52 protein-coding genes, 1 other RNA gene and 1 pseudogene (2 of these 54 cut by a window edge) are annotated in these 56,077 nt (G+C 66.2%); 30 read left to right on the top strand and 24 right to left on the bottom strand.

Translation table 11 applies throughout. From position 1 onward, the window contains the following. From QX124_RS09820 to QX124_RS09795, 6 genes and pseudogenes are all read left to right on the top strand, one after another. Positions 1-34 (top strand): annotated as a pseudogene (locus QX124_RS09820) (peptide ABC transporter substrate-binding protein); its annotated part reaches 367 nt to the left of the window's first position; the annotation flags it as partial. Between the two features lie 269 nt (positions 35-303). Next, on the top strand, positions 304-2,097 hold the full coding sequence (locus tag QX124_RS09815) for a peptide ABC transporter substrate-binding protein (protein WP_315772575.1): 1,794 nt from the start codon (positions 304-306) through the stop codon (positions 2,095-2,097). 43 nt (positions 2,098-2,140) lie between these two features. Further along, positions 2,141-3,100, top strand: a complete 960-nt coding sequence (locus QX124_RS09810) for an ABC transporter permease (protein ID WP_315783606.1) — start codon at positions 2,141-2,143, stop codon at positions 3,098-3,100. Then, positions 3,066-4,007, top strand: a complete 942-nt coding sequence (locus tag QX124_RS09805) for an ABC transporter permease (protein WP_315734470.1) — start codon at positions 3,066-3,068, stop codon at positions 4,005-4,007. Before QX124_RS09810 ends, QX124_RS09805 begins: the two co-directional genes overlap by 35 nt. Beyond that, entirely contained in the window at positions 4,007-5,005 is a 999-nt protein-coding gene (locus QX124_RS09800) for an ABC transporter ATP-binding protein (protein WP_315797038.1), read from the top strand. Before QX124_RS09805 ends, QX124_RS09800 begins: the two co-directional genes overlap by 1 nt. Further along, the gene (locus QX124_RS09795) at positions 5,005-6,003 is read left to right on the top strand and encodes a dipeptide ABC transporter ATP-binding protein (protein ID WP_315753319.1); all 999 of its coding nucleotides are present in this window, start codon (positions 5,005-5,007) and stop codon (positions 6,001-6,003) included. The genes QX124_RS09800 and QX124_RS09795 overlap by 1 nt, the downstream gene beginning before the upstream one ends. A gap of 16 nt (positions 6,004-6,019) precedes the next feature. On the opposite strand, the gene QX124_RS09790 is transcribed toward QX124_RS09795, so the two are convergent. Further along, complete coding sequence (locus QX124_RS09790; protein ID WP_315797037.1) at positions 6,020-6,370, bottom strand: PilZ domain-containing protein; 351 nt, start codon at positions 6,368-6,370, stop codon at positions 6,020-6,022. Between the two features lie 258 nt (positions 6,371-6,628). Further along, positions 6,629-8,485, bottom strand: a complete 1,857-nt coding sequence (locus QX124_RS09785; RefSeq protein ID WP_315797036.1) for a feruloyl-CoA synthase — start codon at positions 8,483-8,485, stop codon at positions 6,629-6,631. Between the two features lie 300 nt (positions 8,486-8,785). Between QX124_RS09785 and QX124_RS09780 the strand changes: the two genes are divergently transcribed. Further along, positions 8,786-9,265: a MarR family winged helix-turn-helix transcriptional regulator gene (locus QX124_RS09780; protein WP_315797035.1), complete on the top strand. Its 480-nt coding sequence runs from the start codon at positions 8,786-8,788 to the stop codon at positions 9,263-9,265. A gap of 164 nt (positions 9,266-9,429) precedes the next feature. Here the strand turns inward: QX124_RS09780 and QX124_RS09775 are convergent, their stop codons facing one another. Together QX124_RS09775 and QX124_RS09770 are read right to left on the bottom strand one after the other, a co-directional pair. Continuing rightward, positions 9,430-12,309: an EAL domain-containing protein gene (locus QX124_RS09775; RefSeq protein WP_315734456.1), complete on the bottom strand. Its 2,880-nt coding sequence runs from the start codon at positions 12,307-12,309 to the stop codon at positions 9,430-9,432. A 169-nt stretch (positions 12,310-12,478) separates the two neighbouring features. Beyond that, positions 12,479-13,477, bottom strand: coding sequence for an NAD(P)H-quinone oxidoreductase (locus tag QX124_RS09770; RefSeq protein WP_315797034.1), 999 nt, complete (start codon positions 13,475-13,477; stop codon positions 12,479-12,481). A gap of 87 nt (positions 13,478-13,564) precedes the next feature. On the opposite strand from QX124_RS09770, the gene QX124_RS09765 reads away from it, so the two are divergent. Together QX124_RS09765 and QX124_RS09760 are read left to right on the top strand one after the other, a co-directional pair. Then, positions 13,565-13,756, top strand: a complete 192-nt coding sequence (locus QX124_RS09765) for a DUF1192 domain-containing protein (RefSeq protein ID WP_315713892.1) — start codon at positions 13,565-13,567, stop codon at positions 13,754-13,756. A gap of 614 nt (positions 13,757-14,370) precedes the next feature. Further along, positions 14,371-14,883, top strand: a complete 513-nt coding sequence (locus QX124_RS09760; protein ID WP_315713893.1) for a DUF1465 family protein — start codon at positions 14,371-14,373, stop codon at positions 14,881-14,883. A 156-nt stretch (positions 14,884-15,039) separates the two neighbouring features. On the opposite strand, the gene rpmE is transcribed toward QX124_RS09760, so the two are convergent. After that, positions 15,040-15,267, bottom strand: a complete 228-nt coding sequence (rpmE, locus tag QX124_RS09755; protein WP_015664357.1) for a 50S ribosomal protein L31 — start codon at positions 15,265-15,267, stop codon at positions 15,040-15,042. Positions 15,268-15,490: 223 nt separating this feature from the next. On the opposite strand from rpmE, the gene QX124_RS09750 reads away from it, so the two are divergent. Both QX124_RS09750 and QX124_RS09745 read left to right on the top strand, forming a co-directional pair. Further along, positions 15,491-17,347: an ABC transporter ATP-binding protein/permease gene (locus tag QX124_RS09750; RefSeq protein WP_315734450.1), complete on the top strand. Its 1,857-nt coding sequence runs from the start codon at positions 15,491-15,493 to the stop codon at positions 17,345-17,347. Positions 17,348-17,493: 146 nt separating this feature from the next. After that, positions 17,494-17,694, top strand: coding sequence for a hypothetical protein (locus QX124_RS09745; protein WP_006614616.1), 201 nt, complete (start codon positions 17,494-17,496; stop codon positions 17,692-17,694). A gap of 202 nt (positions 17,695-17,896) precedes the next feature. Here QX124_RS09745 and QX124_RS09740 read toward each other — a convergent pair whose 3' ends face one another. The 3 genes from QX124_RS09740 to QX124_RS09730 are packed head-to-tail and all read right to left on the bottom strand — an operon-like array spanning position 17,897 to position 20,403. Then, positions 17,897-18,346: a GNAT family N-acetyltransferase gene (locus tag QX124_RS09740; protein WP_315797033.1), complete on the bottom strand. Its 450-nt coding sequence runs from the start codon at positions 18,344-18,346 to the stop codon at positions 17,897-17,899. Then, positions 18,343-19,371: a peptidoglycan -binding protein gene (locus tag QX124_RS09735; RefSeq protein WP_315734445.1), complete on the bottom strand. Its 1,029-nt coding sequence runs from the start codon at positions 19,369-19,371 to the stop codon at positions 18,343-18,345. The genes QX124_RS09740 and QX124_RS09735 overlap by 4 nt, the downstream gene beginning before the upstream one ends. A 42-nt stretch (positions 19,372-19,413) precedes the next feature. Continuing rightward, positions 19,414-20,403 carry a flagellar motor protein MotA gene (locus tag QX124_RS09730; RefSeq protein WP_315734443.1) on the bottom strand — a complete coding sequence of 330 codons (990 nt, stop codon included), beginning with the start codon at positions 20,401-20,403 and terminating at the stop codon, positions 19,414-19,416. 182 nt (positions 20,404-20,585) lie between these two features. Between QX124_RS09730 and QX124_RS09725 the strand changes: the two genes are divergently transcribed. The 5 genes from QX124_RS09725 to QX124_RS09705 all read left to right on the top strand — a co-directional run bounded on the left by QX124_RS09725 (position 20,586) and on the right by QX124_RS09705 (position 28,037). Then, positions 20,586-21,398, top strand: coding sequence for a DUF1295 domain-containing protein (locus QX124_RS09725; protein ID WP_315797032.1), 813 nt, complete (start codon positions 20,586-20,588; stop codon positions 21,396-21,398). A gap of 12 nt (positions 21,399-21,410) precedes the next feature. Beyond that, the gene (locus tag QX124_RS09720) at positions 21,411-22,439 is read left to right on the top strand and encodes a cyclopropane-fatty-acyl-phospholipid synthase family protein (protein WP_315797031.1); all 1,029 of its coding nucleotides are present in this window, start codon (positions 21,411-21,413) and stop codon (positions 22,437-22,439) included. Positions 22,440-22,720: 281 nt separating this feature from the next. Further along, entirely contained in the window at positions 22,721-23,917 is a 1,197-nt protein-coding gene (locus tag QX124_RS09715; RefSeq protein WP_315783585.1) for an efflux RND transporter periplasmic adaptor subunit, read from the top strand. Between the two features lie 5 nt (positions 23,918-23,922). Then, positions 23,923-27,078 carry a multidrug efflux RND transporter permease subunit gene (locus QX124_RS09710; RefSeq protein WP_315783584.1) on the top strand — a complete coding sequence of 1,052 codons (3,156 nt, stop codon included), beginning with the start codon at positions 23,923-23,925 and terminating at the stop codon, positions 27,076-27,078. Between the two features lie 452 nt (positions 27,079-27,530). Continuing rightward, positions 27,531-28,037, top strand: coding sequence for a hypothetical protein (locus QX124_RS09705; RefSeq protein ID WP_315797030.1), 507 nt, complete (start codon positions 27,531-27,533; stop codon positions 28,035-28,037). A 239-nt stretch (positions 28,038-28,276) separates the two neighbouring features. Here QX124_RS09705 and QX124_RS09700 read toward each other — a convergent pair whose 3' ends face one another. From QX124_RS09700 to tkt, 10 genes are all read right to left on the bottom strand, one after another. After that, positions 28,277-29,068: an inositol monophosphatase family protein gene (locus tag QX124_RS09700; protein ID WP_315797029.1), complete on the bottom strand. Its 792-nt coding sequence runs from the start codon at positions 29,066-29,068 to the stop codon at positions 28,277-28,279. Between the two features lie 129 nt (positions 29,069-29,197). Beyond that, positions 29,198-30,292 (bottom strand): tetratricopeptide repeat protein, encoded by a 1,095-nt coding sequence (locus QX124_RS09695; RefSeq protein ID WP_315797028.1) that lies wholly within the window; start codon positions 30,290-30,292, stop codon positions 29,198-29,200. Between the two features lie 9 nt (positions 30,293-30,301). Then, a complete protein-coding gene (locus QX124_RS09690; protein WP_315797027.1) occupies positions 30,302-30,979 on the bottom strand; it encodes a thiamine phosphate synthase in 678 nt (225 codons plus the stop codon). Next, a complete protein-coding gene (locus tag QX124_RS09685) occupies positions 30,979-32,001 on the bottom strand; it encodes a class I fructose-bisphosphate aldolase (protein WP_315797026.1) in 1,023 nt (340 codons plus the stop codon). Before QX124_RS09685 ends, QX124_RS09690 begins: the two co-directional genes overlap by 1 nt. A 448-nt stretch (positions 32,002-32,449) precedes the next feature. Continuing rightward, a complete protein-coding gene (gene fba / locus QX124_RS09680) occupies positions 32,450-33,517 on the bottom strand; it encodes a class II fructose-bisphosphate aldolase (RefSeq protein ID WP_315771738.1) in 1,068 nt (355 codons plus the stop codon). Between the two features lie 197 nt (positions 33,518-33,714). Next, entirely contained in the window at positions 33,715-33,852 is a 138-nt protein-coding gene (locus QX124_RS09675; RefSeq protein ID WP_315797025.1) for a hypothetical protein, read from the bottom strand. A 166-nt stretch (positions 33,853-34,018) separates the two neighbouring features. Beyond that, entirely contained in the window at positions 34,019-35,209 is a 1,191-nt protein-coding gene (locus QX124_RS09670; protein ID WP_315797024.1) for a phosphoglycerate kinase, read from the bottom strand. A 27-nt stretch (positions 35,210-35,236) separates the two neighbouring features. Next, positions 35,237-35,380 carry a hypothetical protein gene (locus tag QX124_RS09665; protein ID WP_315734412.1) on the bottom strand — a complete coding sequence of 48 codons (144 nt, stop codon included), beginning with the start codon at positions 35,378-35,380 and terminating at the stop codon, positions 35,237-35,239. Positions 35,381-35,485: 105 nt separating this feature from the next. Then, a complete protein-coding gene (gap, locus tag QX124_RS09660) occupies positions 35,486-36,493 on the bottom strand; it encodes a type I glyceraldehyde-3-phosphate dehydrogenase (protein ID WP_315783580.1) in 1,008 nt (335 codons plus the stop codon). A 213-nt stretch (positions 36,494-36,706) separates the two neighbouring features. Next, positions 36,707-38,692: a transketolase gene (gene tkt / locus QX124_RS09655; RefSeq protein WP_315797023.1), complete on the bottom strand. Its 1,986-nt coding sequence runs from the start codon at positions 38,690-38,692 to the stop codon at positions 36,707-36,709. A 268-nt stretch (positions 38,693-38,960) separates the two neighbouring features. On the opposite strand from tkt, the gene QX124_RS09650 reads away from it, so the two are divergent. Both QX124_RS09650 and QX124_RS09645 read left to right on the top strand, forming a co-directional pair. Further along, positions 38,961-39,311 (top strand): DUF4164 domain-containing protein, encoded by a 351-nt coding sequence (locus QX124_RS09650; RefSeq protein WP_315771745.1) that lies wholly within the window; start codon positions 38,961-38,963, stop codon positions 39,309-39,311. Then, positions 39,308-39,691, top strand: coding sequence for a cell division protein ZapA (locus tag QX124_RS09645; protein WP_315734404.1), 384 nt, complete (start codon positions 39,308-39,310; stop codon positions 39,689-39,691). The genes QX124_RS09650 and QX124_RS09645 overlap by 4 nt, the downstream gene beginning before the upstream one ends. A 620-nt stretch (positions 39,692-40,311) precedes the next feature. Here the strand turns inward: QX124_RS09645 and QX124_RS09640 are convergent. Beyond that, complete coding sequence (locus QX124_RS09640; protein ID WP_315771747.1) at positions 40,312-40,518, bottom strand: hypothetical protein; 207 nt, start codon at positions 40,516-40,518, stop codon at positions 40,312-40,314. A 213-nt stretch (positions 40,519-40,731) separates the two neighbouring features. Here QX124_RS09640 and QX124_RS09635 point away from each other — a divergent pair, with 213 nt between their 5' ends. Together QX124_RS09635 and QX124_RS09630 are read left to right on the top strand one after the other, a co-directional pair. Beyond that, positions 40,732-42,000 carry a serine hydrolase domain-containing protein gene (locus tag QX124_RS09635; RefSeq protein ID WP_409997680.1) on the top strand — a complete coding sequence of 423 codons (1,269 nt, stop codon included), beginning with the start codon at positions 40,732-40,734 and terminating at the stop codon, positions 41,998-42,000. A gap of 3 nt (positions 42,001-42,003) precedes the next feature. Beyond that, positions 42,004-42,645 (top strand): glutathione S-transferase family protein, encoded by a 642-nt coding sequence (locus QX124_RS09630; RefSeq protein ID WP_315797022.1) that lies wholly within the window; start codon positions 42,004-42,006, stop codon positions 42,643-42,645. Between the two features lie 74 nt (positions 42,646-42,719). Here the strand turns inward: QX124_RS09630 and QX124_RS09625 are convergent, their stop codons facing one another. Further along, positions 42,720-43,970 carry a TAXI family TRAP transporter solute-binding subunit gene (locus QX124_RS09625; RefSeq protein WP_315797021.1) on the bottom strand — a complete coding sequence of 417 codons (1,251 nt, stop codon included), beginning with the start codon at positions 43,968-43,970 and terminating at the stop codon, positions 42,720-42,722. Positions 43,971-44,087: 117 nt separating this feature from the next. After that, complete coding sequence (locus QX124_RS09620; RefSeq protein ID WP_315775409.1) at positions 44,088-44,543, bottom strand: DsrE family protein; 456 nt, start codon at positions 44,541-44,543, stop codon at positions 44,088-44,090. A 1,000-nt stretch (positions 44,544-45,543) separates the two neighbouring features. Here QX124_RS09620 and ssrS point away from each other — a divergent pair. The 3 genes from ssrS to QX124_RS09605 all read left to right on the top strand — a co-directional run bounded on the left by ssrS (position 45,544) and on the right by QX124_RS09605 (position 47,220). Further along, positions 45,544-45,705: non-coding RNA, 6S RNA (ssrS, locus tag QX124_RS09615), on the top strand. Positions 45,706-45,812: 107 nt separating this feature from the next. After that, complete coding sequence (locus QX124_RS09610; protein WP_315735678.1) at positions 45,813-46,394, top strand: 5-formyltetrahydrofolate cyclo-ligase; 582 nt, start codon at positions 45,813-45,815, stop codon at positions 46,392-46,394. Between the two features lies 1 nt (position 46,395). Continuing rightward, positions 46,396-47,220, top strand: a complete 825-nt coding sequence (locus QX124_RS09605) for a TIGR00282 family metallophosphoesterase (protein ID WP_315797020.1) — start codon at positions 46,396-46,398, stop codon at positions 47,218-47,220. Positions 47,221-47,229: 9 nt separating this feature from the next. Here the strand turns inward: QX124_RS09605 and QX124_RS09600 are convergent, their stop codons facing one another. Both QX124_RS09600 and QX124_RS09595 read right to left on the bottom strand, forming a co-directional pair. Next, positions 47,230-48,660, bottom strand: coding sequence for a methyl-accepting chemotaxis protein (locus QX124_RS09600; RefSeq protein WP_315797019.1), 1,431 nt, complete (start codon positions 48,658-48,660; stop codon positions 47,230-47,232). A gap of 45 nt (positions 48,661-48,705) precedes the next feature. Beyond that, on the bottom strand, positions 48,706-50,454 hold the full coding sequence (locus QX124_RS09595; protein ID WP_315797018.1) for a methyl-accepting chemotaxis protein: 1,749 nt from the start codon (positions 50,452-50,454) through the stop codon (positions 48,706-48,708). Between the two features lie 218 nt (positions 50,455-50,672). Between QX124_RS09595 and QX124_RS09590 the strand changes: the two genes are divergently transcribed. The 7 genes from QX124_RS09590 to ybgC all read left to right on the top strand — a co-directional run bounded on the left by QX124_RS09590 (position 50,673) and on the right by ybgC (position 55,675). Then, positions 50,673-51,419, top strand: a complete 747-nt coding sequence (locus tag QX124_RS09590; protein ID WP_315797017.1) for a YebC/PmpR family DNA-binding transcriptional regulator — start codon at positions 50,673-50,675, stop codon at positions 51,417-51,419. 73 nt (positions 51,420-51,492) lie between these two features. Next, a complete protein-coding gene (ruvC, locus tag QX124_RS09585; protein WP_315775405.1) occupies positions 51,493-52,020 on the top strand; it encodes a crossover junction endodeoxyribonuclease RuvC in 528 nt (175 codons plus the stop codon). Beyond that, positions 52,017-52,634 carry a Holliday junction branch migration protein RuvA gene (gene ruvA / locus QX124_RS09580; RefSeq protein WP_315775404.1) on the top strand — a complete coding sequence of 206 codons (618 nt, stop codon included), beginning with the start codon at positions 52,017-52,019 and terminating at the stop codon, positions 52,632-52,634. Before ruvC ends, ruvA begins: the two co-directional genes overlap by 4 nt. A gap of 46 nt (positions 52,635-52,680) precedes the next feature. Next, positions 52,681-53,100: a cytidine deaminase gene (locus QX124_RS09575; RefSeq protein ID WP_315734375.1), complete on the top strand. Its 420-nt coding sequence runs from the start codon at positions 52,681-52,683 to the stop codon at positions 53,098-53,100. After that, positions 53,097-54,143, top strand: a complete 1,047-nt coding sequence (ruvB, locus tag QX124_RS09570) for a Holliday junction branch migration DNA helicase RuvB (protein WP_315797016.1) — start codon at positions 53,097-53,099, stop codon at positions 54,141-54,143. Before QX124_RS09575 ends, ruvB begins: the two co-directional genes overlap by 4 nt. Positions 54,144-54,224: 81 nt before the next feature. Continuing rightward, positions 54,225-55,145 carry a metallophosphoesterase gene (locus QX124_RS09565; RefSeq protein WP_315797015.1) on the top strand — a complete coding sequence of 307 codons (921 nt, stop codon included), beginning with the start codon at positions 54,225-54,227 and terminating at the stop codon, positions 55,143-55,145. 80 nt (positions 55,146-55,225) lie between these two features. Further along, the gene (gene ybgC / locus QX124_RS09560; RefSeq protein WP_315734369.1) at positions 55,226-55,675 is read left to right on the top strand and encodes a tol-pal system-associated acyl-CoA thioesterase; all 450 of its coding nucleotides are present in this window, start codon (positions 55,226-55,228) and stop codon (positions 55,673-55,675) included. 193 nt (positions 55,676-55,868) lie between these two features. Here the strand turns inward: ybgC and QX124_RS09555 are convergent, their stop codons facing one another. Continuing rightward, a protein-coding gene (locus QX124_RS09555; protein WP_315775402.1) for a ParB N-terminal domain-containing protein crosses the window boundary here: on the bottom strand, positions 55,869-56,077 show its 3' end. The gene runs 319 nt beyond the window's last position; only the last 209 of its 528 coding nucleotides appear in the window; its start codon lies beyond the right edge, outside the window; the stop codon is at positions 55,869-55,871.

The following is a 56,077-nucleotide window of genomic DNA, read 5'->3' as shown; positions in this document are numbered from 1 at the left end:
CTGGCAGTTGCCGAACTGGTGTCGCGAGAGCTGAGCGCACATCGAGAGCGTTCATGCCGAAGCAGAACATTCCGGTGTGTGGCGACCGTCGCCAGCGACGTAGTTCCATTTTCCGGGATGTGACTCGCAGTCAATCTTTCCGCATCTGCGAAGTGCGACAATCGATCCGTTCTTTATTGCGGAATTGGCCCGGATTCTGCTTTGACAGTCGCTTCGAAGGCTGATCCAATTTTATGCAGTTCCCGATCGATGCAAGACGGGGACGCGTTTTTTGGCATTCAGCACCACCTTTGGAGTCGATTGATGAACGAGCGTGATCTCCGTAGCCAGATCGCTGATGTCAAAGCAGGACGCCTGTCACGGCGCGAATTTGTGCAGCGGATGATTGCCGTGGGGCTGACCGCGCCGATGGCCGGCGCGATGCTCGCCCATTCCGGCGTCGCCGTGGCGGCCCAAGCCATCGCCTACAAGCCGACCAAGGCCGGTGGCGGCGGTCCGCTCAAGCTGCTGCTCTGGCAGGCGCCGACGCTGCTCAATCCGCATTTCGCCATCGGCACCAAGGACCAGGAGGCCAGCCGCCTGTTCTACGAACCGCTGGCCGGATGGGACAAGGACGGCAATCTGGTGCCGATTCTCGCCGCGGAGATTCCGAGCAAGGAGAATGGCGGTCTTGCGGCCGACGGTTTGTCGGTGACCTGGAAGCTGAAAAAGGGCGTCAAATGGCACGACGGCAAGCCGTTCACCGCCGACGACGTCATCTTCAATTGGGAATACGCCAACAACCCCGAGACCTCGGCGGTCTCGATCGGCAGCTACAAGAACGTCAAGTCGATCGAGAAGATCGACGATCTGACCGTGAAGCTGATCTTTCCGCAGCCGACGCCGTTCTGGGCCGATGCCTTCGTCGCCTCGTTCGGCTGCATCATCCCCAAGCATCACTTTGCGGATTATATCGGCGCGAAGTCGCGCGAGGCGCCGGCGAACCTGAAGCCGGTCGGTACCGGTCCGTACATGTTCGTGGACTTCAAGCCGGGCGACACCGTCGCCGGCAAGCGCTTCCCGGACTATCACGTGCCGACGCAGCCCTATTTCGACACGGTCGAGATCAAGGGCGGCGGCGATGCCGTCTCCGCTGCGCGCGCGGTGCTGCAGACCGGTGAATACGATTACGCCTACAATCTGCAGGTCGAGGACGAGATCCTGACCAAGCTCGAGGCGGGCGGCCAGGGCAAGACCGAGCTGACGCTGACCGGCAACATCGAATATATCGGCCTCAACGTCACCGATCCCAATGTCGAGGTCGACGGCGAGCGCGCCAGCCTGAAGACCAAGCACCCGCTGTTCTCCGATCCCGAGGTGCGCAAGGCGATCAATCTGCTGATCGACCGTGCGTCGGTGCAGAAGTTCATCTATGGACGCGCCGGCGTCGCGACGCCGAACTTCCTCAACAATCCCGAACGCTTCCGTTCGAAGAACAACAGCTTCGAGTTCTCGATCGAAAAGGCCAGCCAGATCCTCGATGCGGCCGGCTGGAAGAAGGGCGCCTCCGGCATCCGCGAGAAGGACGGCAAGCCGCTCAAATTCGTATTCCAGACCTCGATCAACGGTCCGCGTCAGAAGAACCAGGCGATCATCAAGCAGGCGTTCCAGAAGGCCGGCATCGAGGTCGAGCTGAAGTCGGTGGTCGCGTCGGTGTTCTTCTCCTCGGACGTCGCGAACCCCGACACCTACTCGCATTTTTACTGCGACATGCAGATGTATCAGACCACGATGCCGCAGGCGGATCCGCAGTTCTTCATGAACCAGTTCGTGTCCACCGAGGCCGCGACCAAGGAGAACAAGTGGCAGGGCCGCAACATCTGCCGCTGGCAGAACAAGGAGTATGACGAGACCTACAAGCTGGCCCAGAGCGAGCTCGATCCGGTCAAGCGCGCCGCACTGTTCATCAAGCTCAACGATCTCGTCGTGCGCGACAACTACGTCCTGCCGGAGATCAACCGGCTCAATGCGATCGGCGTGAAAAACGGCATGGTGCTGTACAAGAGCGGCTGGGACAACGATCTGGCGTTCATCGCCACCTGGTATCGGGCGAGCTGACGCGCGGCCAGCATGACCAGCCAGACATCGTAGGGGTGGAGCGATGGGAAACTATCTTCTCAGGCGCCTCATCGTCGCTGTGCCGAGCCTGCTCGGCATCAGTCTCATTCTGTTCGTGCTGCTCGCGCTGGCACCGGGCGATCCATTCGGCGAGCTCGCGAGCAACCCGAACGTGCCGCCCGAGGTGCGCGAGGCGCTGCGCATCAAGTTCGGGATGAACGATCCCGTGCTGTTGCGCTATGTCCACTGGCTGGTCGCCATGTTCCAGGGCGATTGGGGCTTCTCCTTCGCCAGCCGCGTCAACGTCGACACGCTGATCCTGCAGCGGATACCGACCACGCTCTACGTGGTCGGCACCGCGCAGATCCTGGCGCTGGCGGTGGCGCTGCCGGTGGGCGTGCTCGCGGCGCGGCGGCCCTATTCGATCTTCGACCAGATCGCCAACACCTTCGCCTTCATCGGCTTCTCGCTGCCGACCTTCTTCACCGGCCTGTTGCTGATCCTGATCTTCAGCGTCAATCTCGGCTGGCTGCCGTTCGTCTATCGCGCCGACCTCAGCGCTACCGGCTGGCAATGGTGGTGGGAGAGCATCAAGCAGGCGATCATGCCGGTCACGGTGCTCGGCCTCTATCAGGCGGCGTCCTACACCCGCTATGTCCGCTCCGCCGTGCTCGACGTCATCAAGCTCGACTACGTCACGACCGCGCGTTCCAAGGGTCTCGACGAGAGCAAGGTGATCGTCAAGCACGTGGTGCGCAATGCGCTGATCCCGGTGGTGACGCTGGTGGCGCTGCAGATGCCGACCGTGTTCGGCGGCGCCATCGTGACCGAGCAGATCTTCCGCATTCCCGGCATTGGCTCGCTCCTGATCAGCGCGATCCTCGCCAACGACACGCCCGTCATCATGGCGGTGACCTTCGTGTTCGCCTGCCTCGTCGTCCTCTTCAACCTCATCGCAGACATTCTGTATGGCTGGCTTGACCCACGCATCTCCTTCCGTTGAGACGGCGCCGGTCGCCGCATCGCCCAAACGGCGTTTCTCGCCGGGCCGCGACGCGCTCCGCCGCTTCCTCCGTCACCGCCTCGCGGCCGCCAGCATCGTCGTGCTGCTGCTGCTCGCGCTCTCGATCCTGCTCGGCCCGTGGCTGTGGCGGATTCCGATCAACGAGATCGACTTCACGGCACGCCTCGCGCCGCCGTCCTGGGAGCATCCGTTCGGCACGGACGATCTCGGCCAGGATCTGCTGGCGCGCATGATCTATGGCGGCCGCATCTCGCTCGCGGTCGGCTTTGCCGCGATGGGCGTGGCGCTGTTCGTCGGCATTCTCGTCGGTGCGATCGCCGGCTCGGCCAAGGGACCGGTGGATGCCGCGCTGATGTGGCTGACCGATCTGTTTCTGTCGCTGCCGCAACTGCCGCTGCTGCTCCTGATCATCTATTTGTTCCGCGATTTCCTGAAGGGCTGGCTCGGCCCGGAAGGCGGCGTCTTCGTGCTCATCGTGCTCGTGATCGGCGGCTTTCGCTGGATGCATGTGGCGCGTCTGGTCCGCGCCCAGTTCCTGTCGCTGCGCGAGAAGGAATTCGTCGAGGCGGCGCGCGCGCTCGGCGCCTCCAACGCCCGTCTCGTCGTCCGCCACATCCTGCCGAACGCGCTGGGGCCGGTGATCGTCGCCGGCACCATCGACGTCGCGGCCGCGATCATCGCGGAATCGACGCTGTCGTTCCTCGGTCTTGGCTTCCCGCCGGACATTCCGACCTGGGGCCGGCTGCTGTTCGACGCCAAGGACTATCTCGACATCGCGCCGCATTGGGCGCTGTTCGCCGGCGGCGCGATCTTCCTTACCGTGATCGCGATCAACTTCATTGGCGATGGCCTGCGCGATGCGCTCGATCCGCGGAAGGTGATGTGATGGATGCCCGCGTAGCTCCGCTCCTCGAGATCAAGGGGCTGAAGACCTATTTCAACAGCGACGAGGGCGAGGTCCAGGCCGTCGACGGCGTCGACATCTCGATCGGCAGCGGCGAGACCCTGTGCGTGGTCGGCGAGTCCGGCTCCGGCAAGACCGTGACGGCCATGTCGGTGCTGAAGCTGATCGCGATGCCGCCCGGTCGCATCGCTGGCGGCCAGATCCTGTGGCGGGGCCGTGACCTGGTGCCGCTCGGCTCGTCCGAGATGAACAAGATCCGCGCCAGCGAGATCGCGATCGTGTTCCAGGAGCCGATGACCTCGCTCAACCCGGTCTACACCGTCGGCGACCAGATCGCCGAGGTGATCCGGCTGCATCAGGGCTTGTCGAAGAAGGCGGCGATGGATCGGGCGGCCGAGATGCTGGCGCTGGTGCAGATCCCCAATCCGAAAGCCCGCGTGAACGACTATCCGCATCATTTCTCTGGCGGCATGCGCCAGCGCGTGATGATTGCGATGGCGCTGTCGTGCAATCCCAAGCTCCTGATCGCCGACGAGCCGACGACCGCCCTCGACGTCACGATCCAGGCGCAGATCCTCGATCTGCTGCTCGATATGAAGGAGCGGCTCGGCATGTCGATCATGCTGATCACCCACGCGATGGGCGTGGTGGCCGAGGTCGCCCAGCGGGTCGTGGTGATGTATGCCGGCCGGGTAGCGGAGGAGGCGCCGGTCGATCGCCTGTTCGCCGATCCGCGCCATCCCTATACCCAGGGCCTGATCCGCTCGATCCCGCGTATCGATCTCGCGGCGGTCAGGAAGAGCCGGCTGGAGAGCATCCCCGGCAGCGTGCCGAAGCTGGTCAATCCGCCGGAGGGCTGCCGCTTCGCTTCCCGCTGCCGCTTCGCCATTCCCGATTGCAAGCGCGCGCAGCCGGAGCTGCGCGAGATCGAGCCCGGCCACAAGGTGGCGTGCATCCGCGCCGAAGAGACATTGCTGTGATGACCGAAGCTGCGATTGCCACGCCCGCCGCCCCCGCGCCGCTGCTCAGCGTGCGCAACCTGACCAAGGCGTTTCCGATCCGCGGTGGACTATTGAAGCGCCAGATCGGCAGCGTGCGCGCGGTCGACGGCGTCAACTTCCACATCGAGCCGAGCGAGACCTTCGGCCTCGTCGGCGAGTCCGGCTGCGGCAAGTCGACCACCGGGCGCTGCGTGCTCAGGCTGATCGAGCCGAGCTCGGGCGAGCTGAGCTTCGAGGGCAAGGACGTCATCGCGCTGTCCGGCGACAGGCTGCGCGCGTTGCGCCGCGACATCCAGATCATCTTCCAGGATCCCTACGCCTCGCTCAATCCGCGCATGACCATCGGCGCCATCATCGGCGAGGCGCTGACGATCCATGGGCTGGCGACCTCACGCCAGCAATATGAGGCGCGCATCGTTCATCTCCTGGAGACCGTCGGCCTGCAGGCCGACCACATGACGCGCTATCCGCATGAGTTCTCCGGCGGCCAGCGCCAGCGCATCGGCATTGCGCGGGCCATCGCGGTCGAGCCCAAGCTGATCATCTGCGACGAGCCGGTATCGGCGCTCGACGTGTCGATCCAGGCCCAGGTCATCAACCTGCTCGAGGATCTGCAGCAGAAGTTCGGCATCGCCTATCTGTTCGTCGCCCACGACCTCTCGGTCGTCGAGCACATCAGTCGCCGCGTCGCGGTGATGTATCTTGGCCGCATTGTCGAGACCGCGCCGTCACGCCAGCTCTATTCGACGCCGAAGCATCCCTACACCGAGGCGCTGCTGTCGGCGGTGCCGATCCCGGATCCGAGCGTCAAGCGCAAGCGCGTGCGGCTCAAGGGCGAGGTGCCGAGCCCGATCAATCCACCATCGGGCTGTCACTTTCACACCCGCTGCCCGATCGCCAAGGACGTCTGCAGCAAGGAAGTGCCGCCATTGAAGGCAAGCGCCGAGGGGCATCTCGTCGCCTGCCATTTCCGTTGAGGCAGGGGGCGGCGCGTTACGCCGCCTGACGGTTCGAGACCAGCGCCGTCAGCCGCACCGATTGCTCTGGGTTCAGTGCGAACTGGACCAACACGGTGCGGTCGCCGACGCGGGTCACGGTCCCCGGCAGATCGGACACCATGCCGGTGATGGCAAGCGTCACCGACGTGTTGATCGTCAGACGAACCGGAACGGCTTCGAGCAGGGCGCCGCCGAGCGAGAGGTTGCGCACGGTGACAGGGATCGCTTCGCCATTCACCTGCAGCGTGCCCTGGCGGTTGATGTTGAGCCGCGTCGACAGCCGGCGATCGACGTCGGCAGTCGAGGTCCGGATCACCCGCACCAGTTCGGTGCGCAGTCGCTGCACCTTGTCGGCGACAACAGTCGAGCCGTCGCGGATATCGGTCGAGCGCCGGCCGGCCTCGCTGGCCTCGCGAGAGACCTCAACGCGGCTGAGCCATGGGGCGGTCCGGACATGTGAGGAATCTAGATGCGAGCCATTTTAAGGATTCGCAGTTGATGCCCGGTTAAGTGCGGATGGCAACTAGTTGCCGTACGCGCGGGGGCGTTTCCGCAGTTGTACGGACGCCATTTTGTGAGTGTTGAGTAGTTGCGTAGTTCTGGATCAGGACATGTCAGGCCTGATCAGCTCGGGCGCAGTTTCATCCTTCAGTCGTGCGACCAGATCGGCGCGGCGGGTGAGCACCGCGCGCTGGTTGACATAGCCCTTGTCAGTGATCTCGCCGGCATCGAGCAAGGGCGGCTCGGCCATCAATAGCGCACGGGTCGCATAGCGCGACGAGCCGATCGCCTCAGTGCGAAGCTTGGCCAATCCTCGCGCGATGGCAGTGCGCACCGATGGATGCGCCAGAACGTCGCTGGCCGCGGCCGTCTCGGTCAGCCCAGCGGCGCCGCGGCACGCTGCGATGTTGGGCACGATGAGAAAGTGCACCTCGTCGGTGCCGTGGCCGGCGATCACGATATCCTGCGCCAACGGCGCCAGCGCCGCGATGCCGGCAATGCGCAGCGCGCCGACGTTCACCCATGTCCCGGAGCTGAGCTTGAAATCCTCGGTGATGCGGCCGTCGAAGAACAGGCCGCGCTCCGGATGCTCGGGATCTGCGAGCTTCACGGCGTCGCCGATCTTGTAGAAGCCCTCCTCGTCGAAAGCCGCGGCCGTGAGCTCGGGCGCCTTCCAATAGCCCGGCATCACGTTCGGCCCGCGCACGCGGACCTCGAGCTTCTCGCCGGTCGGCACCAGCTTGAGCTCGGTGCCGGGGATCGGCACGCCGATGTTGCCGGCGCGCTCGGCGAAGAAGTGGCAGTCGGTCGCGAGCGGCGATGTCTCGGTGGCGCCCCACGCCGACACCAGCGGTGCAGGACGGCCGATCGTGGCCCGGCTCATCTCGTTGAGCGCATCCCACAGATTTTGCGGCAGGGCGGCGGCCGCATAGAGGATGCACCTGACGCCGGAGAAAAATCTGCGGCGTAGATCGTCATCGGCCCTGAGTGCCGCGACCAGCATGTCGAAGCCGCGCGGCACGTTGAAATAGATCGTCGGCACCAGGCTGCGCAAATTGGCGAGCGAGGTCTCGAACAGGCCGGGCGCCGGCTTGCCGCCGTCGATGTAGATCGACCCGCCGTGGTTCAGCACCAGGTTGAAATTGTGGTTGGCGCCGAAGGTGTGACTCCATGGCAGCCAGTCGACGATGACGGGGCCGCCCTCGACCTCGCGCAGGAAGGTCCAGAGCTGCGCCTTGGCCTGCTGGCTCATGGTCAGCATCCGGTGCGTGTTGATCACCGCTTTCGGCTGCCCGGTCGAGCCGGAGGTGAACAGCAGCTTGGCCACCGTGTCCGGCGTGACCGCGGCGAAGGAGCGGTCGACCTCGGCGCCGGGCTTCGTCGCGAGCAGGGTCTGCAGCGGCACCGCGCTCGTTCCATCGCCGTCGCCGGCAATGATCGTTGCCCGATGCAGGCCGTCGACAGCCGCGAGCGCGCGCGCGAACGGCTCGCGCTGCGCGACGAAGATGGCGCCCGGATCGAGCAGACGGATCATCGCGCGCAGCTTCTCGTGATCCGTCGACATCAGCGAATAGGCCGGCGAGATCGCGCAGACGGGGATGCCGATATGCTGCGCTGCGAGCGCCAGCACGGCATGGGCGATGCTGTTGTCGGAGAGGATCGCGAGCGGACGCTCCGGACCAAGGCCCTGCGCGAGCATCCAGGCCGCGGCGGCGCGGACCTGCATCAATGTTTCGCCGTAGGTCAGCCAGGTCCAGTTGTCGCCACGGCGTTCGGCCAGGAACGTGCGATCCGGGAAATGGTGGCCCCAATGCTCCAGCCATTCGCCGGTGCAGCGCGCGGCCGGCTGCAACGGCATGCGCGAGCGCAGGATGATCGCGCCGTCGTCACGCCTGACGGCCTCGATCGACGGCTCGGCGAACATCGCAGGCCCGGATGGCCGGCGTTCTGCATCAACCATGGCGCGTCTCCGCGCTGCGGGCCGTGATTGCGGACGATGCAATGCGGGAGGGAGTGGGGAAGGAGAATGCTGCGCAACAGGCGCTGCGATCGGGTGCAATGTGCCGCCGCATTGCGGTCGCAATGCAGGCAGCCGTCGCCATGAATGACGGCATGCGTCTCCCTCCCATGTTGTGGTCGTTGACCGCGAGACTAACAGAATGGTTGTACTTTGCAATTATTGTGGATGTGACCAATTGCGGCGGCTTGCCCTTGCGACGGCATCGGTCTAGGCAGGGATGCTTCATGTCAGCGAGCCAGTATGCCCAAGAGTGCGAGCGCCGGAGCGCAGCGAGACGCAGCCAGCCAGGTTTCCGGGATCGGTCTCGGTGAGCTCGAGAGCCATCTCGGCTATTTCGTCCGCCGCCTGCAGCACTGGATCTTCCGCGACGTCAACGCCGCGCTCGCGGCCGTCGACCTCGACGTCATCCTCTATTCGATCCTGGAGACGATCGCGGCCAATCCCGGCGCCGCGCAGATCGCGATCGCGGGCGCGCTGGGCATCGAGCGCGCGCGCATGGTCGCGCTGCTCGACGACCTGCAGCAGGCCGGGCTGATCGTGCGCGAACGCTCCGAGCACGACCGAAGGGCCCATGCGCTCGGCCTGACGCCGCGTGGTCGCCTGATTCTCAAGAAGGCCAATGCACTGGTCGCCGCGCACGAGAAGCGGGTGGCACGCCGGCTCGGGGGCGACAATTATCGCCGCGCGCTCACGGCGCTGTCGCAGTTCGAGACGGACTAGGCTCGTCGCGAACGGGCCATGTCGCGAGCCTTCTGCCCCGCAAGCACGCATTGGTCATCACTCACACGGCACCCTTTACGCGGTACCGCGGTAACTCTACCTCAAACGAAGCAAAATGAAAGATGCATCCTGAGGCTGTTGCCATCCTGGATGCATTGCAGTCCTCAGCTCGCCGCTTCCAGCCGCTCTTCCGTGAGAAGCCGCATCGCGGCGTCGGCGTCCATCGGCTCGCCGAAGGCGTAGCCCTGGGCGTATTCGCAGCCGAGCTGATAGAGCTCGACGGCATCGGAGTCGGTCTCCGCGCCTTCCGCCACCACGTCCATGCCGAGGTCGTGCGCCAGCGCGATGATCGATTTGAGGATCACCGGCCGCGTGCCGCGCGCGGTGGTGCGCACGAACGACTGGTCGATCTTCAAGGTGTCGAACGGGAAGCGCTGCAGATAGGCGAGCGAGGAATGGCCGGTGCCGAAATCGTCGATCGACAGGCCGACGCCGAGCTCGCGGATGCGCGTCAGCATCTGCGCGGCGTGCTCCGGGTTCTCCATCACCAGCGATTCCGTCAGCTCGATCTTGAGCGAGCCGCGCGCGACCGAGGAGCGGGCCAGCACCGAGCGGATGTCGTGGATCAGGTCGTGGCGCAGGAGCTGGCGCGAGGAGACGTTGACGCTGGCGAAGATCGGCTCGCGCAGCCGCGTCGCGCGCTGCCACACCGAGAGCTGGCGCGCGGTCTGGTCGAGTACGAAGGTGCCGAGATCGACGATCAGGCCGATCTCCTCGGCGATGGTGATGAACTCGATCGGTGACATCCGCCCGAGCTTCGGATGATCCCAGCGCGCCAAGGCCTCGAAGCCGGCGATCGAGCGATCCTCCAGCCGCACGATCGGCTGGTACAGGATCGTGATCTCCTGGCGCTCGATCGAGCGGCGCAGCTCGCTCTCCAAGGTCAGGCGGTCGTTCTTGCGCGCCCGCATCGCCGGCTTGTAGACGTCGATGCGGTCGCCGCCGATGCGCTTGGAGTGATACATCGCAAGCTCCGCATCCTTGATGATGTCCTCCGACAGCTGCGTCTGCGGGTCGGACAGAGCAAGGCCGATCGAGGCGGTCAGGAAGATCTCGCGCTCGTTGAAGGCGATCGGCGCGCGGATGGTCTTGCGGATGGTCTCGGCAAACGCGGTGATGCGGGCGGGGTCTTGCTCGGACAGCAGGATCAGGCCGAACTGATCGCCGGCCAGCCGCGCCAGCGTGTCCTGGGGTTTGAGGATGCGCGACAGCCGCCGCGCCAGGGTCAGCAGGATGGAATCGCCGACCGCGATGCCGACGGAATCGTTGACCTGCTTGAAGCGGTCGAGATCGATCACCATTAGGGTCGGCCGCATCGCCGGCATCGACTTGGCGAAATTGGCGACGGCGGCGAGACGGTCGATGAACAGCTTGCGGTTGGGCAGGCCGGTCAGATTGTCGTGCACGGAATCGTGGAGCAGGCGCTCCTCGGCATTCTTGAACTCGGTCACGTCGGTGAGCGTGCCGACCACGCGCGAGACCTCGCCGTCCGAGCCGACCACGGGGCGCGCCTTGAGCGCGAACCACATGAAATGGCCGTCGGGCGTGCGCAGCCGGAAGTCCTGCACCAGGCGGCCGCGGCGCTGGTCGAGGACACTGTCGAGCGCGGCGCGGAAGCGGTCCTGATCGAGCGGATGCAGCACCTCGAGCCATTTCGCGGCCGGGCCCTCGAGCGTGCCACGCTTGAGGCCGAGCAGGCTTTCGGTCTCCGGGCTGGTGAACACCTTGTCGGCGGAGACGTCCCAGTCCCAGATCAGGTCGCCGGAGCCGGCCAGCGCCAGCGCGCGGCGCTCGACGTCGGAGACGATGCCGGTGGTGGCGCCGCCGCCGGCGAAGGCGTGCTGCATCACCGTGAAGCCGATCAGCATCACGATCAGCACGAGGCCGCCGAGCAGGGCCGGGCCGACGATGTCGTTGGTGACCTGGCCCGCGACCGTCATGCCGGCGGCGGCGACCCACACCGTGAGCAGGAACCAGGTCGGGATCAGCAGCACCGCGCGGTCGAAGCCGTGGCTGGAGAGATAGACGATCAGTGCGAAGCCAAGGACCGCGATCAGCAGCAGCGACATCCGTGCGATGCCCGAGGCGACCGCCGGATCGAACAGCGCCACCGCGACCAGCGAGCCCAGGAAGAACAGCCAGCCCAGCGTGATGTGCGAGTAGCGGACGTGCCAGCGCGACAGATTGAGATAGGCGAACAGGAACACCAGCAGGGTCGCCGCCAGGATCGCCTCGCCCGCGGCGCGCCAGACGCGCTCGGCATTGTTCGACATGTCCAGGACCTTGCCCCAGAAGCCGAAATCGACGCCGATATAGACCAGCACCGCCCAGGCCAGCGCCGCGGCCGCCGGGAACATGATGCTGCCCTTGACCACGAACAGGATCGTGAGCACGAGCGCGAGAAGCCCGGAGATGCCGATCACGATGCCCTGGTACAGCGTGAACGAGTTGACCTTGTCCTTGTAGGCCTCGGGCTCCCACAGATAGAGCTGCGGCAGCTTGTCGGTGCGCAGCTCGGCCACGAAGGTGACGACCGAGCCCGGATCGAGGGTGACGCGGAAGACGTCGGCGGTCGGGCTCTCCTGCCGCTCCGGCAGGTCGCCGACCGAGGGCGTGATGGTGGCGATGCGCGACAGGCCGAGATCGGGCCAGAGCACGCCGGAGCCGACCACGCGGTAGTGCGGCGCGACGATCAGGCGGTCGAGCTGGTCGTCGGTGTTGTTGGCCAGCGCGAACACGATCCAGTTCTGGCCGCCCTCGCGGGCCCGCACCTCGATGCGGCGGACGATGCCGTCGGTGCCGGGCGCGGTCGAGACCTGGATGCGGTCGTTCTCGCTGCGCTGATGATCGAGGATGCCCGTGAGGTCGATCGCAGGCGCGTCGCTGCGAACGCTGACGGCGTCAACGGCCTGAGCGGGGGCAGCGGCACCACACATCACGAGGCCCAGCGCCGCCAACGACGCGAGGCACCTGATCAGACGCAATGTCAAATCTCCGCGTTCGACACCAATCCAAAGCGAAACAAGCCAAATCGAAAGAGGTCGTCGCCGGGCTAATTGGAGCCGTTCCAGGCACGGTTCAGATGTGCGCGATCATTGGCACGAAAGCGAGGAAAATCAAAGAGTTTCCAAACACGCTCTGTTTAGACTGCACCTAGATTTCCAACACAATTTTGCCAATATGTTGGCTCGTCTCCATGCGTGCATGCGCGTTCGCTGCGTCGACGAGGGGAAAGGTCGAGTCCATCAGCGGCTTGATGCGGCCCTCGCGCAGGAACGGCATCACTTTGGCATCGATCGCCGCCACCATCGCCGCCTTATCGGCGTTGCTGCGCGGGCGCAGCGTGGATCCGGTATGGGTCAGGCGCTTGACCATCAGCTTGACGAAATTGACGGTCGCCTTCGGGCTACCCAGGAAGGCGATCTGGACGATGCGGCCATCGGTCGCCGCGGCGTCGTAGTTGCGCTCGATATAGTCGCCGCCGACCATGTCGAGAATGACGTTGGCGCCCTTGCCGCCGGTCGCCTCCTTGACCACGGCGACGAAATCCTCGGTCTTGTAGTTGATGGCGCGGTCGGCGCCGAGCTTCACGCAGGCGTCGGCCTTGTCTTGCGAGCCGACGGTGACCAGCACCTTGGCGCCGAACGCCTTGCCGAGCTGAATCGCCATGGTGCCGATGCCGGAAGAGCCGCCATGCACCAGCAGGGTCTCGCCCTGCTTGAGGCCGCCGCGCTCGAACACGTTGTGCCAGACCGTCATCAGGGTTTCGGGCAGAGCGCCGGCTTCCAGAATTGAGAGCGCGGAGGGGACCGCCATCGCCTGCGCATCTTGTGCGATGCAATATTGCGCATAGCCGCCGCCGGCGACCAGGGACATCACGGTGTCGCCGAGCTTGTGCCGGACGGCGCCCTCGCCAAGGGCCACGACCTCCCCGGCCACTTCCAGCCCCGGCAGGTCGCTGGCGCCGGGCGGCGGCGGATAGCTCCCGGAGCGCTGGGCGACGTCGGGACGGTTAACGCCGGCGGCCTTCACCTTGATCAGGATCTCGCCGGGGCCGGGCTTGGGCACGGGCCGGGTTTCCGGCTTGAGCACCTCGGGTCCGCCCGGCTGGCTGATGGCGACCACGGTCATTTGCGTGGGCAGCTGTTCCATGAGAAATCCTTCGGCGAGGGCTGAAAGCGGGTGCTGCCGCGTGCTTAAGCCAGCCGGGGCATGGCTGGCAACCGGGAGGAGGGTGAGATGGCGAACGAGGACGACGATCGGCCGCGCAAGGCCGTTTCGCACGAGATCGGGCAGGATCTGTCGATGCTGTCGGTCGAGGAGCTGACCAGCCGGGTGGCGCTGCTCCGTGCCGAGATCGAGCGCATCGAGCAGGCGGTGGCGAAAAAGCGCGCCTCGCGTGATGCCGCCGCGAGCATCTTCAAGTCGTGAACCTCGCGGCCGTAGAAACACGGTCGGCCAGTGGCCGACATGGCTAACGAAGATTGAAAAATTTTCGCCATTTACGGTTGATTAAGCTTTCGCGTTTACAACCGAAACCGTCCTCGTTTGGACACCGAGTGGCTCCTGTCCACTCTGTTTGACGCCTCCCTGTTATCAACTTCAAAGCCGCCGGAAACGGCGGCTCTTTTTTTTGCGCCCGCGCCGAGCCGGGCGAACCGGGCGGTCGTTCTTGGCGCGCTCCCCCATGCGCAGGCGGCGATCGTGGAACGAACGTCGTGTCTGCTCATTGCGCCCGTGCCGGTCTTCGGTCGCCAGCAGGTCGCGCGCGAAAATCCTGTGCGCCGCGGCAGGCGTGACGACCCTCGTTCGACGACTGCAAACTATTGCCGTGATCATGGTTGCTAGTTGAGCTGATCGTGCGACTCGGCCGCGATCGGCCGTGTTGCAGTCGCAAATGGTACGAGGGCACGGCATGGCCCACGCCGTGGAAACCATAAAAGGCGTTGCTGCTGGACTCTCGAAACCGGCCGCGCAATGATTTGTTCATCATACCGGCGTCGTTGCCGGGTTGCGTAAACAGTCGCGTTTAAGAGGCGTTAACCATGTCGGACCGTTTGCTGGGCGATGGCGCTCTGGTTCAGTTCAACGAGCGGCTCACCAATTCTGCTGCATTCGGCGCGCTGTTCCGGGAAGGCATGGATCTGGTCGAGGAGACCGCCGCCTATCTCGATGGCGACGGCCGCAACGAGGCCAAGGCGCTCGACCGCGCCGTCAGCCTGACCTACGCGACCGAGAGCATGCGTCTCACCACCCGCCTGATGCAACTGGCGTCCTGGCTGCTCCTGCACCGCGCGGTGAAGGAGGGCGAGATGACCCTGAGCCAGGCCAACCGCGAGAAGACCAAGGTCAAGCTGACCGCTGCAGATCCCGGGCCGGATGATCTGCTGGAGAAGCTGCCGCAGCAGCTGCAGAGCCTGATCTCCCGCTCGATGAGCCTGCAGGTGCGGGTCCGCCGGCTCGACTCGACCATTCATTCCCCGCCGCCGGACCAGAGCGCGATCGGCAATCCGCTGGTGCCGCATCTCAACCGGCTGAAGGCCGCGTTCGAGCAGTAGGCCCCGGCATCGGGCGGCCCCGCCGGGCCGCTCCCCCAGCCGAAGGTCTCGTTGCGACCAGCCCAGAAACAAAAACGCCCCCGTCTCCGGGGGCGTTTTGCTGTGAGCTGTCCATCAGGCGCAGGCCAGGAAGGCCGGTACCGGGGCAAGAAGGCATCAATCCTTCTTGAGGAAGCCCTGGAACTTCTTCTGGAAGCGGGAGACGCGGCCGCCGCGATCCATCAGCTGCTGGGTGCCGCCGGTCCAGGCCGGGTGCGACTTGGGGTCGATGTCGAGGTTGAGCTTGTCGCCCTCTTTGCCCCAGGTCGAGCGGGTCTGGTACTCGGTGCCATCGGTCATCACGACCGTAATCGTATGATAATTCGGGTGAATGTCGGCTTTCATGGCTGATCCTACGGCACGATGCGAAGACATGATGCGGCGCGGCCGCGCCTGATCCTGTCGTCACTGAAGGGGGACAATTGCCGGGCTCTATAGCCCAAGGTTCTGCCCAAAACAAGCCAAGGTCGCGGATGAACACCTTGGTACGTTTCCGGATTTGCCAAGCCCGGCCCGGCAGGCCTATCAGGACGGCAGATCGGTATTTGGAACAATTCTCAGGTGGCCCATGAGCGTAGTGGAACGGCTTGACGAGCGGCAGGGCGCTGCCCCAGGGCAGGATCCGGTCGGAGATGCCGTTGCGGCCGTCGAGGCATTGGCCGAGCCGGCAAGCCCTGTGCGGCGCTCGAAGCTGCGCCCGCTGCTGGCGCTGTCTCCCTATGTCCTGCGCTATCGCGGCCGTGCCCTCCTGGCGCTGATCGCGCTCACGGTCGCGGCGCTGACCACGCTGCTGGTCCCGATCGCGGTCCGCCGCATGATCGATTTCGGCTTCACGCCGAAAGGCATCGAACTGATCAACAGCTATTTCAGCGTCATGATCGCCGTGGTGGCGGTGCTCGCGCTGGCAAGCGCGGCCCGCTACTACCTCGTCATGACGATCGGCGAGCGCATCGTCGCCGATCTCCGGCGCGACGTGTTCGCGCATCTGATGTCGCTGTCGCCGTCGTTCTTCGATTCCGCGCGCTCCGGCGAGCTGGTGTCGCGGCTCACCGCCGACACCACCCAGATCAAATCGGCGGCGGGCGCCTCCGTGTCCATCGCGCTGCGCAATCTGCTGCTGTTCATCGGGGCCACCGCAATGATGGTGATCACGAGCCCGAAGCTGTCCGGCTTCGTGCTGCTGGCGATCCCGCTGATCGTGCTGCCGCTGGTGGCGTTCGGGCGCTGGGTCCGGCGGCTGTCGCGCAACGCCCAGGACACGCTCGCCGACGCCTCGGCCTATGCGTCCGAGCTGATCGGTTCGATCAGGACGGTGCAGGCCTATACCAGCGAGAGGCTCGCGGCGGCGCGCTTCGGCGGAGAGGTCGAGCAGGCCTATGAGGCGGCGCGGGTCTCGACCCAGGCGCGCGGCGTGCTCACCGCGATCATCATCTTCATCGTGTTCTCCAGCGTCGTCGCGATCCTCTGGGTCGGCTCGCACGACGTGCTGACCGGTGCGATCAGCGCCGGACGGCTCGGTCAGTTCGTGCTCTACGCGGCCTTCGCGGCCGCCGGGCTCGGCCAGCTCTCGGAGGTCTGGGGCGAAGTGTCGGCGGCGTCCGGCGCGGCCGAGCGGCTGTTCGAGCTGTTGCACGTGCAGCCGGAAATCACGGCGCCCGCGCAACCGCGCCCGATGCCGGAGCCGGCGCGTGGCGACCTCGGCTTCGAGCGGGTCAGCTTCGCCTATCCGGGTCGCCCAGACGTCCGCGTTCTCGAGGACGTGTCGTTCTCCATTCGCGCCGGTGAGAAGGTCGCAATCGTCGGCCCCTCCGGCGCCGGCAAGAGCACGCTGTTCCATCTGCTTCTGCGCTTCTACGATCCCGCCTCCGGCTCGATCTCGTTCGACGGTGTGCCGGTGCGCGCGGCCGACCCGCGCAAGATGCGCGAGCGCATCGCGCTGGTGCCGCAGGAATCCGTGGTGTTCGCCGCCAGTGCGCGTGAGAACATCCGCTTCGGCCGGCCCGAGGCGACCGACGCCGAGGTCGAGCGCGCCGCCGATCTCGCTCATGCCAGCGAATTCATCCGCCGCTTGCCGAACGGCTTCGACACCTCGCTCGGCGAGCGCGGCGTCACGCTCTCGGGCGGCCAGCGCCAGCGCATCGCCATCGCGCGCGCCATCCTGCGCGATGCGCCGCTGCTGCTGCTCGACGAGGCGACCTCGGCGCTCGACGCCGAGAGCGAGACGCTGGTACAGACTGCGCTCGAGGGGCTGATGAAGGACCGCACCACCCTGGTGATCGCGCATCGACTCGCCACGGTGCTGTCCTGCGACCGCATCCTGGTCATGGACCGCGGCCGCATCGTCGAGCAGGGCACCCACACGTCGCTGGTTGCGGCCAACGGTCTCTATGCGCGGCTGGCCCGGCTGCAGTTCGAGGGCGTGTAGTTCCTGCAACACCGTGGACGGCCGGCAACACCCTCGAATTCTCGTTCCCGACCCTGCAACCTTTCTCCCGCCTTGTACGTTCCCTGCCGGAACAGATGGCGCGCCGCTCGTAGCAGGCGTGCCTGGTCCTAACAGGAGCAACGGACATGCCTTATCGTCGTGGCAGTTTTGCCCTCACGCCGCCCTCGTTCGTGATCTTCGCAATCGCGCTGGTGCTCGCCCTCGTCGCGATGCTCGCGCACTACATGCACGCTTCGGTGCCGCTGCTGTCGGCCGCGCACGCCTTCGATGCGCTGGCGATTGCGTTCGTGGTGTTGACGATCGGCGTGCTGTTTCGCGGCGTGTAGTTGCTGATCGCTGCACCCTCGGTGTCGCCCCTGCGAACGCAGGGGCCCATAACCACAGACCGATGTTTGGCGCCCGAATGCCAGGGACACCCACTCGTCGCAAAACCTCTGCCGCGGCGTATGGGTCCCGGATCTGCCCTCGCTGCGCTCGGTTGTCCGGGACGACAGTGGTGTGTGTCGCCGCAGTGCAATCCAATCGCTTCTAAGGCGTCCACGCCATTCGCAGCACCGGACGGCCCGACGTCGGGTTGACGTCCTCGCCGGCCTCCGCGAAGCCGCAGCGCTTGTAGAAGCGAATGGCGCGGGCGTTGTCCTTGTTGACCAACAGCGTGATGCCGCCGGGCGAACGCTGCTTGGCCACGTCGACGAGCTGCGTGGCGAGCGGCGAGCCCCAGTGCCGGGGCGAGACCACGAGCTGATCGAGATAGCCCGACGCATCGATCGTGACAAAGCCGGCAAGTGCCCCCTCCGTCTCGGCGACGATCACGTCCGCCTTCGGCACCAGCTCATTTCGCCAGCGCTCACGCCACCATGGAACGCGCGCGGCAAAATCGATGGCGGGATAGGCGAGCTGCCACGTCTCCTGCCACAACGCGATCGCCGCGTCCTCGTCCTCGGCGCGATAGGGGCGCAGGGTGGAGGTCGACGTCACCGCTCCGTCAGCTTCAGCTCGATGCGCCGGTTGCGGCGGAAGGCATCCTCGGTATTCGCGGGGTCGAGCGGCTGGAATTCGGCGAAGCCGGCCGCGACCAGGCGCTGGGCAGGCACGCCGAGCGAGATCAGATACTGCACCACCGAGATGGCGCGCGCCGAGGACAATTCCCAGTTCGACTTGAACACCGGGCTGTTGATCGGACGAACGTCGGTGTGGCCATCGACCCGCAGCACCCAGGAGATCTCAGCGGGGATCTGCTTGTCGAGATCGACCAGCGCCGTCGCCACCGAGTTCAGCTCCTGCTGGCCCTCGGGCAGCAGGGTGGCTTGCCCCGTGTCGAAGAACACCTCGGACTGGAACACGAAGCGGTCGCCGACGACGCGAATGTCGGGACGGTTGCCGAGGATGGCGCGCAGCCGGCCGAAGAACTCCGAGCGGTAGCGGGTGAGTTCCTGCACCCGCTGTGCCAGCGCGACGTTGAGGCGCGAGCCGAGATCGGCGATGCGGCTCTGCGATTCCTTGTCGCGCTTCTCCGAGGCATCGAGCGCATCCTCGAGCGCGGCGAGCTGGCGGCGCAGTGCGCTGATCTGCTGGTTGAGCACCTCGATCTGGGCCAGCGCCCGCGCCGTGACCTGCTTCTCGGAGTCGAGCGCCCGGTTGAGCTCGTTGGCGCGGCCGGCGGCATTGCTGCCGGCATTGGCGAGCCCGTCATAGAGACCCTTGACGCGGTCGCGCTCGGCTTCGGCGCTTGCGAGCCCGGCGCGCAGTTGCGCGACCTGGTCGTCCAGCGAGAGCTTGCCGAGCTTCTCCAGGGACAGCATCTCGTTGAGCTGTGCGATCTTGGCGTTGAGCTGCTCCAGCGCCTTGTCCTTGCCGGTGACCTCCTGCGACAGGAAGAACTGCACCACCAGGAACACGGTCAGCAGGAACACGATCGACAGCACCAGCGTCGAGAGCGCGTCGACGAAGCCCGGCCAGTAGTTGAGGCCGGAATCTCCACGGCGGGTACGGGCAAGCGCCATTCAGCGTCTCCTAGTTCATCTTCGGCAGGCCGGTGGAGCAGCTCAACTCTTCTCGGTCTGCCGCGCGAGCCGCTCCAGCAGCCGCTTGATCTCGCGGTTCTGCTCGCCCTGGCCGTCGGCCCATTCGCGGATCATCTGCTGCTCGGTGCGCATGTGCCCGACCAGCCCCTGGATCGCCTCGGCGAGGTTGGCCATCGCCGCGGTGGCGCCGCGGTTCGAGCCGTCCTCCATGGCGGTGCGCAGCCGCTCGATGGCGACCGAGAGATCGGCCCCGGTATCGCCCGTCCCGCCATATTCGCGCACGGTGCCCGCGAGCCAGTCTTCCAGGTCGGTATAGAAGCGGTTCTGCGCCTGGCTCGACTGCAGGTCGAGGAAGCCGAGGATCAGCGAGCCGGCGAGGCCGAACAGCGAGGACGAGAACGAGATGCCCATGCCGCCCAGCGGCGCGGCAAGGCCGCCCTTCAGCGTATCGAACAGCGCGCCGGCGTCGCCACCGACCTTGAGGCCCTCGATCACCTTGCCGACCGAGCCGACCGTCTCGATCAGGCCCCAGAACGTGCCGAGCAGGCCGAGGAACACCAGCAGGCCGGTCATGTAGCGGGAGATGTCGCGGGCCTCGTCCAGGCGCGTAGCGATCGAGTCGAGCAGATGGCGCATGGTCTGCTGTGAGATCGACATCCGCCCCGAGCGCTCGCGGCCGAGGATGGCGGCCATCGGCGCCAGCAGGACCGGGTGACGAGGCACCGCCAGGCCGGGATCGGCGATGCGGAAATTGTTGACCCAGGACACTTCCGGATAGAGCCGGACCACCTGTCGGAACGACAGGATGACGCCGATCAGCAGCACCGCCCCGATCAGGGCGTTGAGGCCGGGATTGGCGAAGAACGCCATGATGATCTGCTTGTAGAGCACGACGCCGACCAGCGCGCACAGCACCAGGAAGACCAGCATCCGCACCAGGAAGATCCGGGGCGAGGACAATTTGGTCATTTCGACGTCCATCGCGGAGCGGGAAGGGGAGCCTTGAGGCATTGTCGATGACATCCGTTGCGGGGACCGGTCCCTAAAATCCACTATGGCACAGCAGCAGCGGGAAAAAAGCCGCGATCGGCGCAATCCCCGTCCCCTGCGCGGAACTATGGCTGAAACCGGCGGGCATCCGCGGCGTAGTTAGTCCCGTGGCTCATATCTAGCGGGAACGCCCTGGCTTTGTCATGACCGTCGTTGAATATCTGCAAGCGCTCCTGGCGATGGCCGCGGCGATGTCGGTGCTGATGGGGCTCGCCTGGGTCGTGCAGCAGCGCAGCGGCAACTCCGGCTGGGTCGACACGATCTGGACATTTTCCGTCGGGCTGGTCGGCGCCGCCGGCGCGATCTGGCCCGCCGGCGGCGCGGACACCAACGCGCGGCAGTGGCTGGTCGCGGTGCTGGTGGCGGTCTGGTCGCTGCGGCTCGGCGGCCATGTCGCGGCACGCAGCCGCGGCATGTCCGACGACCCGCGCTATGCGGAGTTCGCCCGGCAATGGGGCGCGGCCGCACCGCGGCGCATGTTCCTGTTCCTGCAGCAGCAGGCCTGGGGCTCGATCCCGCTGGTGTTCGCGATGTTCGTCGCGGCCCATGCGCCGGCCGCCGAGCTGCGTCTGCAAGACTATCTCGGCATCCTCGTGCTGTTCGCGGGCATCGCCGGCGAGGGCGTCGCCGACGCTCAGCTCAAGGCGTTCCGCGCCGATCCCGCCAACAAGGGCAAGGTGTGCGACGTCGGCCTGTGGCGCTGGTCGCGCCATCCCAACTATTTCTTCGAATGGGTGTGCTGGCTGTCCTACCCGGTCATCGCGCTGTCATTCGATCATCCGTGGGGCTTCGCCAGCCTGCTCGCGCCGCTGTTCATGTACTGGATCCTGGTCCACGTCACCGGCATCCCGCCGCTGGAACAGCAGATGCTGCGCTCGCGCGGCGATCGCTACCGGGCCTATCAGGCGCGCACCAGCGCGTTCTTTCCCCTGCCGCCAAATCCTTTTACGAAGTAACGGAGCCACTGCATGAGCTTCATCTCGACCATCATCGGCGCCGCCGAGCGTGTGCCGCTGCCTGACGCCGTCATCCGCTCAGCGATCTCCGAATTGTGCGCACGCACCGCGGCGCGGCTGGGCGGGGCCGATGCAATGGGTGATGCAGAGTTCGCCCGTGTGCTGACGATGCGCCCGATCGCCGAGCATACCGACGCGGCGAACAGCCAGCACTACGAGGTGCCGGCGGCGTTCTTTGCCCGCGTGCTCGGGCCGAACCGCAAATATTCCTGCTGCTTCTACAAGGAGCCGGTCTCGACCCTGCAGGAGGCGGAGGAGGAGGCGCTGCGCCAGACCGTCGCCAATGCCGATCTGCAGGACGGCCAGAGCATTCTCGAGCTCGGCTGCGGCTGGGGCTCGCTGTCGCTGTTCATGGCCCGGCAGTTCCCGCATGCGAAGATCACGGCGGTGTCGAACTCGCATTCGCAGCGCCGCGCGATCGAGGAGATGGCGGCCGCGCGCGGCCTGCTCAATTTGCGGGTCGTCACCGCCGACATGAACGGGTTCGCTCCCGACGCGCGGTTTGATCGCATCGTCTCGGTGGAGATGTTCGAGCACATGATGAACTGGCGCGAGCTGCTGTCGCGGGTCAGATCATGGCTCGCGCCGGACGGCCGCCTGTTCATGCACATCTTCACCCACCGCACCGGATCCTACCTGTTCGACCGCAACGATCGCGAGGACTGGATTGCGCAGCACTTCTTCACCGGCGGCATCATGCCGAGCCACGGCCTGATCCGGCAGTACGCGGATCTGTTCGCGGTCGAGAAGGAATGGCGCTGGAGCGGCACGCATTATCAGCGCACGGCACGGGACTGGCTCGCCAATTTCGATGCCGACTACAACCGCATCCTGCAGGTGCTGCAGCCGGTCTATGGCGACGACACGGCGCTGTGGATGCGCCGCTGGCGCTGGTTCTTCCTCGCCACCGCGGGTCTGTTCGGGCACGACGAAGGCCGTGAATGGGGCGTCAGTCACTACCGCCTGCGGCCGGCGAACTAATTTGTTCGCTGCGGCGGGATGCCGCAGCTCCGAAGGAGATTCGCGTTTCGCTGTGCGGATTCTGCGGGGAACCTGCTGCCACAAAGCACTCACAATTAGGTGAGTCCAAAAAAATCTTGATCTATCAGTCACGTAGTTCGTGTGACATCAAGCCGCCCGGGTTCCGCGTTGCGTCGCAGCAGCTCTTTTCTATGTTGCAGGCAAGGCGAGCGCCAGAATGGCGCCATGACTGGGCCATCCGGTCGACCGGTTTTCATCATCATTGAGGGGCTCCTCCACCCATGTCTCGTTTTCGCGCGTCGCTGGTCAGCAGTGCATTGATGCTCGCGGCCGCCGCGCCGCTGCTGGCCGGCTGTAACGACCCCATCCAGGCTCAGGCCTCCGCCAATGAGCAGATCGTCATCCCCGACGTCGGCATCGTGACCGTCGAGCAGAAGGCGCGAGCGATCGTGCGCGAGCTGCCCGGCCGCATCGCGCCGACCCGCGTCTCCGACGTCCGTCCGCGCGTCTCGGGCATCATCGTCGAGCGGCTGTTCCGCCAGGGCAGCGAGGTCAAGGCGGGCGATCCGCTCTATCGCATCGATCCGAAACCGTTCGAGGTGGAGATCATGTCGAGCCGGGCGGCGCTGGCCAAGGCCGAGGCGGTGCATGAGCGCGCGGTGCAGCAGGCGCGCCGCATCGCCCTGCTGTTCAAGGAGCGCGCTGCGCCCGAGGTCGAGCAGGAGAAGGCGGTCGCGAGCGAGCGCGAAGCCGCGGCCGACATCGAGGCCCGCAAGGCCGATCTCGCGCGTGCCCAGCTCAATCTCGACTATGCGACCGTGCGCGCGCCGATCGACGGCATCGTCGGTGCGGCCCAGGTCAGCGAGGGCGCCATCGCGGTCCAGAACGAGACCTCGCTGGTCACGATCCAGCAGCTCGATCCGATCTATGCCGACTTCACCCAGTCGGTGAGCGAGCTCAACCGCCTGCGCCGGGCGTTCGAGTCGGGCGACCTCGACCAGATCTCGCCCGACGCGATCAAGGTCCGTCTCGTGCTCGACGACGGCACGCCGTATTCGATCCCCGGCAAGCTCTTGTTCTCCGACGCCAAGGTCGATGCCGCCACCGGTCAGGTCACCCTGCGCGGCGAGTTCGCCAATCCGAAGCGCGAGCTTCTGCCGGGCATGTATGTCCGCGTCCGCATCGAGCAGGGCATCGACAGCGACTCCGTCGGCGTGCCGCAGCAGGCGGTGCAGCGCAACGCGGCCGGCGGGTCCGAGGTCTACGTCATCCGCGACGACAACCGCGCGATCGCCAGGCCGGTCCGCACCGGTCCGACCCAGGATGGCCTGGTGCTGATCACCGACGGTCTGCGCGCCGGCGACAAGGTCGTGGTCGACGGCTTCCAGAAGTTCGCCGCCGGCGACAGGGTCGCGCCGCAGGTCTGGACCGAGGTCAGCGCCGCGACGCAGCTCGAATCGAAGTCGGCGACGCGGTAAGTCGCATGCCGAGCTTCTTCATCGACCGGCCTATCTTCGCCTGGGTCGTCGCGCTGTTCATCTGCCTGATCGGCGCGATCGCGATTCCGCTGCTGGCGGTGGCGCAATATCCGATCATTGCGCCGCCCTCGATCTCGATCTCGACGAGCTATCCCGGCGCATCGCCGGAGAACCTCTACAACAGCGTGACGCGGCTCATCGAGGAGGAGCTCAACGGCGCTTCCGGCATTCTCAATTTCGAATCCACCAGCGATTCGCTAGGCCAGGTCGAGATCACCGCGAACTTCGTGCCGGGCACGTCGACCAACGACGCCTCGGTCGAGGTACAGAACCGCCTCAAGCGTGTCGAGGCGCGGCTGCCGCGCGCCGTCATCCAGCAGGGCATCCTGGTCGAGGAAGCCTCCGCCGCGGTGCTGCAGATCATCACCCTGCAGTCGACCGACGGCAGCCTCGACGAGGTCGGCCTCGGCGACTTCATGATCCGCAACGTGCTCGGCGAAGTCCGGCGCATTCCCGGCGTCGGCCGCGCCACGCTGTATTCGACCGAGCGCTCGCTGCGCGTCTGGCTCGATCCGGCCAAGCTGGTCGGCTACGGCCTCACCGCCGACGACGTCACCAAGGCGATCGGCGCGCAGAACGCGCAGGTCGCCTCGGGCAGCATCGGCGCCGAGCCCGCGACGACCTCGCAGCGCACCTCGGCGCTGGTGCTGGTCAAGGGCCAGCTCGATTCGCCCGACGAGTTCGGATCGATCATCCTGCGCGCCAATGCCGACGGCTCGACGGTCCGGCTGCGCGACGTCGCCCGCATCGAGATCGGGGGCCTGAGCTATCAGTTCAACACCCGCCTCAACGGCAAGCCGACCGCGGGCCTGTCGGTGCTGCTGTCGCCGACCGGCAATGCGCTGGCGACCGCGAGCGCGGTCGAGGCCAAGATGAAGGAGCTGTCGCGCTTCTTCCCGTCCAACATCAGCTATGAAATCCCCTACGACATCACGCCGGTCGTCAAAGCCTCGATCAAGCGGGTGCTGATGACCCTGGTCGAAGCCGTCGTGCTGGTGTTCGTGGTGATGTTCCTGTTCCTGCAGAACATCCGCTACACCATCATCCCGACCATCGTCGTGCCCGTGGCGCTGCTCGGCACCTGCGCGACGCTGATGCTGGTCGGCTACTCCATCAACATGCTGACGATGTTCGGCATGGTGCTCGCGGTCGGCATCCTCGTCGACGATGCCATCGTCGTGGTCGAGAACGTCGAGCGCATCATGACCGAGGAGGGGCTGTCGCCGAAGGAGGCGACGCGCAAGGCGATGGGCCAGATCACTGGCGCCATCATCGGCATCACCCTGGTGCTGATGGCGGTGTTCGTGCCGATGGCGTTCTTCCCCGGCTCGGTCGGCATCATCTACCGGCAGTTCTCGGTCACCATGGTGGCGGCGATCGGCTTCTCGGCGCTGCTGGCGCTGTCGCTGACGCCGGCGTTGTGCGCCACCCTGCTGAAGCCGGTCACGGCCGGCCACGGCCACGCGAAGAAGGGCGTGTTCGGCTGGTTCAACCGCTTCATGGACAGCAGCCGCAACCGCTACGCCGGCGTGGTCGGCGGTGCGCTGAAGCGCACCGGACGGCTGATGCTGATCTATGCGATCTTCCTGGTCGGGTTGACCTTCGCCTTCATCCGGCTGCCGGGCGGCTTCCTGCCGGTCGATGACCAGGGCTTCATCACCACCGACGTGCAGACACCGGCGGACTCCTCCTATGCGCGGACGCAGGCGGCCGTCGAGGCGGTCGAGAAGTATCTCGCCAAGCGCGAAGGGATCGAGAACGTCACCTTCCTGACCGGCTTCAGCTATGCCGGCCAGGGCGTCAACACCGCCCAGGCCTTCATCTCGCTGAAGGACTGGTCGGAGCGCAGCAAGCGTGACGGCGCCGCGGCGCTGGTCGCCGACATCAACCGCGATCTCGCCGGCTTGCGCGACGCCAAGATCACGGCGCTGCAGCCGCCGCCGATCGACAATCTCGGCAACTCCTCGGGCTTCAGCTTCCGCCTGCAGGACCGCGGCCAGAAGGGCTATGCCGCGCTGACCGCCGCCGCCGACCAGCTGATCGCAGAAGCCAATGCGAGCCCCGTGCTGCAGAAGGTCTATGTCGAAGGCCTGCCGCCGGGACCCCAGGTCAATCTGATGATCGACCGCGAGAAGGCCGGCGCCTTCGGCGTCACCTTCGAGGACATCAACAACACGATCTCGACCAATCTCGGCTCTACTTACGTGAACGACTTCCCCAACCGCGGCCGCATGCAGCGCGTCGTGGTGCAGGCCGATCGCATCAGCCGCATGAACGCAGACGATATCCTCAACTACAGCGTCAAGAACGCCAAGGGACAGCTGGTGCCGTTCTCGTCGTTCGCGACGATCCAATGGGCCAGGGGACCGAGCCAGATCGCCGGCTTCAACTACTATCCGGCGATCCGCATCTCCGGCGAGGCCAAGCCGGGCTACACCTCGGGCGATGCGCTCAAGGAGATGGAGCGGCTCGCCGGCAAGCTGCCGCGCGGCTTCGGCTATGAATGGACCGGACAGTCGCTGCAGGAGAAGCTGTCGGGCTCGCAGGCGCCGCTGCTGCTGGGCCTGTCGGCGCTGGTGGTGTTCCTGTGCCTGGCCGCGCTCTACGAAAGCTGGACGATCCCGCTCGCGGTGCTCTTGACCGTGCCGCTCGGCATCCTCGGCGCCGTCGTCGCCGCCAATCTGCGCGGCCTGTCCAACGACGTGTACTTCACGGTGGCGCTGATCACCATCATCGGACTCGCCGCCAAGGACGCGATCCTGATCATCGAGTTCGCCAAGGACTTGCGCGCCCACGGCAAGCCGCTGGTCGCGGCGACGATCGAGGCCTGCTCCTTGCGCTTCCGCCCGATCATCATGACCGGCCTCGCCTTCGTCTGCGGCGTGCTGCCGATGTCGATGGCGACGGGCGCCGGCGGCGCGAGCCAGCAGGCGCTCGGCACCAACGTGATGGGCGGCATGATCGCGGTGGTGATCCTGGCGCTGCTGATGGTGCCGGTGTTCTTCGTCTCGGTGCAGCGCGTGCTCGCAGGCGATCGGGAGAAGACGGAGGGGGTGGCGGAGCGTGAGGCCTATGGGCCACCGGCGCCGGCGAAGTCGTAGGCGATCATGAATGGTCTGTCCGGAGGATTGTGCCGACATCCTGCCGCGCGGCCGGTCTGCTCTCCTCCCCCTCGCGGGGAGGGGTTGGGGGTGGGGGGCGCCGAACGCCGAACGTCGTGGCATGCTCCGTTCAAGAGTCAGTCAGCGGACATCGGTGCGAAGCGCACGATCTGTAGCGGACCGACTGCGCACACATGAATTGGGCGGTGGGTCATCACATCGAGCGTGACTCGTGGACCCCCACCCCTCCCCGCAAGGGGGAGGGGAGCGCACCGGCTTCGCGGCCGCGCTCGAAATCCCCTCTCTGTCTGGAGTTCGCCACTCTCCGCGTGTATGATCCGCCGACGTGAAGCGGTAACGGCATGTCGATGTTCCCACGCAAATTGGCTTTCGCGTTTCTGCTGGCTGGCCTCTGCCTCGGCGCTCCCGGGGCTCACGCCCAGTCTGGCCCCGTGAAATACTGGCTGCCGGGCTGGCCGGTCGGCTTCAGCGATGCCGGCAGCCTCGACTCCTACGGCAACTTTCCGAGCTTCACGGCGAACGGCAGCGACAGCGGCTTCTTCTCGCGGCGCTACAGCGTGACGAACAATTGGTCGGCGCTCACTGGCGTCGGCCTGAGCTCGAACATCGTCAATCGCTACGGCTCGCTCGGCTCGTACACGACCGAAGGCGCGCAATACGGCTACACCTTCAAGAGCGGCGTCAGTGTCTACGGCGGCTTCGACACGCTGAAATACAATCCCGGCCTCGGCGGCCCGTTCGCGACGTTCGATTCGCGCTCCACCTCGACGCCCGCTTATGCGATCAACGGCGGTGTCGAGTTCAAGCCGACGAGCAACGTCAGTTTGTCGCTCGGCTTCAGCTATGCCGGCCAGTCGTCCGACCGCGTCGACAGCGACATCAACTCGCCGGCGCTGCCAGGTGCTACGCCCCAGGCGTTCACCAGCGGGCGGCGGTAGAGCCCGGCAACCAAACGACACCCTCGGTGTCGTCCCGGACAAGCGCGCGGCACGCGCGCGCCGATCCGGGACCCATACCCCCAGGGAGAGGTTTGAGGCACGCTGGTCGACCGGTCTTGCTCAGGCACGAGAGCCGGTGGCTGGGTTCCGGCTCAAGGCCGGGACGGACACGATGTGTGAGGCCAGAGCTCGCGCCAGGCCCGCAGAGTGCAGACTGAAGACCCGATCGGAGGCTCGAACTACGCCGCCGCCTTCAGCACCTTCACCAGCTCGCGGTGAATGACCTCGTTGCCGCACACGACGTGGCCGGTGGCCAGCGCGTCCTCCTTGCCGTCGATACCGGAAACGGTGCCACCGGCCTCACGCACCATGATCAAGCCGGCGGCGATGTCCCAGGGTTGCAGGTCGCGCTCCCAATAGGCGTCGAAGCGCCCCGCCGCGACGAAGGCGAGGTCGAGCGAGGCGGCGCCGAAGCGGCGCAGGCCCGCGACCTTGACCTGCAGCGAGGTCATCTCGCGCAGGAACAGCTGGTGGTCGCCGCGGCCGATATGCGGCAGGCCGCAGGCGATGACGCATTCGTGGAGCTGGCGCCGTGCGGCGACGCGCAGCCGCTGGTCGTTGAGGAACGCGCCCTTGCCACGCTCGGCGATGTAGAGCTCGTCATTGGCGGGATTGTAGATCACACCGGCGATCACGGTGTCCTCGCGCTGAAGCGCGATCGAGATCGCGAATTGCGGGATGCCGTGCAGGAAATTGGTGGTGCCGTCGAGCGGGTCGACGATCCAGGTGTGCGACTTGTCGCTGCCTTCCCGCTTGCCGCCTTCCTCGCCGACAAAGCCGTAGCCGGGACGGGCCTTGGAGAGATCCTCGTACAGCATCTCCTCGGCCTTCTTGTCGGCGCGCGAGACGAAGTTCGCTGGCCCCTTCAGCGACACCTGCAGGTGCTCGATCTCGCCGAGATCGCGCTTGAGGTTGCGGCCGGCGCGGCGCGCGGCCTTGACCATGACGTTGATGAGGGCGGAATGGATCATGAGCTCGATGCGCTGGGCTGACCGCACCTTGCGGTGCGCGCCTTCCCCGGAAGCGGACGAAGGCGGGTGAAATGGCTGGCTGTGGGTGCCCTGCCGGGGCCGCCGCGTCAAGGCCGGATCAGCGGCCGATCACTTGATGGTGCCCAGCCAGCGCTTGGCGGCCTGCTCGCCCTTGGCACGGTCCTCGGGGGGCATGTCGGCGAATTTCTCGTCGAGCTTGGGATCGCCCTTGCCGGCCGTCTTGGCCACCAGGTGCCATTTGTAGGCCTCGACCTTGTCCATCTGGGTGGCGATTCCATACAGCAGCACCCATGCCAGCCGGTTCTGGGCGACCGGGCTGTTCTGCCGCGCGGCCCGGCGCAGCAGCGCGATGGCCGCGGGCTGGTCCTTCGGCACGCCGGTGCCGTTGAACAGCGCGATGGCGTATTCGACCTCGGCGTCGACATTGTCGGCGATCGCGGCGGCCTGCAGCAGGCGGGCGGCCTTCTCCGGGTCCTGCGGGACGCCGGTGCCCGACTTGTAGAACGTCGCCAGCGCATATTGCGCCTCGGGACTGCCGGCGTCGGCCGCCATGCGCAGCAGCTCGGCCGAGCGCTTGAGGTCCTGCGGCAGGGTCTGGCCGTCGAGATAGAGCAAAGCGAGATTGTAGGCGGCCTTGGGCTCGCCGAGCTTGGCGGCGGAAGCGAGCAGCTTCACCGCCTCCGGCTTGTCGATCGGGCCGCCGCGCCCGGCCAGCCGCATCATCGCCAGCGCGAACATCGCCTCGCGGTCGCCGGCCTCGGCGGCGCGCTTGTACCAGGTCGCCGCCTTGTCGTAGTCGCGGCGGATGCCCATGGCGTTTTCGTAGAGCTGGCCGAGCATCGCCATGGCCTTGGGATCGCCGGCCTGGGCGCGTGGCGACGCCAGGTCGAAGGCGGTCTTGTACTGGCCGCGCTGATAGGCGCCGTAGACCAGGTCGACATTGGGATCATTGGCGGCGGGCTGCGGCGTCGTGGCCGGTGCAGGAGCCGCCGGCTTGCCGGAGGGGGAAGGGGCCGGCTTCTTTGCCGCGGGCGGTGCCGGCGGCCTGGGCTTCTCAGCCGCCTTCTCCGCCGGCCGTTCGATCGGCTTGGGCTTTTCCGTCGGCGGCTGCAGAGCCGGCGGCGTCAACGAGATCTGCGCGGCCGCGCCCGTCATCGCCATGGCGAGCGCAGCAACAACACATGTCAGGCGCAGGATCGTCATCGGCCCCGTTCAGCTCTGTCCCGGCGCGTCGGCCGGCGCGGCCGCATATGCGCTCCGGATCGCGGTGCTGACCTCTGCAAGCGCCGCGGCGGGACCGCGGGCGTCGTTCCAGACGAGGTCGTCGACCAGCACGAAATCGGCTCCGGCCGCGACGAAGTCGGTGGCTTCCTTGAGCGAGATCGCATAGCCGACGCAGGGCGGCTCGAACAGCTCCGCCCACCAGGCGAGGCGCTCGTTGACGGCATCCGGCGAGGGCCGCCGTCCCTGCGCATCGCGCTCGCCGAACAGCACATAGTCGGCGCCGAGTTCGCCGGCACGCATCGAATCATGGCGTGTCGACAGGCCGCCGCCGCCGGCGATGCGATCCGGCTTCAGCCCCGGCAGCGCCTCCTCTAGCGCAGCGACGCCGGTCAGATGCGCGCCATCGGCGCCGGCGCGGGCGACGATGTCGGGATGTCCGTCGATCAGCAGCGCCGCACCGGCGCCCTGGATCGCCGGCGCCAGCGTCTTGACCGCCGTGATCATGCTGCGCGGATCGCTCTCCTTCAGCCGCACCAGCACCGCCGCGACATCGGCGTTGGCGAGGATCGCCGGCAGGCCGGCGGCCAGCGCCGCCGCATCGGTCACGACCGGCGTTGCCAGATAGAGGCGCGGTGCGGGCCGCGTGGAAGTCGTCTTGCCGGACACTATGCGGCCTCTTTCTCGAGCGCTGCGGTCCACTGGCCGCGGCTTGCAAGCGCGTTCATGCGGGCGCGGTGGGTGAAGGCCCGCTGGCCGGCGGGGACGTTCGCCGCCTTGCCGGCCCATGCCTGTTGCGGCGCCGCCTGCAGCGCGCGGCCATAGGAGAAGGTCAGCCTCCAGGGCAGCGGCCCGAGCCGGTTCATCGCGTCGAGATGCGCGGTGGCACTCTCGTCCGATTGTCCGCCGGACAGGAAGGCGATGCCGGGCACCGCCGCGGGCACGCATTCCTTCAGCAGCTGGACGGTCCTTTCGGCGACCTCCTGCACCCCGGCATGGTCCGGCGACTGCTTGCCGGGCACCGCCATGTTGGGCTTCAGGATCATGCCCTCCAACGCGACGCGCTGGATGCGTAATTCACGAAACACCTCGTTCAGGACGCGGCGCGTGACGTCGAAGCAGCGACCGATGTCATGATCGCCGTCCATCAGCACCTCCGGTTCGACGATCGGCACGATGTTCGCGGCCTGGCACAGGGCGGCATAGCGGCCGAGCGCATGCGCGTTGACATGGATCGCTGTCATCGAAGGGATATTGTCCTTGTCGATATCGATCACGGCCCGCCATTTGGCGAAGCGCGCACCCAGCGCGTAGTACGTCGCCAGCCGATCCGCAAGCCTGTCGACGCCGACCGTGACCCGCTCGCCGGGGCAGCCGGGCAGCGGCTGCGTTCCCTCATCGACCTTGATGCCCGGAATGCCGCCGGCCGCCTCGATCAGCTTCACCAGCGGGGTGCCGTCGGCGGCGTTCTGGCGGATGGTTTCGTCATAGAGGATGACGCCGGAGATGAACGACATGCCTGCGCTGCGAAACAGCATCTCGCGATAGTCGCGGCGGTTCTGTTCGGTCGATTCCACCTTGATGGCATCGAAGCGCTTCTTGATCGTCCCGGTCGATTCATCGGCGGCGAGGATGCCCTTGCCCGGCGTGACCATGGCAAGGGCCGTGCTGTTCAGTGCGGAGAGATTCATGCTTGGCTCCAGACGCACCTGCCCTGCCCATCAAAATAGACGGTTCTCGGGCGGATGCCGAGCAAACATTGGCCGCAGCCAAGGCAGGCTCTCGCAGAGGTGAAGGAGAGATTGCTGATCAGACGACCTGTCGCGTCAAAGGCAGCCGACTCCCCTCCCCCTTGCGGGGAGGGGGTGGGGGTCCACGCGCGCTGAATTCAGTGAGTTGCGTCTACAATCGTCCCTCGTCAATCGCTATGGGGGGGCGCGCGGTCAGGCCTTCGCTGTGTCGCTCATAACTCATAACTGCAAGATCGCCGACACGTGCTATCGAGCCCATCACTGATAGGATCACTCGGAGACCCCCACCCCCGACCCCTCCCCGCAAGGGGGAGGGGAGCTCACTGCCGTCGCCGTGACCACCGAGGTCTAGCAAGCTCAGCGGGCTGAGTGGGCTGTAAACGCCGGCTCACGCCACCTTCGGATCGAGCTCGCCCTTGGCGTAGCGCTTGGCCATCTCGGCGGTCGTCAGCACGCGCTTGATCTTGGAAGCCTGACCGGCGGTGTTGAACTCCTGCAGGCGCTGCTTGCACAGCTTGGCCATCGCCTCCATCGCCGGCTTCAGGTACTTGCGCGGATCGAACTCTTCCGGGTGCTCCGAGAGCACCTTGCGGATCTGGCCGGTCATCGCCATGCGGTTGTCGGTGTCGATGTTGATCTTGCGCACGCCGTTCTTGATGCCGCGCTGGATTTCGCTGACCGGCACGCCCCAGGTCGGCTTCATCTTACCGCCGAAGGAATTGATGATCTCCTGAAGGTCCTGCGGCACCGACGATGAGCCGTGCATCACCAGATGCGTGTTCGGCAGCTTGCGGTGGATCTCCTCGATCACGTTCATGGCGAGGATGTCGCCGTCCGGCTTGCGCGTGAACTTGTAGGCGCCATGCGAGGTGCCCATCGCGATCGCGAGCGCGTCGACCTTGGTCTCACGCACGAACTTCACCGCCTCGTCGGGATTGGTCAGCAGCTGATCGTGCGACAGCTTGCCCTCGGCGCCGTGGCCATCCTCCTTGTCGCCCATGCCGGTCTCGAGCGAGCCGAGCACGCCGAGCTCGCCCTCGACCGAGATGCCGCCGAGATGCGCCATGTTGGTGACGGCCTTGGTCACCCCGACATTGTAGTCCCAGTCGCCGGGGGTCTTGCCGTCGGCCTTCAGCGAGCCGTCCATCATGACGGAGGTGAAGCCGGCCTGGATCGCGGTCATGCAGGTCGCGGGCTCGTTGCCGTGGTCGAGATGCACGCAGACCGGAATGTGCGGATAGATCTCGGTGACCGCGTCCATCATGTGCTTGAGCATCACGTCGTTGGCGTAGGAGCGGGCGCCGCGCGAGGCCTGGATGATGACGGGCGCGTCGACCGCATTGGCCGCCTCCATGATCGCCAGCGCCTGCTCCATGTTGTTGATGTTGAAGGCCGGGACGCCGTAGTCATTTTCCGCCGCGTGATCGAGCAATTGACGCAACGTGATACGAGCCATGGCTGGAACTCCCTGAGATTAAGGATTGGACCGTGCGGCAGGATGCGCACGCGCCGAAACTGCTGCACCGTGCATAACGCGGTGGTGGGCGGATTCCAAGGGCAGTGGCGACGCAGCCCGGAGGAGGAGGCGATCAGGATATGTCTAGGGTTAGCGCGTAGGGGCTGGCGCGTTGCCGGTAGCTCAACGATGGGAGATCAGGTCTTCCTGGCTTCAAGAGCCGCGATGCGCTCCTCGACCTCGGTGACACGCTCGTCGAAGTCACTGGCGGTCGCGCGCATCATCACCAGCATGCCGGCAGAGTCCCGACGCTGCTTGCGGATCAAGGCTTCCATGCGCTCGTGCTCGGCTCGATTATCCAGCCTGAACTGTCCGACCTCTGTCCGGAGCGCAGCAATGCTCTCCTGGATCTTGATCAGGATCGAATGGACAGCGTCTGTCGGAGTCTCGACCATGGATGGAACATAACAGAAACATCCATGGCCGACAAGGGCCGGCAGATCAGGCCTTCAGCACCTCGACGCCCGGCAGCGGCTTGCCCTCCATCCACTCCAGGAAGGCGCCACCGGCGGTCGAGACATAGCTGAAGTCGGCGGCCACGCCTGCCTGGTTGAGCGCGGCGACGGTATCGCCGCCGCCGGCCACCGAGACCAGCTTCTTGGCCTTGGTGCGTTCGGCGGCATGCTTCGCGGCGACCATGGTGCCGCGGTCGAACGGCGTTAGCTCGAAGGCGCCGAGCGGACCGTTCCAGACCAGCGTCGCCGCATCGTCGATCGCGGCATGGATGCGCGCGGTCGATTGCGGGCCGACGTCGAGAATCATGCTGTCCGGCGGGATCGCGTCGAGCCCATAGGCGAAGGACGGCGAGTTCGCCGCGAAGTGATAGGAGACGGTGGCATCCACCGGCAGGATGATGGCGCAGTTCGAGGCTTCCGCCTTCTCCATGATCCGAAGAGCGGTGGCGGCGAGATCCTTCTCGGCCAGCGACTTGCCGATCTGCACGCCCTGGGCATGCAGGAAGGTATTGGCCATGCCGCCGCCGATCACCAGCGCATCGACCTTGGTGACGAGGTTTTCCAATAGGTCGATCTTGGTCGAGACCTTGGCGCCGCCGACGACCGCGATCACGGGCTTGGCCGGCCGGCCCAGCGCCTTGTCGAGCGCGTCGAGCTCGGCCTGCATGGTGCGGCCGGCATAGGCCGGCAGCTTGTGGCCGAGGCCCTCGGTCGAGGCGTGGGCGCGGTGCGCGGCGGAGAAGGCGTCGTTGACCCAGATGTCGCCGAGCTTGGCGAGCTCGGCGACGAAGGCCGGATCGTTCTTCTCTTCCTCCTTGTGGAAGCGCGTGTTCTCCAGGCACAGCACGTCGCCGTCCTTCATTGCGGCGATCGCGGTCGCGGCCGGCTCGCCGATGCAGTCGTCGGCGAAGGCGACCGGGCGCTTGATCACTTGCGACAGCGCAGTGGCGACCGGCTTCAGCGAGTCCTTGGCATCGCGGCCCTTCGGCCGGCCGAAATGCGCGAGCAGGATGACCTTGCCGCCCTTGGTCGCGATCTCATTGATGGTCGGCGCGACGCGCTCCAGGCGCGTCGCATCGCTGACGTGGCCATTCTCCATGGGCACGTTGAGGTCGACGCGCAGCAGCACGCGCTTGCCTTTGACGTCGACGTCGTCGAGGGTGCGGAATTGTTTCATTGAAGCCACCGTAAAACGAGGGACTAATCAGTGGTGATTATATCCGTCGGTGTTTTCCGGCGGATTGCCTTCCTGCTTCGCCGTCACCCGCATGCCTTGGCGGAAGCCATAAGCGATCAGGCCGATCAGCAACATCGCACCGGGGATACCGAGCCAGTTGGGAAGGGTCATGACGCTTCCTCAGTCGTCATTCCGGGGCGGTCCGCCGGACCGAACCCGGAATCTCGAGATTCCGGGTTCGATGCTGCGCATCGCCCCGGAATGACTGGCAGATGGTTACAGCAGCTTGCCCATCGCCACGGCGGTGTCGGCCATGCGGTTGGAGAAGCCCCACTCGTTGTCGTACCAGGACATCACGCGCACGAGGTTGCCGTTCATGACCTTGGTCTGGTCCATGTGGAACGTCGAGGAGTGCGGATCATGGTTGAAGTCGATCGAGACGTTCGGCGCCGTGGTGTAGCCGAGGATGCCCTTGAGCTCCTGCTCGGACGCGCGCTTCATCGCCTCGTTGATCTCCTTCGGATCGGTGTTGCGCTTGGCGACGATCTTGAGATCCACCACCGAAACGTTCGGCGTCGGCACCCGGATCGCGACGCCGTCGAGCTTGCCCTTGAGCTCGGGCAGCACCAGGCCGATCGCCTTGGCCGCACCGGTCGAGGTCGGGATCATCGACATCGCCGCCGCGCGGCCGCGATAGAGATCCTTGTGCATGGTGTCGAGCGTCGGCTGGTCGCCGGTGTAGGCGTGGATCGTGGTCATGAAGCCGGTCTCGATGCCCACGGTGTCGTTCAGCACCTTGGCGATCGGGGCCAGGCAGTTGGTGGTGCACGAGCCGTTGGAGACGACGAGGTGCTCCCTCGTCAGCGCGGTGTGGTTGACGCCGTAGACGATGGTGGCGTCGGCGCCGTCGGCCGGGGCGGAGACCAGCACGCGCTTGGCGCCGGCGGTCAGATGGGCCGAGGCCTTGTCCTTGGAGGTGAAGATGCCGGTGCATTCCAGCGCGATGTCGACGCCGAGATCCTTCCAGGGCAGCTTCGACGGATCACGCTCGGCCGTCACCTTGATCTTGCCGTTGCCGATGTCGATGCTGTCACCGTCGACGGTCACGGTGTGGGGAAAGCGGCCGTGCACGCTGTCGAAGCGCAGCAAATGGGCATTGGTCTCGACCGGGCCGAGATCGTTGATGCCGACCACCACGATGTCCTTGCGGCCCGATTCCGCGATGGCACGCAGAACGTTGCGGCCGATGCGGCCAAACCCGTTGATCCCGACCCGGACTGCCATTTTCGTCTCCTTCAATGACGTTTCTCATCCCCGTCGGCAGCCTTCTCACGGGCCCCACGAGGGTTTTGGAACTGTTGCCGCCCGGTTCTGCCGGGCGGGAGCGGACGATATGGTCCTTTCGTAGTCCTTTTTTTGCGATCGCTCAACCGTCGCGAATCACGTTCGTGCGGCGCTCCTGATTTGGTGAACCGCCGCGCAGGGTCGAGCGGGCCTTTACGCCAGCCGCTGTACGGCCGCCGCGACAGCCGCCTCGGCGGTGATGCCGAAATGCTTGTAGAGCTCCTTGGCCGGGCCGCTTTCGCCGAACGAATGCATGCCGATGAAGATGCCGTCCTGGCCGATGACCGCGTCCCAGCCCCAGCGCACTGCGGCTTCGACGGCGATCTTGACCGGCGCGTTGCCGATGATCTTTGCCCTGGTCTCGGCCGGCTGCTCCAGCAGCAGCTCCAGAGACGGCACCGAGACGACGCGGGCTGGGATGCCACGCTCGGCGAGCTGCTTCTGCGCCGCCACCGCGATCTCGACCTCGGAGCCGGTCGCGAACAGCGACACCTTGGCCTCGCCTTGCGCGGCGACGAGCTCGTAGCCGCCCCGGCTGCACGGATTGTCCGACGGCGCTGAGGTGCGCAGCTGCGGCAGGTTCTGCCGCGTCAGCGCCAGCACGGTCGGACCGTTGGTGCGGTTCAGCGCCAGCTCCCAGCATTCGGCGGTCTCGACCGCATCGCACGGCCGGAACACCCGCATGTTGGGGATCGCGCGCAGCGCGGCCAGATGCTCGACCGGCTGGTGCGTCGGGCCGTCCTCGCCGAGGCCGATCGAATCATGCGTCAGCACGTAGACGACGCCGGCGCCCATCAGCGCCGACAGCCTGATAGCGCCGCGCGCATAGTCCGAGAACACCAGGAAGGTGGCGCCGTTGGGCGCGAAGCCGCCATGCAGGAAGATGCCGTTCATGCAGGCGGCCATGCCGTGCTCACGGATGCCGTAATGGATGAAGCGCCCCTTCGGCGTCTTGGCCGAGAACGAGACAGCCGACTTCGCCTTGTTGTTGTTGGAGCCGGTGAGGTCGGCCGAGCCGGCCACGAACTCGAACGGCATTGCGGCTGCGATCACCTCGATCGCGGCCTCCGACGATTTGCGGGTGGCGGCGTTGAGCGGGGTCTCCAGCAGCGCCTTCTTGTGGTCCTTCAGCGCCTTCGCCAGCGCCGCGGGCCGCTCGTGGCGCAGCCGGCGCTCGAACTCGGCGCGCTTGCGCGGGCCCATCTCGCCAAGTCGGGTCTCCCATTCGCCGCGCGCAGCCGCGCCGCGGCGGCCGGCCTCGCGCCAGGCGGCGAGCACGTCGTCGGGCACCGAGAACGGCTCCTGCGAAATGCCGAGCTTCTCCTTGGCGCCCTTCAGCTCCTCTGCCCCGAGCGCCTCGCCATGCACCTTGGAGGTCCCGGCCTTGGTCGGCGCGCCGTAGCCGATCGTGGTCTTGCAGGCGATCAGCGACGGCTTCGACGATTTCTGGGCCCGTGCGATCGCCGCGGCAATCGCCTCCGGGTCATGGCCGTCGATCAGCTCGGCGGCCCAGCCGCACGCCTTGAAGCGCTTCACCTGGTCGACCGAGTCGGCGATCGACAGCGGGCCGTCGATCGAGATGCCGTTGTCGTCCCACAGCACGATCAGCTTGTTGAGCTTCCAGTGCCCGGCCATCGCGATCGCTTCCTGGGAGATGCCCTCCATCAGGTCGCCGTCGGACGCCAGCACATAGGTGTGGTGGTCGACGATCTTCTTGCCGTATTCGGCCTGCAGCATCTTCTCGGCCAGCGCCATGCCGACCGCCGTGGAGATGCCCTGGCCGAGCGGGCCGGTGGTGGTCTCGATCCCCTTGGTGCGGAAATTCTCCGGGTGGCCCGGCGTCAGCGAATCGACTTGGCGGAAGCGCTTGATCTGGTCGAGCGTCATCTCCTCGTTGCCGGTGAGATACAACAGCGCATAGAGCAGCATCGAGCCGTGGCCGGCGGAGAGCACGAAGCGGTCGCGGTCCGGCCAGGCGGGCGCTGCGGCATCGTATTTCAGCACGCGGGTGAACAGCACGGTGGCGACGTCCGCCGCGCCCATCGGCAGGCCCGGATGGCCCGATTTGGCCTTCTCGACGGCGTCCATTGCGAGCCCGCGGATGGCGTTGGCCATGCGGGAATGATCGACCTGCGTCATGCTGGAATCCGTCCAAACGTGAAATGCTGATGACAGGAGCGCCGCCGGTATTGCTGGCGGGCCGGGATTTTGCGGGCTGATTAGCACCTCGGTTCCGGGAATCAAAGGTTCTGCAACGCCGGGAACCTCCCAAAAGTTGCTTAGTAGTGCATAGTTTCGGCCGAGCGTTGCGCTTGGCTCGCCCAGCACGTAAGATTTTGCCCGTAACCGCTTGCCGGACAGCGCTTTTGTCGCATCCCGCTGGCTCCGAGGGCCTCGCATCCGTGCCATGAACGATCACCCTGCCAATCTTACCGGCCAGGTGGAACCCGGCGCCGCCGATCTCGAGGCGGCGACGCGGCGACTGATGACGGCCCTCGACGCGCTGGAGAGCGCGGTCGAGCGGCGGCGCGAGGCGGATCGTGACGAGGACGAGCTCGCCACGCGCATCCAGGCGCTCGGCGCCGACCGCTCGCGTCTCGCCGACGAGCTCGACGGCTCGTTGATGAAAACGCGCCGGCTCGAGCGCACCAATCGCGAGATCGCCGAACGTCTGGACACCGCGATCGGCACCATCCGCACCGTGCTCGCTGGCGGCGACGGGCAGAACGCCGCTGAAGACGATGAGGACGAGGAATGAGCCACATCAACGTCACCATCAACGGCCGCCAATATCGCATGGCCTGCGAGGAAGGCCAGGAGCTCAGGCTGCTCAAGCTCGCCGAGAGTCTCGAGCAGCGTATCACCAATCTGCGCGGCAAGTTCGGCGAGATCGGCGACGCCCGGCTCACGGTGATGGCCGCGCTCACCGTATGCGATGAGCTGATCGATGCCAATCAGCGCGTGCAGGTGCTGGAGCAGGAGCTCGAAGGCCTGCGCAACGTGCGCAACCAGTCCGCCGACCGCGCTCGTGCGACTCAGGTCGCGGTGGCGAAAGCGCTGAACGCTGCCGCCGAGCGCATCGAGCGCACCACGCAGGTGCTGAACCGCACCATCGGTGGTGGCGTGGCGATCGGGTGAGGGCGTACTCCATGAGGTGCTCAACTAGCGCCGTGGGAGTTTTTTAGCATTTATTGATTCACTCTTCGGGGACGGTTGCCGAATAGTCGATAGCAACGTGTCGACCCTTGTAGATGCCCCAATTCCGTGCGCCTGGTTCGAACGGACATTCAGCCCAATCGCGATAAAGCTCGTTGAGTTGTGAGAGCGACAGTGGCGAAGTTAGTGGTTTGGCTGCAGCCATGACTAACAGCAGCCCGCCTGACGATACCCAGACTGCGGGGCACAGCGATCTTCGCTGTTGTTCGGTGCAGCTCGCATACAAGTCCGCTTCGAACTGATTGCAGCATCGCCCGTATTTGTTGCGCGCGAACTTGAAGGCCCATGGTCCAACTATGACCACCGGCGATCGATTTGCGCCAGATCGTGAGATCTTGATCAAACCGCATTCTCCTTCATAAGGTGCGGTAGTAGTAGGGTGGGCAAAGGCGCGCGTGCAATGCTGCTGCGTCATACGCAGATTCCCGCGCGCTGTGCCCACCGCTATCACGCGCGGTGGCAATGGTGGGCACGGCGCGCCGAGCAATGGTGCAAGCCGAGCCAGCGTGCCAGCGCACCTTTGCCCACTCTCCACGACCGGACTACCAGATCCCCGAAACCAAGATCTCCAGCGCGACGTCCGGCGCTGCCGCTGCCAGCGCGCCGATGCATAGGCCGACGAAGCCGAGCGCGATGGCGCCGCTGATGCCGTGCTGGCTGAAGCCGTAGCTGGCGCCGATTGCGGTGCCCAGGATCAGCATGCTGCTGGTCCACAGGATCTGGATGACGAGCTTGATCTTGCTCAGCATGAGTGGCCTCGCAGCCTCCACGATCTCGCCCGTCCCCTTCTTCATACGTCTCACCACTGCCCATTGTGCAGCAGCGAAGCCGATCAATTCATCGCGATGCGATCGCTTTGCGAGCGCTTGTCGTTCTCCGCTGGCTGACCTAGCCTCGACGCGCGGAGCTGTCGAATCTCGCAAGCCATAAGCGGGATCGTCCGCGCATCAGGGAGGTTGCTCTTGAACAAGCTGATTCTGGCGGCAGCGGCCGTCGCGCTCGCAACGATCATTGCGCCGGTCGCTGCCGCGCCCTTGCCGGAAGCCAAGCCCGACGAGGTCGGCTTCTCGCCGGCGGGTCTTGCACGCATGGATGATTTCTTCGCCCGCGAGATCGCCGCCAAGCGCGTGCCCGGCGCGGTCGTGGCGATCGCGCGTGACGGCAAGCTCGTGCATTACAAGGCCTACGGCCAGCTCGATCCGGTCAAGGGCACGCCGATGCCGCTCGACGCGATCTTCGCCCTGGCCTCGATGACCAAGCCGATGACTGCGGTCGGCGGGCTGATGCTGATGGAGCAGGGGCGGCTGCCGCTGCAGGCCAAGCTCGCCGACTACTATCCGGCATTCGCCGACATGAAGGTCGGCGTCACCCAGGAGAACGGCGCGCTGCTGCTGGTGCCGCAGGCCCGCCCCATCCTGATCCACGATCTCTACCGCCACACCTCGGGCCTGATGTATGGCGGCCGGCCGGACAGCTCGAGCGCGGTGGCGCGGCTCTATCCCGACGGCACCGCGCCTGCGATCGAAGGCGACACCCAGGCCTTCATCGAGCGCATCACCAAGCTGCCGCTGGCGCATCAGCCGGGCACGCAGTTCGAATACGGCTTCTCCATCGACGTGCTCGGAGCCGTGATCGAGAAGGTCAGCGAGCAGCGGCTCGGTGAATATCTTTCAACCAATGTCTGGAAGCCGCTCAGCATGCAGGACGCGACCTTCGCGCCGACCGACGCACAACGCCCGCGGCTGGCGCATCCGTTTCCGAACAATCCGCTGACCGGCAAGCCGCAGGCGATCAAGCTCCTGGACACGCCGACCAGGTCGGACTGCGGCGGCGCCTGCTCGTTCGCCACGATCGGCGACTACGTCCGCTTCGGCCAGATGCTGCTCAATGGCGGCGAGCTCGACGGTGCGCGCATCCTGAGCCCGAAGACGGTGCACCACATGACCTCCAATCATCTCGGCCCGGAGATCAAGAACACCGTCGCCACTGTCGAGCCGCATCGCGCCGGCTTCGGCTTCGGCCTCAGCGTCGCCGTGCGCACCAGCGAGGGCCTGTCGGCGGTGCCCGGCAATCCCGGCGAGTTCAGCTGGAACGGCGCCTATGGCACGCAGTTCTTCTGCGATCCCAGGGAGCGTCTCGTCGTGGTGGTCGGCACGGCGGCGCCCGGTGACCTGCGCAAATATTATCGCGAGCAGGTGCAGGACATCGTCTATGGCGCGATGGTGAAATAGCGCATGCTCACGGTTCATCACCTCGGCAAGTCGCAGTCCGAACGTATCGTCTGGCTCTGCGAGGAGCTGGAAATTTCGTACGAACTGAAATGCTACACGCGCGACGCCCGGACGATGCTGGCGCCGCCCGAGTACAAGGCGCTGCATCCGATCGGCGCGGCGCCCGTGATCACCGACGGCGAGCTGGTGCTCGCCGAGTCCGGCGCGGTCGTCGAGTACATCATCGCCAAATACGGCCACGGTCGGTTGCGGCCCAGGCCGGACGATCCGAGCTTCGCGCCGTTCCTCTACTGGCTTCATTTCGCCAACGGCACCCTGCAGGCCGCGATGGGCCGGCTCATGATCCTCAACCGGCTCAATCTGCCGGACGACAATCCCGTGCTCGGCGCTATCAGGGGGCGGCTCGACCGCGCCTTTGCAGCCGTCGAGACGCGCTGCGGCGAGGCGGACTATCTGGCAGGCGGCGCGCTTACCGCCGCCGACATCATGACGGTGTTTTCACTCACCACCATGCGCTACTTCCTGCCCTACGACCTCGCGCCGTTCCCGAACATCCGCGCCTACCTCGCGCGCATCGGCGCCCGCCCGGCCTATCAGCGCGCCATGGCCAAGGGGGACCCGGGCATGGCGTTGTTGTTGAGCTGATCCCGCTCAGCCCGCGTGCCACCACGCAATGACGTCATCCGGCGTAGAGGCGATCGCTGTGAAGCCCGATCGCCTCACTTCCCCTGCCGCTTGCGGCTCCAGTCCAGGAACGAGCGATACAGCTCCTCCTTCTCCGCCTTCGACGTCGGCGCCTTGGCCTGCGATTCGAGAAAGGCCTCGAAGCGCTCCTGCTGCGACAGACTGCCGGTCGCGGCGGGCGGCAGGCCGACATCGGCCTCGTTCTTCATCCGCTCCAGCACGGCGTCGACATAGGGATAGCGCTGCCAGCCCGGCACCTGTGCCGCGAGATTGAGATCCTTCCAGCCTGGATGAAACGGCGGCTGCTGCAGCCGCGCGAGGTTGGTGAACAGCGCATCGACGAAGCGATTGACGCGGTCGGCGCGGTCGCTGCCCGGCTTCCAGTTGTAGACGGCCAGCACCGACGGCACGGCGATAGTTTCCACAGCGGTGTCAGGTGCGACCAGTCCCGGATAGGTGTCGGCCTTGATGCTGGTCGGATAGTAGAAATCCGAGAATTGCTGCGTGTACGGCACCGGCACGAAGTGGAATCCAGGATCCGCCTTCTTGCCGCTGAACAGCTCGCCGGGCTTGGAGGCGACATAGACCATCGCGGCGATCTCGCCCTTGTGCAGCTTCTCCAGCGCAACAGGACCACCGATGGCGACAGGCTCGATGTCGATGCCGAGGCGCCGGAAGATCAGCGGCCCCGTATGCGCGGCGGCAACGCCGGCCGTTCCAACCGCGATCTTCTGGCCCTTCAGATCCTGCAGCGACTTGAACTCCTCGCGCGCATAGATGTGCACGTCGGAGATGAAGAAGCGCAGCACGTAGCGGATGCGGTCGTTGATGTTGGAAAGGCCGGCCTGTTTGGCGTAGAAGTCGAACGCATCGGCGTAGGTGACGGCGACGTCGACGCCGCGCAGATACAGGAGATCGGCGATGTTCGAGGTGGTGCCGCGCGTCACCATCGGGATCAGGCGCATGTTGTCGCCATCGTCCATCGTCCGCGCCATCTCGCTGGCGAGGCGCACGAAGCCGCCGTCGGGCAGGCCCGCGGCCAGGCCGACGGTCCATTGGTTCATACGCGTCTTGATGGCGGCTTCATCCGAGGTGCTCCGTGGCTCGGGCGCGCGGGTCTCGGAGACCCGACGCTGGACGGCCCGCCGTTCGGACGCGCGCGCAGGCTTGATCGAGAGCGGAGCGGCGGACTGCTCTTGCGCCCGCACCGCGCCGACGGGGGTGAGCAAGGCAGCCGAAAGCGTTGCCAGCACCAGCAGCGCTGGCCGGGCGAGTACTCTGTGCATGTGACTAGTCCCCGATCGCGTCTGCTCGCCATTCCCCCGAGCAGACTGATGACACAGATCAATCCAAGATCGTATCTCAATGAGCCCTAAACCTGGCAGTTTTGGGGCGAGAACTACCTAAGGTTTCAGGTAGCTCCAGCCGCTCTCCTGCAGCTCCATCAGGCGCACTGCGCCCGAGGGCACCAGGCTCGCTTCGGCGACGATCGCAATCGGATGTCCTTCGCGTTTCTCCATGCCGCGCTTGGTGATGTTGCAGGCGGAGAACCTGATCTTGGCGGGAAAGCTGAGTTCTGCGATCTGCTTGAGCCGGTCCTTCACCGGCGAGGTATCCTCGCGCAGCATGTTCAGCCCGGGTCCATAGGTGACGAGCTCGATCTCGACCTCCTCGCCCTTCTCCTTGAACGTCTCCATGATGTTGGTGGCGTTGTTCAGCGCCAGATTCATGATCGCCGGATCGTTCTGATCGACCTGGATCGAGACGCGATGAATCTTGACGTCGGCGGCGAGGCTCGCAGCAGCCGACGCGATCAGCAGCGCGCAGGCGGCCGTGACAGTTTTGAGATCGAAGCGCATGCCAGGACTCCAATGTACGATGCAGAGCATTGCGATGTGGGCATGATCTGCCACAACCTCAGCTCCGACCGATGAGCCCCAATCGTGGCGACACTATGCGCTGCCGACACGGCGCTGCCGCGGGAGCGCCGTCATCGCCACGGCGTCATTGCGAGCGCAGCGAAGCAATCAAGACTGCATCTGCGGAGAGATGGGCGCGCTAGTCGGGGACGACGGCGGAATGCTGGGGTGGCGGCACGCGAGCAGATGCACGTCGTAAACTGCATGACGGGCAATCCGCACATATCCATCATGCGCAAACTGCCCGTCGCGTTACGATGTCGCAGGCTGCGCGGCTTGTCACGTCGGGCAAATCAGGTCGATCTTTCCGCCCGTCCTGCTGCCGCATGAGGGGCGTTTCGCGACCGTCACGGACCGTTGGCAGTGGGATGCGATGGGCGTGAATTGCCGCAGCGTGAGCTACTTCACGCGGACGAACGGCGATGCACGTACGGTCAAGTCGCGTGGTCCTGACACCCCGATGCTGGTGTCCCGCGCAATGCGCGCAAGCGCGTTGTCGCGCATGGTGGCCAACAAGCCCGGCGCACCAAGGAGATCGCGAAGCAGCCGTTCAAACCGTCGCGCAGGGAAGGCCGGGTGTTTCCGGCTGCACCTGTGGTACCTGCCGCCTGCATTTTTTTGAGCAGGCGGGCCACGGGCGTCAGCCGACGCCCGGCCTTCCCTGTGCCCTCTGTCTTGAGGGGGGCGATCGAGATCAACAGCTCGGACGCAACGCGTCGCGAGGACGCGAGCCCATGCCATGTTCTGTTGTGTTGCCGCCGCCCCATCGCTGTCATCGCCGGCGCAGTGTGCGCCGCGGTCCCTCGACTTCGCCATCGCCGTCACGGCGTACTGCGCGCCCGGTCGGGCCGGGCGACGACGCCGACTGTTGGCAACCGTGTCGCGCCTCGATCCGCTTCCACCGCTGGCAAAATCATCCCGTGATGGTTACATTGCAACTGCGAGGCTGCGACGCGCGTCCGGAACCAACATATCCCCGGGGCCTTATCGATCCTTTAGGGAACTGTCCCTGGCCAGGTCTGTGGACCTGGACATATGGTGCCCACCTACTTTCGTAGGGAACTCCGGGATCGAGCGTTTCAACGGCGATTGCGGCTTCGCGCTTGTTTTCCGTCTCTCCTCTCCCCTTCGGTTGCCGACCTGCTGCGTTTCTGTAACGTTTGCGTGCCCGCGTCCGCCCGCCCGTCACGGAGGTCACGTCGCATGCCGATGAAGGCCGCTCAGCACACCAAGCAGCAGCTCCGAGCCGCAGCCCTTGTCGCGCGCGACGCGTTGAGCGACGAGACGCGGAGCGCGGCCGCGCAGGCGATCGCCGCGCGCGGGCTCCCCTTCGCATTCGAGCCCGGCACGGTCGTCTCCGGCTATGCGCCGGTCCGCAACGAGCTCGATCCGATGCCGTTGCTGCGTGAGCTGGCGGGGCAGGGGGCGCGGCTGGCGCTGCCGGTCGTGCTGGCGCGCGGCCATTCGCTCTCGTTCCGCGCCTTCGCGCCGGGCGACCGGCTGACGCTCGGGTCGCTCGGCATCCCCGAGCCATCGCCGGCAGCCGCCGAGCTGGTGCCCGATGTGATGCTGGTGCCGCTCGCCGCCTTCGACCGCACCGGCCACCGCATCGGTTACGGCGGGGGCTACTACGACTACACCTTTTCGCACCTGCGGAAGATGCATCACGTCATCGGCGTCGGCCTCGGCTTCGCCATTCAGGAAACCGAGGCCATCCCGGCCTTGGCCCACGACGCGGCGCTGGATTATGTGCTAACCGAGCGCGAGACCTTGGATTTCCGGAGCAATTGAGTTGCGAATTCTCTTCGTCGGCGACGTCGTCGGCCGGGCCGGCCGCAGCGCCGTCTCGGACCACCTTCCAGGCTTGATCCGCGATTGGGCGCTCGATTTCGTCATCGTCAATGGCGAGAACGCGGCCGGCGGATTCGGCATCACCGAGGCGATCTATCAGGAGCTCATCGATGCCGGCGCCGACGCGGTCACGCTCGGCAACCACTCCTGGGATCAGCGCGAGGCACTGGTGTTCATCGAGCGCGCGCCGCGCCTGGTGCGCCCTGCGAACTATCCGGTAGGCACACCCGGCCGTGGCGCCGCGCTGATCGACGCCAAGAACGGCGCCCGCGCGCTGGTGGTCAACGTGCTCGGGCGGGTGTTCATGACGCCGTTCGACGATCCGTTCGCGGCGGTCGGCCGCGAGCTCGGCGCCTGTCCGCTGCGCGAGGCGGCGGATGCGATCGTGGTCGACGTGCATTGCGAGGCCTCCAGCGAGAAGCAGGGCCTGGGCTATTTTTGCGACGGCCGCGCCAGCCTCGTCGTCGGCACCCATACGCATGTGCCGACGGCCGATCACCGGATCCTGCCCGGCGGCACCGCCTACATGACCGATGCCGGCATGACCGGCGATTACGACTCCATCATCGGCATGCAGAAGGATGAGCCGCTGCGCCGCTTCCAGTCGGGCATCCCGTCGGCGCGCTTCGAGCCGGCCTCCGGCGAGGCGACGTTGAGCGGCGTGGCGGTCGAGACCGACAACGGCACCGGGCTTGCGATCAAGGTCGCGCCGGTGCGCATCGGCGGCCGGCTGTCGCAGACGAGGCCGGCGTTCTGGGGAGAATGAGAGCCTGCGTCAGGCCTTGAGGCGAAAACCCATCCGGAACGCGCCCCAATGCCGGCCCTTGATGAAGATCGGCGCGGACAGGTCCTTCATCAGCACGAACTGTCCGCCGCCCATGTCGCGGCGGTAGGTCTGGAGCAGAAACGGCTTGTTGCTGGCGGCGGCCACCTTCTTCACCGCACGGTCCTCGAACAGCCGGCGGTTGCGGCAGTTGGCGTTGTTCCAGACCGGATCGGGCCCCTGCGGCTTGCGGTAGTTCGGATTGTGCGTCGGCAGATAGCCGCCGCGCGCCCAGGCGACGCAGAACACGATGCGCGGGTCGCTGCCCTGGATCGGGTCCTGGATCGCCGGCAGGACGCGGTCGGTGAACTCGACGTAGCGCGTCATGTACTGCTTGGGATTGGTGCCGGGGATCTCGCGATAGCTCTCGTCCATCAGGTCGGCGAGCGTGATCTCGCCGCGGTCGATCGCCGCCTCGAAGGTCGCCGAGATCTGCCGGGCGGTGTCGACGACGGACTTGATCAGCGGCGCGTCCGTGGTCTGTACGCCGCTCTCGGCGATCAGCCCGATCAGCGCCTCGGAATGATCGAGCAGCTTGGCGATCCGGCTGTCGGCCTGTTTGAGCTCGACCGAGGACTGGTCGACGCCCTTGGCGAGCTCGTTGAGCTCGCTGATCACGGCGTCGCAATGCGCGAGGTTGGAGGTCGCGGCCTTCGCCACGCCGTCGATCTCCTGGCCGACGCTGGTGAAGCCGTCCTGGACGCGGACGATGATGCCGCCGATCTGCTGGGCGCCTTCACCGGCGGTCTTGGCGCGCGACGAGGCCTGGCCGCTCTCGCCGAGCAGGCTCTTCACCTGCGAGTCGAGCCCGCGCAGGGTGTCGCCGATCTGCTGCGTGGCCTGGCGAGTCGCCTCGGCGAGCGACTTCACCTCGCTGGCGACGACAGCGAAGCCCCGGCCGGCGCTGCCGGCACGGGCCGCCTCGATGGTGGCGTTCAGCGCCAGCAGGTTGGTCTGCTTGGCGATCGCCTCGATCGCGACCGAGACCTTGGCGACCTGCGACAGCGCATCGCCGACCGAGCCGAGCCGCTGCTCGATCCGCTCCACGGAGTCGACCAATTCGGCGATGTGCCGCACCGCGGTGTCGACCACGTTGCGCGACTGGGCGATGTCGCCCACTGCGGCGGTCGTGGCCGATTGCACCGCTTGCGAGGCGGTGGCGATGTCGTGATTGGCCGCGACCATGGTCTTGGCGGTGGCCTGCAGATGCCCGAACCGCTGCGACTGGTAGCTGACGCGGGCGGCGACCTCTTGGACGTTGCCGGCGACGTCGGCAAGCTCGACGCCGAGGCCGCCGATGCGGTCGGCGATCTCGTCGATCAGCCGCTCGGCGCCGGTGCGCGCGTCGTGACTTTCCAGAATGGCGCGTTGCGCGACCGACATGTCCAGGCTCCAGGGCTTGAAAGGATCAGAAAATCACCGCTCGACTCACAATTTGTAGGCGGTGCGGAAGCCGCCCCAGTGCCGGCCGCGGACGCGGATCGGTACGTCGATCTCGCGCATCATGACGGTGTTGCCGTTGCCCATGTCGCGCGCGTAGCTCTGGATCAGATACGGCCGCTGGTTGCGGCCCGCGGCGAGCCCGGCCGGATCGTTGAAGATGCGGCGGTTGCGGCTGTTGGCGGTGTTGAAGGCTGCGTCGCCCGGCCGCTGCGGATGCGAATAGATCCGGTTGTGCACCGGCAGATAGCCGTTGCGATCGATCGCGACGCAGAACGCCATGCGCTGGTCCTTGACGAGGAAGGCCTCCTGGAACGAAGGCAGCACGCGCTCGGCCCAGTCGAGAATCCGGCTGCGGTGCTGCTGCGGATTGGTGCCGGGGATCTCGACATAGTTGGTATCGAACATGTCCTCGAGCGTGATCTCGCCGCGCGCGACAGCGCTTTCGAACATCCGGTTCAGCTCGGTGCCGGCTTCCATGGCGCGGGTGACGAACTCGTTGTTCTCCTCGTGCAGCGCCCAGAGCTTGTCCTCGATCTTCTCGCGCAGCTCGGCATTGGGCGCATCGAACCGCGCCTGGGCGCCGGCCTTCATCTGCTCGGTGACGCGCAGGCGGCACGGGCCGACGTCCTCCAGCACGGCGTCGAACCCCTCGTTCACGGCGAGACGGCTCGCGTCGGGGCCGGTGATCAGCACGCCGTCGTTGGCAATCTCGTAGACCGCGGCCGTGATCGCGCGGGCGCCGGATTTGATCTCGAGCTTGAGATGGCAAGGCAGGCGCTCGCTGCCGCTGCGCACGGGCCGATCGCCCTGGCGCAGCAGCACGGCACAGCGCGCCTTCAGCTTCTGGGCGTACATGGTTACGGCGCGCCCGGCGTTCGTGACGCGCTCGCCATAGCTCTCGGCCTGCTGGGTGGCGCTGCTGATGTCAGCGGCGCTGTCGACCACCGAGGATATGAACTGCGAGGCCTGCGCCGCATTGTTCGACATCTCGCCGGTGGTCTGGTTCTGCTCGGCGACGGCGCCGTTGACGTTGGTGAAGACCGGGCGGATCGCCTCGATCGCCTGGGCGATGCGGTGGACGGCGTCGGCCGAGCCGGCGGCGTCCTTCTGCAGTGCCTCGATCTTGCGGGTGATCTCCTCGGTCGCGTTCTGGGTCTGGACGGCAAGCGCCTTGACCTCCGTCGCCACCACCGCGAAGCCGCGGCCGGCTTCGCCGGCGCGAGCGGCCTCGATGGTCGAGTTGAGCGCGAGCAGGGTGGTCTGGCGCGCGATCTGGGAGATCAGGTTGACGACGTTGCCGATCGCCGCCGAGGACTCGCGCAGGCGGTCGACGTTGGCCCGGGCTTCTGTGGCGGCGGCGCTGGCCTGGTCGGCGAGCTGGCCGCCGTCCTGGACCTGGGCACGGATACCGTGGGCGGACTGGGTCACCTTCTCTGCGGCGTGGGCGAACGTCGCCGCCGTTCCTTGCGCGGCGCTGCTGCGGCCGTTCAGCGCATCGGCGCGCTGGCGAATGTCCATCAGCGTCCCCGCCGTCGCCTCGGCGCCGCTGGCGACCGCATCGGCGGCGCGCTCGAGCTGGCGAATCATGCCGCCGAGTTCCAGCTCCAGCAGGTCGAGGATGGCCTTGGCCGAATCGGCATCCGACGACGCCGGCGGCTCCGGCGCGGCCACCGGTTTCGGTTCAGCCACCGGATCGGGCGCAGAGGGTCGTCTTGCAAGGAAACCAAACGCCATGGGGCGGCCCCGGTGCGGTGAAAAGGTGCAGAGGGGCGGCATCGTTGCACTTGACTGTGAAGCCGTGGTTAACATTTGGCTTATGGTGCAGGGCAGCCAACCGGCTCTTCGAAGGGGGCGGCCACCCTGAATCCACCTCAAATCTTTGATTTTGACGATTCCCGGCCTATAAGGCCGCGCTTCCCCCACCTGATCCCTACGATTTCAAGAGACCTCGCATGGCCGGCCATTCCCAATTCAAGAACATCATGCATCGCAAGGGCCGGCAGGATGCGATGAAGTCCAAGCTGTTCGGCAAGCTGGCGCGCGAAATCACCGTCGCCGCCAAGCTCGGCACGCCGGACCCGGCGATGAACCCGCGGCTGCGGGCCGCCGTGGTCGCCGCCCGGGCCGAGAACATGCCCAAGGACAACATCGAGCGCGCCATCAAGAAGGCGCTCGGCGGCGAAGGCGATAATTACGATGAGATCCGCTACGAGGGCTATGGCCCGGGCGGCGTCGCCGTCATCGTCGAGGCGCTCACCGACAACCGCAACCGCGCCGCCTCCGACATCCGCTCCTACTTCACCAAATCCGGCGGCAATCTCGGCGAGACCGGCTCGGTGTCGTTCATGTTCGACCGCGTCGGCATCATCGAATACGACCGCAGCGTCGCCTCGGATGACGCGGCGCTGGACGCCGCCATCGAGGCTGGCGCCGACGACGTGATCTCGGGCGAGGGGGGGCACGAGATCTATGCCTCGCCGGAGAGCCTGCGCGAGGTCGCCAAGAATCTCGAGGCCAAGTTCGGCGAGCCGCGCAAGGCGGCGCTGACCTGGAAGCCGCAGAACACCGTGGCGGTCGACGACGAGACCGCCGAGAAGCTGTTGAAGCTGATGGATCTGCTGAACGAGCACGACGACGTCCAGAACGTCTATGCCAATTTCGAGATCTCGGACGCGCTGATGGCGAAGATGGGCGGTTGACGGACGCTCAACCACGTCGTTCGTCCGTTCCGTTTATGTTTCCATCGGTGTGGCGCAAGGCTATCTCTATCCCATGAAAGCCCAGCCGATTCGCGCAGCCGTCCGTATCATTGGGATCGATCCCGGCCTCCGCCGCACCGGCTGGGGGGTGATCGAGAGCGAGGGCAACCGGCTGATCTATGTCGGTTGCGGCTCGGTGGAGCCGCCCGACGACCTGCCGCTGGCGAGCCGGCTGCTGGCGATCCATGAGGGGCTTTCGGCCGTGCTCGGCCGCTTTGCCCCGATGGAAGCCGCGGTCGAGCAGACCTTCGTCAACAAGGATGGTGTTGCGACCCTGAAGCTCGGCCAGGCCCGCGGCATCGCCATGCTGGCGCCGGCCATGTTCGGGATTTCGGTGGCCGAATACGCCCCCAACCAGGTCAAGAAGACCGTGGTGGGCGCTGGCCATGCCGACAAGGGCCAGATCGCGGTGATGCTGAAGATCCTGCTGCCCAAGGCCGAGCCGCCGTCGGCGGACGCAGCGGACGCGCTCGCCATCGCCATCACCCACGCCCATCACCGCCAGGGCCAGGCGCTGCGCATGAAGGTGGCCGGGCTATGATCGGCAAGCTCAAGGGGCTGATCGATTCCACCACCGAGGATTTCGTCATCCTTGACGTCGGCGGCGTCGGCTATCAGGTGCACTGCTCGGCGCGGACGTTGCAGGCCTTGCCGTCGCCGGGTGAAGCCGCCACATTGTCGATCGAGACCTATGTGCGCGAGGACCAGATCAAGCTGTTCGGTTTTCGCTCGGACGTCGAACGGGAATGGTTTCGCCTTTTGCAGACGGTGCAGGGCGTCGGCGCCAAGGTCGCCCTCGCCGTGCTCGGCACGTTGCCGCCGGCCGATCTCGCCAACGCCATCGCGCTGCGCGACAAGGCGGCGGTGGCGCGCACGCCGGGCGTCGGCCCCAAGGTCGCCGAGCGCATCGTGACCGAGCTGAAGGACAAGGCACCGGCCTTCGCCGATGTCGATCCCGGCGTGGTCAGGCTGTCCGGTGCGATCGAGGAGCAGCGCGCGCCGCAGCCCATCGCGGATGCCATCTCCGCGCTCATCAATCTCGGCTACGGCCAGCCGCAGGCGGCCGCCGCGATCGCGGCAGCATCTCGCGCGGCCGGCGACAAGGCCGAGACCGCGCAACTCATCCGCCTCGGCCTCAAGGAGCTGGCGAAATAGGCTATCGTCGCTCGGCCGGGCGAGCAGAAGGACAATCATTTCCCCCATGGTGAGCAAGAAGGACAAGGAGCTGATCGAGGCGGCCGCATCAGCGGTCAAGAGCCGCTACCGCAACGACTGGCAGGAGGTCGGCGCGGCCGTGCGCACCCGCGACGGCCGCATCATCACCGGCGTCAACATCGACGCCTATCTCGGCCGCAACGCCGTCTGCGCCGAGGCGATCGCGATCGGCCGCGCCATCACCGAGCACGGCGATCACGGCATCGAGACCATCGTCGCGGTGCGTCATCCCAAGCCGGGTGAGCCCGGCGAGGTCGCCGTGGTCTCGCCCTGCGGCACCTGCCGCGAGCTGATCCATGACTACGATGCGAAGGCGCGTGTCATCGTGCCGTCGAACGGCAAGGGGCCTGCGGCGGTGACGATCGGCGAGCTGCTGCCGAACAAATACAGGCGCGGCAACGAATGAAGCCGCCTGCGCGCATGGTCAGTCCGGAGCGGCGCTCCGACGATGTCGGTGACACCGCGCTGCGTCCGCAGCAGCTCTCCGAGTTCGTCGGCCAGCAGCAGGCGCGTGCCAATCTGTCGATCTTCATCGAGGCGGCGCGCAAGCGCGGCGAGGCGCTCGACCATGTGCTGTTCGTCGGTCCTCCTGGTCTTGGCAAAACCACCTTGGCCCAGATCGTCGCGCGCGAGCTCGGCGTCGGCTTCCGCGCCACATCGGGCCCGGTCATCGCCAAGGCCGGCGATCTGGCGGCGCTGTTGACGAACCTCGAAGAGCGCGACGTGTTGTTCATCGACGAGATCCATCGTCTCAGCCCGGCGGTCGAGGAGGTGCTCTATCCTGCGATGGAGGATTTTCAGCTCGACCTCATCATCGGCGAGGGACCGGCGGCCCGCTCGGTGAAGATCGACTTGTCGAAGTTCACGCTGGTCGGCGCGACGACGCGCGCAGGCCTGCTGACAAATCCGCTGCGTGATCGTTTCGGCATCCCGATCCGGCTGAACTTCTACACGGTCGAGGAGCTGGAGGGCATCGTGACGCGCGGTGCCCGCGTGCTCGGCGTTGGCATGACCGCCGACGGCGCCAACGAGATCGCGCGCCGCGCCCGCGGCACTCCGCGCATCGCCGGCCGGCTGTTGCGCCGGGTGCGTGACTTCGCCTCGGCGGCGAACGCCAGCGCGATTGATCGCTCCATCGCCGATCACGCCCTGAGCGCGCTCGAGGTCGATGCCGCCGGGCTCGATGCAATGGACCGGCGCTATCTCTCGACCATCGCCCTGAACTACGGCGGCGGGCCGGTCGGCGTCGAGACCATGGCGGCGGCGCTGTCGGAGCCGCGCGACGCGATCGAGGACATCATCGAGCCCTATCTGATCCAGTGCGGCTATCTGCAGCGCACGCCGCGCGGCCGGCTGTTGACCTCGCATGCGTTCCGGCATCTCGGCATGGCCGAGCCGAACCGCGATCCCAGCCAGTTCGGCCTGTTCGGCAGTGAGGACGATGCTTAACGAATCTGCTGACAATCTGCACGGACGCACCCGAAATCGGTTGCAATGATCGAAGAAGGATTGCGTGCGAGGAGTTCGTCCATGCTGTCACGCCGTCGCTTTCTGTCATTCTCAGGCGGTCTTGCCGCGACCGGTTTTTCGACTGCGACCTATGGCGTCGGCGTCGAGCCGCTCCGCCTGGGCGTCACCGACTATCACATCCATCCACGCAACTGGCCGGCTGGGCTAAGACTGAAGATCGCTGCGATCGCCGACATCCACGCTTGCGATCCCTGGATGTCGCTGGCGCATATCGACGGGATCGTCCAGCGGACCAACGCGCTGCAGCCGGATCTGATCGTCCTGCTCGGCGACTACGTCGCTGGTCATCGGCATCACATCGGACGCATCGACGCTTCGGAGTGGGCGCCGGTGCTCGGCGGCCTCAAGGCGCCGCTGGGCGTGCACGCCATCCTTGGCAATCATGATTACTGGGATGATCGAACCGTGCAGCGCGATGGCCGCGGCGCGCCGTATGCCCAGAAGGCGCTCGAGGCCGCCGGCATTCCTGTCTACGAGAACGACGTCGTGCGTCTCGCCAAGAACGGCCATGCCTTCTGGCTCGCCGGCCTCGGCGATCAGCTGGCCTACATGCCGGCCAGGCGCTTCCGGTCCGTGCCGCGGATCGGCATCGATGATCTCGCGAGCACGCTGCGCAAGGTGACGGACAGCGCGCCGGTGATCCTGCTGGCGCATGAGCCCGACGTTGCGCTCCGGGTGCCGTCGCGGGTGGCGCTGCAGCTCTCCGGGCATACGCATGGCGGGCAGGTTCGTGTGCTCGGCTGGTCGCCGGCCGTTCCCGCGCGCAATGGCGTCAATCTGGCCTACGGCCACATCCGCACCCAATGCGACGTGATCGTTTCCGGCGGCCTCGGCTGCAGCATCATGCCAGTCCGGATCGGCATGCCGCCGGAGATCGTGCTGGTCACCGTCGGCAGGGAACCCGTCGAGGTGACGTCCTAGCCTGCTCTTGCTAGCCTGCTCTTGCGCTGGCCGTTGAACTGGGCGAAACGATCGCCATTTCCGACGATCGAGGGCTTCCCTTGACCCACCAACATCTCGACGGCGAGATCCGCGACGGCCGCCACCACATGCAGGTGCGGGTCTACTACGAGGACACGGATTTCTCCGGAATCGTCTATCACGCCAACTACCTCCGCTTCATGGAGCGCGGCCGCACCAATCATCTGCGGCTGATGGGCGCCGAGCAGCACGCGCTGTTCGCAGAGGCAGAAAGCGAGATGCCGGGCTTCGCTTTCGTCGTGCGCTCGATGACGCTCGACTTCCTGCGGCCGGCGCGCATGGACGACGTGCTCGACGTCGTCACCTGGCCCGTGGCGGTGAAGGGGGCCTCGATCACGCTGGCGCAGGAGGTCAGGCGCGGCGAGGAGGTGCTCGTCAAGGCCGACGTGAGAGTCGCGTTCATCAGCGGCGGCAGGGCGCAGCCGATACCGAGAGCGCTGCGCGACCTGATGAAGGCGGACCTCGCATAAACTGGTGCTGACGGCCGGACGAGTGGAGGGATGAAGATGTGCCCGCCAGCGATCGCGACCTCGCCGCCGTCCAGTCGGTCACGCCATTTGCGCAGCGGATGCGGCGCGTGGCGGCGGATCACGCTGCGCTGATCCGCCCTACGGACTGCCGCTCAATCAAACCTTGGCCGGAGGCAATCGCGCGTCGAAACCGTCAGTATCGCCCGCCGCTGCGCTCTTGTTGCTTGATCCAATCCGACAGGGTTCGGGGCGTCGATCCCTGTCCGGGGCGCGATGGTTTCGCGGTGGCAGTCCTGTTGCTCCGATTCGTCGTCTCCGTCGGCCCGCGCGGATGCGTCGCGGCATGGGCGCCCGGGACGCCTCTCGGCGCCGTGGCGAGCTTCTCCGCTTCCTCCTTCTCCA

This window comes from Bradyrhizobium sp. SZCCHNRI3043, assembly GCF_032377735.1.
Lineage (GTDB): Bacteria > Pseudomonadota > Alphaproteobacteria > Rhizobiales > Xanthobacteraceae > Bradyrhizobium.
Note: the sequence above shows the minus strand (reverse complement) of the source record. Positions and strands in the feature narration are given on the sequence as shown.

Excerpts from the sequence above, each read along its gene's own strand:
- QX124_RS09750 (WP_315734450.1), top strand. The coding sequence starts at position 15,491 with ATGAGCGTAGTGGAACGGCTTGACGAGCGGCAGGGCGCTGCCCCAGGG.
- rpmE (WP_015664357.1), bottom strand. The coding sequence starts at position 15,267 with ATGAAAGCCGACATTCACCCGAATTATCATACGATTACGGTCGTGATG.
- QX124_RS09760 (WP_315713893.1), top strand. The coding sequence starts at position 14,371 with ATGTCGGACCGTTTGCTGGGCGATGGCGCTCTGGTTCAGTTCAACGAG.
- QX124_RS09640 (WP_315771747.1), bottom strand. The coding sequence starts at position 40,518 with ATGCTGAGCAAGATCAAGCTCGTCATCCAGATCCTGTGGACCAGCAGC.
- fba (WP_315771738.1), bottom strand. The coding sequence starts at position 33,517 with ATGGCTCGTATCACGTTGCGTCAATTGCTCGATCACGCGGCGGAAAAT.
- tkt (WP_315797023.1), bottom strand. The coding sequence starts at position 38,692 with ATGACGCAGGTCGATCATTCCCGCATGGCCAACGCCATCCGCGGGCTC.
- QX124_RS09590 (WP_315797017.1), top strand. The coding sequence starts at position 50,673 with ATGGCCGGCCATTCCCAATTCAAGAACATCATGCATCGCAAGGGCCGG.
- QX124_RS09630 (WP_315797022.1), top strand. The coding sequence starts at position 42,004 with ATGCTCACGGTTCATCACCTCGGCAAGTCGCAGTCCGAACGTATCGTC.
- QX124_RS09815 (WP_315772575.1), top strand. The coding sequence starts at position 304 with ATGAACGAGCGTGATCTCCGTAGCCAGATCGCTGATGTCAAAGCAGGA.
- QX124_RS09780 (WP_315797035.1), top strand. The coding sequence starts at position 8,786 with ATGCCCAAGAGTGCGAGCGCCGGAGCGCAGCGAGACGCAGCCAGCCAG.
- QX124_RS09650 (WP_315771745.1), top strand. The coding sequence starts at position 38,961 with ATGAACGATCACCCTGCCAATCTTACCGGCCAGGTGGAACCCGGCGCC.
- QX124_RS09610 (WP_315735678.1), top strand. The coding sequence starts at position 45,813 with ATGAAGGCCGCTCAGCACACCAAGCAGCAGCTCCGAGCCGCAGCCCTT.
- QX124_RS09620 (WP_315775409.1), bottom strand. The coding sequence starts at position 44,543 with ATGCGCTTCGATCTCAAAACTGTCACGGCCGCCTGCGCGCTGCTGATC.
- QX124_RS09575 (WP_315734375.1), top strand. The coding sequence starts at position 52,681 with ATGGTGAGCAAGAAGGACAAGGAGCTGATCGAGGCGGCCGCATCAGCG.
- QX124_RS09625 (WP_315797021.1), bottom strand. The coding sequence starts at position 43,970 with ATGCACAGAGTACTCGCCCGGCCAGCGCTGCTGGTGCTGGCAACGCTT.
- QX124_RS09800 (WP_315797038.1), top strand. The coding sequence starts at position 4,007 with ATGGATGCCCGCGTAGCTCCGCTCCTCGAGATCAAGGGGCTGAAGACC.
- QX124_RS09665 (WP_315734412.1), bottom strand. The coding sequence starts at position 35,380 with ATGACCCTTCCCAACTGGCTCGGTATCCCCGGTGCGATGTTGCTGATC.
- QX124_RS09730 (WP_315734443.1), bottom strand. The coding sequence starts at position 20,403 with ATGCCTCAAGGCTCCCCTTCCCGCTCCGCGATGGACGTCGAAATGACC.
- QX124_RS09675 (WP_315797025.1), bottom strand. The coding sequence starts at position 33,852 with ATGGAAGCCTTGATCCGCAAGCAGCGTCGGGACTCTGCCGGCATGCTG.
- QX124_RS09600 (WP_315797019.1), bottom strand. The coding sequence starts at position 48,660 with ATGTCGGTCGCGCAACGCGCCATTCTGGAAAGTCACGACGCGCGCACC.
- QX124_RS09795 (WP_315753319.1), top strand. The coding sequence starts at position 5,005 with ATGACCGAAGCTGCGATTGCCACGCCCGCCGCCCCCGCGCCGCTGCTC.
- QX124_RS09785 (WP_315797036.1), bottom strand. The coding sequence starts at position 8,485 with ATGGTTGATGCAGAACGCCGGCCATCCGGGCCTGCGATGTTCGCCGAG.
- gap (WP_315783580.1), bottom strand. The coding sequence starts at position 36,493 with ATGGCAGTCCGGGTCGGGATCAACGGGTTTGGCCGCATCGGCCGCAAC.
- QX124_RS09745 (WP_006614616.1), top strand. The coding sequence starts at position 17,494 with ATGCCTTATCGTCGTGGCAGTTTTGCCCTCACGCCGCCCTCGTTCGTG.
- QX124_RS09685 (WP_315797026.1), bottom strand. The coding sequence starts at position 32,001 with ATGAATCTCTCCGCACTGAACAGCACGGCCCTTGCCATGGTCACGCCG.
- QX124_RS09670 (WP_315797024.1), bottom strand. The coding sequence starts at position 35,209 with ATGAAACAATTCCGCACCCTCGACGACGTCGACGTCAAAGGCAAGCGC.
- ruvB (WP_315797016.1), top strand. The coding sequence starts at position 53,097 with ATGAAGCCGCCTGCGCGCATGGTCAGTCCGGAGCGGCGCTCCGACGAT.
- QX124_RS09720 (WP_315797031.1), top strand. The coding sequence starts at position 21,411 with ATGAGCTTCATCTCGACCATCATCGGCGCCGCCGAGCGTGTGCCGCTG.
- QX124_RS09805 (WP_315734470.1), top strand. The coding sequence starts at position 3,066 with ATGGCTGGCTTGACCCACGCATCTCCTTCCGTTGAGACGGCGCCGGTC.
- QX124_RS09595 (WP_315797018.1), bottom strand. The coding sequence starts at position 50,454 with ATGGCGTTTGGTTTCCTTGCAAGACGACCCTCTGCGCCCGATCCGGTG.
- ruvC (WP_315775405.1), top strand. The coding sequence starts at position 51,493 with ATGAAAGCCCAGCCGATTCGCGCAGCCGTCCGTATCATTGGGATCGAT.
- QX124_RS09725 (WP_315797032.1), top strand. The coding sequence starts at position 20,586 with ATGACCGTCGTTGAATATCTGCAAGCGCTCCTGGCGATGGCCGCGGCG.
- QX124_RS09710 (WP_315783584.1), top strand. The coding sequence starts at position 23,923 with ATGCCGAGCTTCTTCATCGACCGGCCTATCTTCGCCTGGGTCGTCGCG.
- QX124_RS09695 (WP_315797028.1), bottom strand. The coding sequence starts at position 30,292 with ATGACGATCCTGCGCCTGACATGTGTTGTTGCTGCGCTCGCCATGGCG.
- QX124_RS09810 (WP_315783606.1), top strand. The coding sequence starts at position 2,141 with ATGGGAAACTATCTTCTCAGGCGCCTCATCGTCGCTGTGCCGAGCCTG.
- QX124_RS09715 (WP_315783585.1), top strand. The coding sequence starts at position 22,721 with ATGTCTCGTTTTCGCGCGTCGCTGGTCAGCAGTGCATTGATGCTCGCG.
- QX124_RS09565 (WP_315797015.1), top strand. The coding sequence starts at position 54,225 with ATGCTGTCACGCCGTCGCTTTCTGTCATTCTCAGGCGGTCTTGCCGCG.
- QX124_RS09645 (WP_315734404.1), top strand. The coding sequence starts at position 39,308 with ATGAGCCACATCAACGTCACCATCAACGGCCGCCAATATCGCATGGCC.
- QX124_RS09770 (WP_315797034.1), bottom strand. The coding sequence starts at position 13,477 with ATGGAACAGCTGCCCACGCAAATGACCGTGGTCGCCATCAGCCAGCCG.
- QX124_RS09735 (WP_315734445.1), bottom strand. The coding sequence starts at position 19,371 with ATGGCGCTTGCCCGTACCCGCCGTGGAGATTCCGGCCTCAACTACTGG.
- ruvA (WP_315775404.1), top strand. The coding sequence starts at position 52,017 with ATGATCGGCAAGCTCAAGGGGCTGATCGATTCCACCACCGAGGATTTC.
- QX124_RS09700 (WP_315797029.1), bottom strand. The coding sequence starts at position 29,068 with ATGATCCATTCCGCCCTCATCAACGTCATGGTCAAGGCCGCGCGCCGC.
- QX124_RS09765 (WP_315713892.1), top strand. The coding sequence starts at position 13,565 with ATGGCGAACGAGGACGACGATCGGCCGCGCAAGGCCGTTTCGCACGAG.